We start from the raw sequence: 57,671 nt of genomic DNA on the forward strand, positions 1-57,671 counted from the left end.
ATTCCAGTCGAGGTGAGCCATTTGAAAAAGGCTTTGAATGAAACCTTGTGTTTGGCGTAAAGCCAGTTGGAACAGGTTTCGTATCGTCAGGGCAAATTGAATTGCTATATCAGTGTAGGTAGGTTGACGTCCTTTTTTTCCAGTAGGTGTTGCAGACCATTGCATTTGGGGATCAAACCAAATGGTGAAAGCACCCCGTTGACGTAAAGCCTGATTGTACTCAGACCAGTTCGTTGTTTTGTATCGGCTTTTTGATTCTGTATTCATCTAACATGTATGGGGATGAAATTTATTTATGCAACAAAGCCCAACTTATACGACAGCAAGCAATCCTAATGATAATACGACCAAATTTGGAACATCTAGTTCACAGATTTTATCGGGGTTATTGAATATTAGTGCACCATTATGTACATCTGGCTGTGGAAAAGATCCTTATAATGGATTTACATCAGATCCAAATAGCTCAAAAACGACGGGATTGATTATTCCTTCTCTCAGAGCTGATTATAATGTCCCGGCTTCGACAGTTTCTGGTAATCGTATGAAAAGTGTTGTAATACAGGGAGTAGAAACGACCAAGATTCAGGATATGAATTTGACTTATGATAGTGGATCATTGCATGTAAATTTAAATCAATGTGTGGAAGCCGCATTTATTTGTGCTGTGAAGGATACTACTTTTACTATGCAGGCTGTTATAACAGGAGTAAAAGCAAAAATTAACTTTGAAGAAAATATGGGTTATGTTCATAAACTTCCATTGAGTGGCGGTGGATTTTATCTAGGCTTACAAAATCAAGCAATTCATTGGCCTGGAGCGGCAAGTGATGATATTGCATTGCCTGGGTGGTGGATGTCATTTGCAAATCCTGTAGATCTAGGTGTGTTAAATACGCCAGAAGGATATACTGTAGATTTTAGTTCAGCTTATCCACAGATTGCGAATGCACTTAGTGTTGCACTTTCCCAAAATCCTACCAGTATTAGTGGTAACGAATCTTTGGAAGCCTTGTTTACAGGTGGTATTAAAAAGGATATGGGAACGATTAATTTGAGTGGTCAACCACCTGCTTTAATTAATTTAACAAGTGTGCCCTTATCTAATGCTGCACAAGGTGTTGTACCAAATTGTTATGGCGGTTTAAAATTTTGTTAAAATACCTTTAGTCGGATAGAGTCTTACATATACCTTAATTACTGTAATATGTACAAGAAGTAATCAGATCGGCATTTGTCTTAAGGAATAGGACAATGGAAAAAAATAAAATACTAGGATGTATAAGTCTTATTTGCTTTGCACCTTTGACTTTTGCAATGCAGCCACTAGACGACCAAAGTCTGTCAGCTACTACAGGGCAGGATGGTATTAATATTGGTGTAGGTATTAATAAAGTACAATTTAATCAAGTTTTTTTGATTGATACAAATGGTTATGGTGCACAGGCAACTTCATACGCAAACAGGGCAAGTTTAGTTGTGGCAAGTAGAAATGCAAGCCCAACAATGCTTACTTTTAATGGTGCAAATAATACTCCAAGTTTAAATATCGTCGCTGATACAGATGGTGGCATCAATAATAAAGCATTTGCAAATTTGGCGGTTTCATTTGCCAATCAAATCACTGGTCTTACTATTTCACCTTTTTCGATTTACTTGGCAGGAACTAATTCAACTTCTAACTCAACGGGTTCCAAATCCATATTCACAGGAACGAATTTAAATAGTGATGTCAAAGAACTCCTACGTGTTGGCAGTAATATCGATGTAAATTTTGTGTCTGGTAATGCACCAAAAATGAATATCCAACTTGGCAATGCTCCGCAGGGGCATATGATCCAGTTTGGAGGCGCGATTAGTTCGATTTGTAGTGCTGGGTGTCCAATTACATTAGTATCAAATTATACGGATACACAGACTCCTGAGAACTCTTATTCTACAGGGATTACGTTTAATTTAAGTCTAAAAGCGACAGATACGACCAATGGCTTTTCTCTAAATAACTTCTATTCTGGTGTGGAGACTGGCGGTTTTGTATTTGGAAATACCGGTGATTCAAGCAAATTGGATGCTGGTTTAAGTAATGTCACTCTAGGCACGACTGGGCAAAGTAATGCTACGGTTTTCAATGGGGTACAAAATGGCCCAATTGGTAATATAGGGGCAGTCGGTGCATCTGTTAAAGATCTAAAAGTAAAAATCAGTGGTATGTAATAAAAAAATAAATGGTGCGCTCGGCGGGATGCGAGTTAATAATTTAACTATTTGAATTATTTTATAAATATTTATATAGTAAACGTTTTTTTACCGTAAAAATAAAAGATTTGAATACCTATCAGCCATTGGTTGATGATGTAGCGGTTTTAGATAAGCTTAAGTCTGGTTTAGGATTGAAACACAGCATTTCATTTTAACAGAATTATCCAGATGTAGCGTGGAAGCTTATTAGATTGCATCCAATTGAGTGAGCAGCCAAAGTTCATGCGGTGGACTGTCATCACTCTTCTAGACAAATATTATCTATCTTTAGATTGCACCCAAAAGCCCAGCATGGGCAAAGATGGGAATTTGTAATCCGTGAATACCCAAACCTTTTGGTTGAGCGACTACACGATACACTTCTTGATCTGAATATATTTGCTTTGTCCAGAAAAATGCTTGATCTGTTTCAAGTAAATGCCGATTCATAGGACAACGTGCTAGATAGATTTCTGGGCTAACTTCACTGCCATCACCAAACCAGTCGCCTTCAAGCCATAACATTTGACCAATTGCACCTTCACCTTTAGGCGGAACAGTGTAAAGGATAAAATGGTCATAACCAAAAGTGTCGCAAAAGCACGAACATGCTGAAAAAGTTCATTCATGTCCGTACTATGCTGAATAGTAAGAACAACATCAGGGACTTGACTCAATACAGATTCTGACATCATTCATTTGCTACTTCTGCTAACAATGTTTCCGCCGCTAATTTGCCTAAAGCATTGGCAGCAAAAGGGCTGGCACCAGTAATTAATTTACGGTCCTTATAGGTCGATTGGTCTGGCTCGGTATTGGCAATCTTAACCCCAAGCGCTTTGAGCTTTTCACCAAAATACCAAGTCAGATGTCCGGGCATATAACCTAGCTCTGGAGTAATTCGATCAATCGCATCTGGGAATGCAGTAATGGTATATCCTGCAAAGGGAAAGTCATGACTTCCATCTTTAGGAGCACATGCCAGTAAGGCAGCAGGGCCATGACAGATTGAAATAATATGACGATCATGATCTAAAGCCCAGCGCAGTGTTTGGTTCACATCCTCACTAAATGGAATTCCCGCAAGAGGGGCATGTCCACCGGGAATAAAAACCGCAGCGTAATCATTTTCAGCACCCAATTTTTCTACAAGATCTGCAAGTTTTAATGGCTGTTGAAACTGCTCCAGATATTTTTTGTGTAAACCAGTAATGGCTTCATCTTCCTTTGGCATAGCCCAAAATTCAAATTTCACCGCATTACCTGAAAGGGTTGCGATGTCAAATTCGAAACCAGCTTGATGTAAATGATACATAGGTAACAATGTTTCAACAGGATGATTGCCTGTAGAGAAATAAGTACCATTCTCTAATTTTAAATAACGTTCATCACTACCAATCACGAGAATACGGCGTTTGCCTTGATAAGGTTGAGGATAATCAGCACCCTCTAAATTGCTTTTAGCACTCGTAAATTGTGACAGTGAATATTTCGATGGAAAAAAAGCATTGAATTCTGCTTCATCTACTTGTGGTTGTTTACTTAATTCTGTGGTCATTGAAATGACTCCTTCATTCTGATGAAAAAAGAATAGGCTGTTTTTAGAGCATAAAGAATGAGGGATTTCCCTCAATTTGAATGTAGTTTTTTTATTGACGATTGTTGCTAATGTAAGAGTAAGGACAGCACCTATAACTCAATTATTTACAATGAATCGTAGTCGGTAAAAATATGATTTTTATGGTATTCATGATTGTTACCTATTAATCAGGCTATCTTGTTTCAGTCCCTTATTGAGTTTGTGATAACAAACACTATCGTTAAATTGCTATTGAGTATTTTAACTTTATGAAATTAAGCATAGTGCACAGGGACATGACGTTTAAGGAAGTCAATCTGGTCTTTGACCACATGTTCAAAGGCGTCCCCAGTATAAATTTCAAAATGTCCGTATGAATAAGTTTTAATTTCTTTTTGTGGTGTCCGATTAGCATGACGGAGTGTGGTTTTTGCAGGTGCTACCGTATCATTTTCACAAATACAAAATAGAACAGGCGCTTTAATTTTGGAGGTCTTCCGTCCTGGATAATAGCGGATAATATCAAGTGCAAAACGCGCAGCAACATAGTTTTTATAGTCAGGGATATCTTGTGTCAAAGATAAAATACCGGCATAAGCATCAGGTGCTGTCATTAATGCTGTTTCATTGGGATGGCCTGCTAACTTCACCATCACTGTCTTTTGACCCAATGTTGCTCCAATTCGGTCACGTATCGCCAAAGCGGTCAGTTTGCTAGACGTGATAGGATTCACGGCCATGCTAGAGGCAAGACCATCAGTAAATGGGCATTGGGAAATGACTGCACAAATATTGGCATCTTGTGCTGCTGTAGCCAATACATGCCCGCCAGAAAATGAACTACCCCAGCGGACAATATGGCTGGCATCAATATTGGGTAGACTGCGTGCATAACGAATCGCGGCTTTCCAGTCTTCGAGTTGACATTGAATATCAAGTAACTGCCTTGGCTTTCCATCACTATCGCCAAAGTAACGATAGTCAAAAACCAGACAGGCGTAACCTTCTTTGACAAATCTTTCAGCAAAAGCAGTTAAACGCATTTTTCTTGTTCCACCCAATCCATGTGCCATGACAATAATCGGGCTGGCGGTAGACTGATCAGGACGGTATAAATAAGCGCGACATTTCAAATCGCCAGACTGGAACTCAATATCGGCAGGTTGTTGTGAGTCATTTAAATTTTTTTGCACCATCATCTCCATTGAAAATTGCTTTTATATCTGGAGTGGAATCATAAGCAATTCACTTGATCCAAACCGTGATCAATAACCCGATATTTGGGGTAATCTTCATCAATTTCTGAACTTAAATTTAGTCTAATCAGTTTAGAAAGTTGGGCAATCAATTTTAAAAAAATCAGATAAACAACAGGTCATATAGGTTCGTGAACATCTCATCTTTAGCTTCAAGACGTCTATAAAATACCAAACTGGGAATGACTCCATTGTGGTTGATAAATGATTTGTTTGATAATCTATCAGCCTTACTAAAAAAGTTACAAAAAAATAGAAATATTCTAGAAATTTTTATGCAGATAAAAATGGAAAATTTTGAGCTCTATTTATTAAATAGAATAATTCAAGAATATGTTTTTTAATAATATTTTTAAGTGAAAAACTTTCATGAACTTTTTGCGCAAGATATTTAGAACTATTAAATATAATTTTGGTTACAAATGATGTATTTTATTTTTATTCGGAATATCATATTTAATAATGATAAAAGCTAAATTTAGAAAATTAAGAACACTTGATTTATATATTTCTAATCTAAAACATAAAGTTTAGATTTTCATACAAGGAAAATCGATTAATCATCTAGGAGTAACCAAAATGATAAGAAAAGTTTTGCTTATGATGCTTGTGCTTAATTTAATTGCGTGTTCATCCTACCACAGTGTAAATATCCGCAAAGATCCAAATACGAACCAGATGCTGACTCGTTGGGAGACTACTCCACCCTTAAAAAAAGGTGATCATTTGCAATACACTTTAAAAAATGGTTCTAAAGGTAAAATAGATTTTAAAGAGATAAGTAACGGTAATCTGAATGGGTTGAATGGTAGTAGCTTACCACTTGATCAAATTGCGTCCCTAGAGCGTAAAGAGGTTTCTAAAGGAAAAACAGCAGCAGCCGTTGGTGCTGGGGTTGGTGTAACTGCTATCATCATTACTATAGTGATTGCCGTTGGAATTGGCTCATTATTAGTCGCTGCTGCTTAATTCAGATGATTAAGCTTTATACTCGCTTTATATTATTTAATATCATATATAGTTATTTGCAGAACAAAGATACATCTTGGAAGTGCTTTGTATAAATAAAAATGGAGCTTTTGGGTTCCATTTTTAATGCCATATGAGATATCAGGAATATTTGAGTTCAAACGTGAGAACCCTCATCGCCCTGCACAGATAACCATGGCTTACACTTGAGGCAACTCCAAGGTAAATCAACTGAATTTCCAGATCGATGCTGGTCCCTAATACCATGATAAATGTAACTTGCGTCCAAGATAATGCTGTGGCATAGATATGTGCAGAGTTAGAATAACGAACAGGCATTTAAGGTTAAAGAAAAAGGGACATTGAGTACCACAATCCGTCAAGGTTATGTCAGAAACATGAGCCACGAAGCTATCGCCAGCAACATTGATGGTAAAAATGTCATACTTGATGCCAATAATATTAACACCCGTGGTAGCAACATTGTCTCGGATGAGCTGACCCAGATTCAAGCCAAACAAAACGCCAGCATTACGGGTGCACAAAACCAAGACCTAAACTACTCGGAATCAATTGTTAAAAAATCAGGATTGATGTCGAGTGGAGGTATCGGCTTTAGCATTGGTAAAAAGAGTGAGTTGACGTAACAGCAAAATACACAAAAAACCGATACAGGTTCAATGGTTCGAAGTTTAAATAGCAATACCAACATTATTGCTGGAAAAAAACTGCAAACAAACTGGCAGTATGGTTTCTTCGCAAAAAGGCCATGTAAATATATTGGTACAGTAAGCCAATATAGAAGCACCCAAAGAACAAAGTACCAGTGATTATAAACACGAAATGCAACAAAAGGGCCTAACCCTTGCGGTGAATGTTCCTGTGGTGACAGTCGTACAGTCTGTTGTCGACTCAGCCAAGCAAGTAGGGCAAAGTAAAAATGATCGCGTAAATGCCATGACAGCGGCGAATGCAGGATTTATAGAGTCACCATCCTGACAATTATTGCAGGAACAGGAATAGCAACTGGTCTCAATACAGGAAATACAGCAATAGCCATTAATATGGATTCGAATAATTGAGCCATAATAATGGTCCAAATCGTTCAGAAGTTTTGCAAATTCATCAGGATTGGTGATTGCAGCCATGTGCTTGGTTTGAGGTACTTGTTAAACACCTTTTAAATCTTTTGCGTGTCATCACGCTTACATAGCCCTAGTGAAATAGCATAGCGGAAAATTTGACCACATTTAGTTTTTACTTTCTTTGCGGTTTCATATTTGCCTTCTTTTTCATAAACCCGACAAATTTTTAAAATATCGATTGGCTTTAGTTCATGGATAGGAATTTCACCAATATTCTTGAAGATCACTTCAAATAACCGTTGTTGCCCTTTAACTGTAGCTTCAGCAAAATTCTGTTTTGATGCCCATTCTTGAGCTACATTTGAGAAAGTATTTTTATTTGCATTTAAAATCTGATTCTAAACTCTTGGCTTTTCTACCTGAGGATCAATATTTTGGGCTAGTAGTGAGCAAGCTTCATTACGTCGTTGTCTCGCTTCTGCTAAATCGATAATAGGGTAGTTACCAAAGCTTATAGAGTTGCGTTTTTTTGTATAGGGACGAGCATAGCTAAAACGCCAGAATTTTTCTTTATTTTTGGCAATCATTAAAAATAAGCCTTTACCATCTGACAGTTTTTGTATTTTGTTAGGATCAGCTTTAGTCTTTTTAATTTTGGTGTCTGTAAGTGGTACAACAACTTTTTGGTATTTTTGCGGTATCAGTTTTTCGGTAAAATAAGTTCGCCGCATAAATTACCGTAAAGAAACGTATATTTGGCTAGATCAATAGAGACAACTAATTACTTTAAATTTAATTAAAATATTGATTTATAGTGTTTTATTGAATTTAAATATTCTTCTAAACACTAAATTATACAGTAAAATGGTGCGCTCGGCGGGACTCGAACCCACGTCGGTCACTTAGGAGGCAACTGCTCTATCCAGTTAAGCTACAAGCGCGCAATTTTATGATTATAAACAAAAAAGTTATTGTTGAGGCAATAACTTTTTATTTTTATAGGGTTTCTTATTTTGAAATAATTTTACACGGATAATATTCATCTTATGGGAATAATTTAAGATCAAGTATTATACATAATCAAATGATTCAATGACCTTCACAACGATAATAGTAGATGATGAGTTATATGGTGTTTGTTAAAATCAGTTCATATGATTTGAATGAAAAACACTCTACCATTGATCTTGAAATGCCGACTCAAATGGATTGAGGAGCTTGGGAATATCATTATCAACTCAGATGTCTGAAAAATTAAAAGCCAGTTAATTATTTAACTGGCTTTTATTGAAAATTTTCAGCAATTTAGGCTGTGCCGTGCCCACTTTACTTTTACATTTGGCAGAGCTGTAAAGGTTTGCTAATCGGCTTACCTTTAAATAATGCCTGACCAGACTGATACTGAATAGTTTGATTACAAATCCATTCTACCACTTGAGGATAAATCAGATGTTCAAGTTCATGTACACGTTTTGCTAAAGTGTTGGCATTATCATTTTGAGCTACTTTAACTACACCTTGTAATAAGGCAGGGCCGGCATCAAGTTCTGCTGTCACATAATGAACAGTACAGCCATGAAAAACGTCGCCAGTATTAAGCACTCGTTGATGGGTATGCATACCTTTATATAAAGGCAATAGGGAAGGGTGAATATTAATCATTTTCCCTTCCCATGCTTTTACAAATTTTTCACTGAGGATCCGCATAAAACCAGCAAGTATCACAAGGTCGACACCCCACTGTATAAGTTGTTGATGCATAGCATCATCAAACATTTCACGGTGAGGATAAGCTTTATGTTCAATGACTTGCGTTTCGATGTTGGCTTGTTTAGCCCGCTCTAGCGCATAGGCATCTGCTTTATTGGAAATGACACCGACAATTTCACCAGACCAATGTTGCGCGCATTGCGCATCAATCAGGGCTTGTAAGTTGCTGCCATTTCCTGAAACAAGTACCGCAATTTTCATCATGCAAAGATCACACGAATTTTTTCGTCAGCACCTTCTACAGATTCAGCATTATCCTGAATATGACCAATTTTCCATGCTTTTTCACCTTGTGAATTCAGCACTTCAATAGTTTTATCTGCATCAGCCGCATCTACTGCGATGACCATGCCCACGCCACAGTTAAAGGTACGATACATTTCAAACTGTTCTACACCACCTTCGCGTTGAAGTAGTTTGAACAATTCTGGCCATTCCCAAGATGCTTCATCAATTACTGCTTGAGCACCGTTTGGAAGTACGCGTGGTAAATTACCCGGTAAACCGCCACCAGTAATATGTGCCATTGCATGCACATCGACTTGTTTGCACAGTTCAAGCACTGGTTTTACATAAATCCGTGTAGGTTCCATTGCGACATCGGCCAATGAGCGACCGTCAATTTGTTGAGTCAAATCAACATTTTTTACATCAAGAATTTTACGAAGCAGTGAATAGCCGTTTGAATGTGCGCCGCTTGAAGCGATGCCAATCAAAACATCACCTGCTTTTACTTTTGAGCCATCAATAATTTTGCTTTGTTCAACCACACCGACTGCAAAACCAGCCAAGTCGTAATCTTCACCTTCATACATGCCTGGCATTTCAGCAGTTTCTCCGCCTACCAATGCGCAACCTGCAAGCTCACAGCCTTTCCCAATACCTGTCACGACATTAGCTGCAACGTCCACATTTAAATGTCCTGTTGCATAATAATCGAGGAAGAATAAAGGTTCTGCACCACAGACCAATAAATCATTGACACACATGGCAACCAGATCTTGCCCAATAGTGTCGTGACGATTGAGGTTGAGTGCTAAACGTAATTTTGTGCCTACACCATCTGTGCCAGAAACCAAAACAGGCTCTTCATAACCTTTTGGAATTTTACAGAGTGCGCCAAAGCCACCTAGACCGCCCATGACTTCAGGGCGAGTAGTACGTTTAGCTACCGACTTGATACGATCGACCAGTGCGTCGCCCGCTTCAATGTCGACGCCCGCATCTTTATAGCTTAAACCAGTATTTGGGGTAGAAGTTGAGTTGCTCATAGTGAAGTCTCCGCATTGGCGGCAGATTATAACCTGAATATACGAAACTCTTATGTTATTTATGCTGTTAAATGCTATCTTTAATTAAATATTTTTGCCTCTATAACGAATACATTAGAAAAAGGTCAGATTTTATGCAAGATCGTACCCTGCGTCGCATTTTTATTTTGACAGGTATAGCACTTTTAATTTGGGTTCTTTATTTACTTAAACCCGTTGTGATTCCATTTGTGGTCGCATTTTTGGTTGCCTATTTATTTAGTCCACTGGTTGAGAAACTCAGCAAAATCGGACTTCCGCGTTGGGTCTCTATTGGGATTGTATTTATTGGTATTGGCATCTTGTTGGTTTTGGCAATCTGGTATGTCGTTCCTTTAGTTTGGCAACAGTTGATCTATGCCAGAGATAGTATTCCTGCGGGCATTCATTGGATCAATGCGACTTTTCTGCCATGGGTATCACATACCTTTAATGTGGAACGCATGGAAATTGATACCGATCAGATTTCAACAGTGGTCATGGAATATATTCAGACCAATTATAGTGCCGACAGTATTCAAGCGATGGCTTTAAGACTGGCTCAGTCTGGTCTAAGTTTTATCCAAATTGGCGGAACTGTTGTTTTAATCCCTGTAATTGCGTTTTATTTCTTACTCGATTGGAACCGTATGTTGCAAAGCTTACGTCGTCTCATTCCACGTCCTTATGAAGAAAGTACTCTACGCATAGTAGGTGAATGTCATAGTGTGTTAGGTGCATTTGTAAAAGGTCAATTTTTGGTGATGTTGCTGCTAGGTATTGTATATGCTGTAGGACTTCAACTGATTGGTCTTGAAGTTGGACTCATTATCGGGATGGTAGCAGGGTTGGCCAGTATTATCCCGTATTTAGGTTTTGCTGTAGGGATTATTGCTGCGGTTATCGCGACACTGTTTCAGTTTGGTGTGGACTGGACACAGCTTATTTTAGTTGGTGTCGTATTTATGATCGGGCAAGCCGTTGAAGGTTATATCTTACAGCCCTTTCTATTGGGGGATAAAATTGGACTTTCACCTGTGGCGGTTGTGTTTGCTGTTCTGGCAGGCGCCCAACTTGCAGGCTTTTTGGGAATGTTGATCGCGTTGCCTGTAGCTGCTGTTATCGTGGTATTGTTGCGACATGTTCGTGAAGCCTATGAGCATAGTCAGCTATACGGGTCTGATGCCATTGTTGTACAACATGCTGGGGGTGAACATATTAGTGTCGAAACTGAAAGTGTTGATCTTGATATTGAAATCAAAAAGCCGCAAGATACTGATGTCCCAAACAATTCTACACCTAAATAGCCAAGAGGTTGCTCACGAGGTTTATGACATAGTATGCGTCAACTACAGTTGGATATTGAACCTCAACTTGATGCCCGAATCAGTGATTTTTCTGGGCCGGGTTGGGGACATGTTGTTGATGCCGTTCGTCAGTTACATGCAGGATTAGTCAATCGCTTTTATATTTATGGCGGGGCGGGGTCTGGGAAAAAGTCATTTACTTTCCGCAATATGTGATTCCTATCTGGAGATAGGTAAATCTGCAATCAAAGTTTCATTGCTTGAACTTTTAGATGCCCCGATTGAGGCGATTACTTCACTGGAGCGTTATGATCTGGTCGCGTTAGATGACATTGAAGCGATTAGTGGCGTTCCGCATTGGCAACGGGCTGTTTTTCATCTCATTAATTATAATAATGAAGTCGGTGGACAACTGGTATTTTCATCGCGCGTTGCTCCGATTGAACTCAAACTGGAACTTCCTGATTTACAGTCGCGTTTAACACAGGCTGTGAGTGTGAAAGTACCCAATGGCAGCCTGTATGCTGACCGAGAAGCTTTGGTGTTATCCACTGTAGCACGTCGCGGTTTGCATTTTGATCCGCAAATAATTGAATATCTGCTATTGCATGGTCCTCATCAAGCGTCTTTACTATTACAGACATTGGCACAGCTTGAAAAAATGCTCAAAGGTGAAAAAACCAAGCTTTCTAATGCGACTTTGAGGCAAATCTATGCCTTGATAGATGAGTATCGCTAGTCATGTGAAAAATCTTGAGTAATTACTCAAGCTATGCGAAAGTACGCAAATTGAACGAAAAGTTGCTAGGATGTGGCGACTTTACAAAAATAATGAAAATGGAAATGAAGGAGAAAGGTATGCTCAAGCGGGGTATAGGCGTTGGGCTGTTGTTTGTCGCTGGTCATGCATATAGTGCTGGTGAAATTATAGTCAACACAACAGCAGACGAAGTTAAGAACGACAATCTCTGTTCTTTGCGCGAAGCAATTGAGTATATCAATCAGGGAATGCCAGAAGCAGGCTATAATGGATGTGGGGGAAAAGACTCTACGGCTGTTGTATTGTTGGAAAAACAAAAAACCTATGAACTAAATAGCCAGATTAAAATTCAGAAAGCGTTACAGCTTAAAACAACGTATGACACCAGTGTCGGTGAAAACCAATATGGTTTAAATAATGCCACGATTAAAATGGTCGGCAATGACCGTATATTCTATATATATGATGACAATAGTGAAAATGCCCAATATAGCGTTTCATTGATTGAGGTCAATCTGGAAGGCAATCCAAATAGTCCTATTAATAATGGTGGATTAATTTTCAACCATGAGACTTTGGGTTTGCAATACGTCAAATTGATCAATGGACATACCACGGTCAATGGTGGCGCGATTTATAACGAAGGTGTCTCTACTGATAAAAGTGCAGGCTACGTTAGTGCCCAAAATGTTATTTTCCAGAATAATACAGCTTCGCAAGGCGCAGTCATTTATAGTGAATTACCAAGATTTCATCTTTATCAGACCGTTTTGCGTGACAACAAGGCGACAGGTTTAGATCAATCGACATTGTTATATTCTGCTATCGCATTTAATGATGACTCAACCAGTGGTAACGCCAGCTCTCGTTTATATGGTTTAAAGAACAGTACGATTTTTAATAACACAGGCTATATCACCAATGTACGTGATGGCATGATTATTAATAATATCACCATGATTCGAAATAACGCAGGTTTCTACCTTCAAGCACCAAAAGGTGATGCTTATGTGTCAAACAGCATCATTTCTGAAAATGGTTCGAAAAACTGTGTATTTGCAGATGGGGATAAAACCCAATTCATTAACAATCTGACTAAGACTTCTGATTGCGGTAGTGGCAATTCGACTGATCCAAATATCGAGATAGGAAGTAATACCTTATTGGCGGGGGAGTTAGAAGGCAAATGTAATGCTGCTCCAGCAGAAGGTTTACTTTGTCCATATTACTTGCCTGAAAAGCAGTTTTTGGGATTCTTCAAACCCCGTCTCTTGATGTCTTATCAAACTTTAAGTGATTCGCTGATTGTGAATCGAGGTCGTGTCCTCAGTGATGGGACTAATATTACCAGTCTTTCCAGTTGTGAATCGGTCGATCAGCGTGGCAAAACACGTAGCACGAAAGAGCTTTGCGACATTGGGGCGATTGAATTGGTCATTGATGCAGATTCTATTTCACCCGTAGGCCAAGATATTTTGTATGGTGAAACTGCGAAGTTTTCGATTGCGGATCAGTTAGCCGATGGGGAACTACTTCCTGCCAGTGAATGTGAAAGCTTATTGGGCAAACGAGAAGATGGTAAAGCATGGCAGGCAGGTTGTTTGCAAATCGTGCAAACCAACACGCCATCTAAAGGTACATTAACACTCGATCAGGAAGGTAATGTGACTTATGTGCCAAATGGAAATTGGCATGGTTCTGATGAGTTTAAACTTCGCGTTATGACCACGATTACTCGATTCAGTGATTCTATTGGAAATCGTTATATCGATATTCCTGGAAAAATTGTACAGGATCCACCGAATGATTTTGAAAGTAAAAAAGTAAAAACGGGTGGTGGTAGCTTTGGTTATGGAATGTTAATCGCCTTATTGGGACTTGTAGGTTTAAGACGATTTAAAAAGTAGGGATAGGGATATAAGGGATAAGTCATGAAAAATTATAAAAAAGGACTACTGACAGTAATGGTGTTATCTGCCATGTCACTCATGGCCGCAGAAGATAAAACCATTTATGTCAATACTTTTGATGATATTGATGATCAAGGTAGCAGTAAATGTTCACTTCGGATGGCGATGAAAGCGGCTGAACTGAATCGATCTTACGGTGGCTGTGGTGCTGGAAATACTGCAGCTTCTGCCATAGATTACATTCAGCTTGAAGAAGGAAGCTATAAGCTTAATTCGGAGCTGGTTCCAGGATCATCTATTTCATTGATGGGAAAAATTCCTCAAGACTATAGCAAGATCGATGTCATAACAAATGATTATCCTGCTAAAACGGTCTTGAAGTCGATTATCGATGGTCAGGGTAAGAGCCGACTCATTAATACCAGTGGTACAAAAGCTTCTATTACGGTGAGTAATGTCCAGTTGCAAAATGCTAAGAGTGACAGCCGTGGTGGTGCGCTCTATCTAGGTGCTGCGACAACTTTAACAGGTGTTTCGATTTTAAATTCAAGTGCAAATCAGGGCGCTGCGATTTATCTCGAAGGTAATAATTCATCGTTAACTTTAACCAGTGGAATTTATCAGGGTAATAAAACCGTTAAGAAAAACCAAAATGATGTCGACAATATTGGTGATGTACTCGCCATGAGTTGTCTGGATAATTTGTCATACAACAAACGCACGTTGGCGTTTACCAATAACAGTTTTATTCAAAATGGTTCTTCGGATAGTAAAAGTACACTTGAGTTTTGTGGTGAACCGACCACGACTTTAACTGCAAATACCATCGCACAGAATACGGTAAATGCTGATAATGGAAGCATTATCAAATTTACAGGAGATAGCCGCGTAAATACCGATGTAAACAAGTTAAGTACAGCAAGTACTTTGCAAATGGTGAGTAACACGATTATAGAAAATAATGCGTTCAGTACTTTTTTATATGACAAAATTGGTATCAAAGTGTTGTCATTTAATATACTTGCATTTAATAGTAATCGTTCATGTCGTTATTTACTTGGTGAAGCCAAAGACCAAAAAGATACTGGTGTAGGCTTAGTCTATAATGCAGTAAGTTTGGCCGCTGGAAGTCAAAGTCAGTGCGATGTTGCAAGTGAAGTCTTGCCAGAGAAACAGACCAATATCGACATGAGTAACAGCAGTATGTCGAGTGTGTTAAGTAGCTTGCAGATACCTTCTGAATATACCAGCTTCTTACCTCTTTACTTCCCTAAAGATAATTCATCCGATACAGATTTGGTCGATGTCAATACCGATGGATGTAGCACCCAAGATCAACGCGGTATTAATCGTATCACTGATGGAACTTTAATCTTAAATCCAGCAGGGCGAAATAGCTGTGATCTTGGTTCAACTGAAATCATGCGCTTAACCGCAGGCGATATTAATGGTATCGTCAATAGTTCGCTTGTTACCTTACTGGATGGCTATCAAACACAATTAGATTTCTTTAAGGCGCAAGTTGCAAACACCAGTACGAATCCTGATTTCTTGCCTTATTACAATAAACGTATTAAAGAGTATGAAGATCTCCTTAGCTATACCAAAGCCAATGAGAAGTATCGGGCTGTCTATGTAGATCCATTTGCATTTAGTCTGCCAGATGAAGTTGTGCTGCCAGATGGTGGTCGTCAAATTCAGCATTTGACGCCAGATACTTATGCGGTTTCTGTAAAAGCCTTGGGTGTTGGCATGATCACAGGAAGTGGTGATAGCACTAAACTTGATGCTCGACCAGATGAAAATTTAAAATGTGAATGGAATCCTGATCTTAAGCGGATCATGGTTTATCGTCTGGATGATGGGATTACTCAAGCAGGTGAATATAACTTCTGTCAGTATACATTAACCCTAAAAAATGCAGATGGTTCACTCAATACATCTAAACAATCATCAGGTTTGATGCAGGTGAACTTTGTCAATATTGCTCCAATTGCCAAAGCCTCTGAATATACGATTCAATACGGAACTGATCAGAAGATCAATGTCAATTTACTGAGCAATGCTTCTGATGATGGTGATGGGGCTGTTTCAGCTTTGGTCAATAAGCCAAACAAACCTGCTTTTTACCACGATGAAAATGGGGTTGAATTACCAATTCGTTTAACCACCGTTCCTTCAGGTATTACCGTTACTCCTGAGCATACTGGGCCATGTCCATATCCTGATCAAAAAGAAACCTGCTATGGCGGTAATCTTGCGATTCAGGTTAAAAATAATTTCAACGTATTTGACTATAAATTTAGTTATCTAATTTACGATGCTGATGGCACAAAGTCATCAGAGGCAACTGTGACCTTAAAAAATACAGCATCTACTACTAATAACCAGAGTAGTAGTGGTGGCGGTAGCCTAGGTATCTTTACAGTATTAGGACTTGTTGGACTGGTACTTTATCGCCGCCGATCATGATTTAGACTTAAAAATAAAAGAGAGGCTCAATTGAACCTCTCTTTTATTTTATTAAGTGCATTGAATTATCAAACTCGATGCACTTAATTTTTTATTTAAAGATCGACTTATTTTTTAGTGTCTAATTGTGGAACAGCTGAACCCTGACCAATTGATAATAAACCTGTATTGGTATAGATCCCAAGTTTTGCACGTGTATCGGTAATATCCAGATTACGCATGGTTAACTGACCAATACGATCCATTGGCGTAAACATGGAATCGCCTTTCTCCATGGTTAAACGCTCTGCTTCATAAGTCAGATTTGGAGATTCAGTATTCATAAGGGTGTAATCGTTACCACGACGAAGTTCAAGCGTCACAGTACCCGTAATCGCTTTTGCAACCCAACGCTGCGCAGTTTCACGTAGCATCAGCGCTTGTGAGTCAAACCAGCGACCTTGATAAAGCAAACGACCTAAACGCAAACCGTTAATGCGGTATTGTTCAATCGTATCTTCATTATGGATGCCAGTAACTAAACGCTCATAAGCGATATGAAGTAATGCCATACCAGGCGCTTCATAAATACCGCGAGATTTCGCTTCGATGATACGGTTTTCAATTTGATCAGACATGCCGAGACCATGACGACCACCGATACGGTTTGCTTCTAAAATAAACTCAACAGGATCTTCGATACGCTGTCCATTCAATGCAACAGGCATACCTTCTTCAAAAGTCACAGAAACCAGTTCAGGCTGAATCTCAACTTCATCTTTCCAGAATGCAACGCCCATGATTGGATCAACAATTTTGATGCCCGCATCCAGATATTCAAGATCTTTGGCTTCGTGCGTTGCACCGAGCATGTTTGAATCTGTTGAATAGGCTTTTTCTTTTGACATTTTATAGTCAAAGCCGTTATCAATCAGGAATTGTGACATTTCGGCACGGCCACCTAACTCATCGATAAACTGTTGGTCTAACCATGGTTTATAGATTTTTAAATTTGGATTGGTAAGAAAGCCATAACGGTAGAAGCGTTCAATATCATTCCCTTTATAAGTCGAGCCATCACCCCAGATATTGACATCATCTTCTTTCATGGCAGTCACCAGCATGGTTCCAGTAACCGCACGACCAAGTGGCGTCGTGTTGAAATAAGGAACACCACCCGTGCTGATATGAAATGCGCCGCATTGAATCGCCGCAATCCCTTCTAAAGCCAGTTGTAAACGGCAGTCTACAAGACGGGCTTTGACTGCGCCATACTGTTCTGCTTTTTTTGGAATGGCATCGTAGTCATCTTCATCGGGCTGACCGAGATTTGCAGTATATGCATAAGGTTCTGCGCCTTTTTGTTTCATCCACAATAAAGCTGCTGAAGTATCCAGACCACCAGAGAAGGCAATACCCACTTTTTTGCCTACTGGTACATGCTGCAAAATGGTTGCGTTATCAGTCATTGCTAATCCTAACTAACATTTGTAAAAAGACCTAAACCGATGGTCTTGAGAATTCAGAGTGGCAGATATTGTAGCACTTTTTTCATTTTATTTTTTCTGATCGTTCAATATCCACTCCGAAAAATACAAAATCCATATCGATATTTTTTGATATTCTTAATTTTAGTTTTTAAGCAACTTTAATCTGATTAAAACTCTGCGGATTTTGAAGTGAGTCATTTAATCCAATAAATTGTTTCTCAATCGGGGTGAAGACATGATCACTTCGGGTGATTAGATACAAGCCAATATCTCGATATTGTTCAGGTATTTCTCGATAATATTGAATCTTAAATTTTTCAATCAAGGATTTGGCTAGCATAGAGATACCCATTCCCAGTTGAGTGAAATGGATCAACGCCTCATGATCATAAATATGGGTAAATTCACCTTTGTTTAAACCATAATCTGCATAAATTTTATCGAGGGTTGTGGCATAACAACATTCTTCAGAAGCCAGCAAAATATTTTGATGATTTAAGCAGTCTTCCAGACGTTCATGATTAATAATATTTTTTCCAATAATGACCAGTTGATCTTCAGCTTTTTGAATATACTGAATATTTTTTTGTTTAGGGTGACCTAAAACATAAGCAATATCGAGGTTTCCCGCTAATATTTCATCTTCAATATAACCTGTTGAGCCTGTTTTCATGGTAATCGATAGGTCAGGATAAGCCTGATAAAGTTGGCTAAACGCTGGATAAAAACGCATTCCCCCTAAACTGGTATTGGTGCCAAAGCGTAGGTTATTATCTTGTTGATAGATTTTGTGTTCTGTTTCTTCCCATGTAAAAATCATTTTTTTGTATTGACTATAAAGATGTAATCCAGATTCAGTTAACTCAACGCCTTTGGGCTTGCGAATAAAAAGTTGACGTTTGTAATGGTTTTCAATTTTCTTGATTTTGGCGGTCATGTTGGATTGTAAATAATTAAGCTTATGCGCCGCTGCGGTAATGCTTTTTAATTCGGCAACCGTAACAAATGACCGGATATCGCTAATGTCAATATTCATAGAGATGCCTCAATCTGTGCAAAATAGCCAATTTAATCAGATCAATCAGACTCTTTTAAAAAGGCATTAAAAAAAATGATGTATCTATTAAAACATAGCATTATTCATGATGTCATTTGTTTTATACACTATCACCATATTATTTGATTTGTTGAGAGACGCTCGTGAATATTCGGGTCATCAGTGCGATCGCATTATTATGTCTGGTATGGGGATCTTTATGGGGACTGGTCAAACATAGCTTGCAGGTTTTTCCACCTTTTTTATTTACTTCGCTCCGTCTGATTTTGGCTGCTGTGACTTTAATGCTGCTTCAGTTGATTTTGAAGAAGTCGATTCTGCCTAAACGTGGCGAATGGAAATCCTTAATCATTTTAAGTGCGCTGGTGTGTCTGGGTTTCTATGCGACACAAATCTTTGCCATGCAATTTGTAGATTCTGGCTTGTCCGCCGTGTTGGTGTTTACCATGCCTATTTTTATTGGGATTTTGGCACACTATGTTTTACACGAACATTTAAACAGACAAAAGATCTTAGGATTAATTTTAGGAACATTAGGCCTGATTGCGATTCTTTGGCCACAACTGTTACATTTGAGCTGGAATTTGTCTTTAGCAGGTGAGTTACTGTTGATTGGATCGGGTTTTTTCTGGGCAATGGCAACGGTGTATATCAAAAAAAATTTTGCAACTTATGACAAAATTAAGCTAACAATCTGGCAAATGCTCATCGGTGGGATTGCGATTCTGATAGGTGCTTTAATATTTGAGCCTGTAGATATAACGGTATGGATGAATCCTTTAAACCAATCATTGCTTTTTTATATTGCTGTCATTGGAACTGGTTTTGCATTTGCCCTGTGGAACTGGATTGTGAGTCAGGTCGATACCTTTATCGCTTCGATTTCAATTATGTGTATACCTGTTTTAAGTTTATGTTTTGGTGCGTTAATCTGGCATGAACCTCTCACGATGAATATTCTGATGGGAGCTGCCTTGATTTGTTCAGGGATTGTGATGAGTTCGTTGAAATTAAAATCAAAAAATGCCCAATTTAATTATTGTTCTAAACAATCTCGATAAGAATGACCATTTCATATTGAAAGAAAGCGTTTTAACTTGGAAGCCATTTTTTTATGGCTTTTTTATTTTTTAGATTCTCAGATGAAGTACAGCAGAGATTCATTTAGGATAGGAATAAGATGGAATAACATTATTTAAGGATCGACCAAAGTCAAAGTTGTTCAATGAACTATAGTCATCATAACGGTATGGAGTTCATTAGAATTCCAGAATGAATAAACGCGTTGTTTCAGCAATTCATCTTTTGTAGAGAAAATAAGATATGCTTTAGTGATGATTGACAATTTCAACAGCTAAAAAAACATAACAAGCCATCCCAACCTATAAAAAAAGTATTAAAGTATTATGCAACAAGTTGCACCGCCAAATTCAACAAGGATTTCCTATGACTAGCTATGCACATATTTTAAAACCATTACATTTGGGTTTTACCACAATTAAAAATCGAGTTGTGATGGGATCGATGCATACGGGGCTAGAAGACCGTTTTTATAATTATCCCAAGTTAGCTGCTTATTTTGGCGAGCGGGCCAAAGGGGGGGTGGGCTTAATTATTACGGGAGGGATTTCACCGAATCGTCAAGGCTGGTTGTTACCTGCGGGTGGAACCATGAATTCATTGGCAGATATACCGCACCATCGACTGGTCACTCATGCGGTGCATTAACATGGCGGCAAGATTTTGATGCAAATTTTGCATGCGGGTCGTTATGGATATCAGCCTTTTGTGGTGTCAGCGAGTCCGATTAAATCCCCTATTTCTCCGTTTAAGCCTCGTCAAATGTCGGAAAAGAATATCCTTGAAACCATTGAGGATTATGCGCGTTGTGCCAGTCTTTCCAAAAAGGCAGGCTATGATGGTGTAGAAATTATGGGTTCTGAAGGTTATTTACTGAATCAATTTTTAAGTCGCCATGTCAATCAACGTACAGACCGTTGGGGTGGCTCAGTCGAAAATAGAATGCGTTTTGCAGCTGAAATCGTCAAAGCGATTCGTGAAAAAGTAGGCGAAAAATTTATCATTAGCTTTCGTTTATCCATGCTTGATTTGGTGCACGATGGCAATACCATGCAAGAAGTGATTACCATTGCTCAAGCATTGGAAAAAGTAGGCGTAACCATTTTAAATACAGGAATTGGTTGGCACGAAGCACGTGTTCCCACGATTGTAACTTCTGTGCCACGCGCTGCCTTCGTGGATTATACGGCGTATGTTAAACAGCATGTTTCAATTCCTGTGATCGCGTCAAATCGTATTAATATGCCTGATACTGCCGAAGAAATTTTGGCAGCAGGTAAAGCAGATATGGTGCAAATGGCGCGACCACTCTTAGCTGATGCATTTTGGGTGACGAAAGTCGCAACCAATCGTGTCGATGAAATTAACACCTGTATTGCGTGTAATCAGGCTTGTTTAGATCATACTTTTAAAAATAAACGAGCCACCTGTCTGGTTAATCCACGGGCAGCCTATGAAACAGAATTGGTTTATGTCAAAACAAAAAAACCGAAGAAAATTGCGGTTGTCGGTGGTGGTGTTGCAGGCATGTCTGCGGCAACAGTTGCGGCAAGTCGTGGTCATCAGGTGACGTTATTTGAAGCAAATTCTGAAATCGGCGGCCAATTTAATCTGGCGAAAGTGGTGCCAGGCAAAGAAGAATTTCATGAAACCATTCGTTATTTTAAAGTTCAAATTGAAAAAACGGGTGTGGATTTACGCTTAAACACACGAGTCAATCGTGAGCAATTAGAGCGTGAGGGTTTTGATGAGGTGATTGTTGCAACGGGTGTGATTCCTCGTCAGCTTAAAATTGAAGGGAGTCAATTACCACAAGTTTTATCTTATGCAGAAGTACTCAAAGGCGCTCCAGTCGGAAATAGTGTAGCGGTGATTGGTGCAGGTGGGATCGGTTTTGATGTATGTGAGTTTTTATTAAAACCAATACATCAACCTCAGCCGCAACCGTTAGTTGATTGGCAACGTGAATGGGGCATCGATCCTCAACCAGATTATATGACCGAAGGTGGTTTGCAAGCTCCGCAAATTGAAGCACCCATTCGTCAGGTTTATCTATTACAACGTAAAACGACGCCATTGGGTATCGGTTTAGGCAAAACATCTGGATGGGTACATCGTGCACAGTTGAAAAAACATGCAGTGCGTATGATGCGCGGTGTGCAATATAAAGCTGTGACTGATGAAGGACTGTGGGTTGAGCTTAATGGGTATGATCAGTTATTACGGGTAGATACTGTTGTCGTCTGCGCAGGGCAAGAATCGATTAAGGATTTGATGCCAAGTGAAAATGAAGCGACACTTGCGAATTATCATATTATTGGAGGTGCAAAATTGGCTGCTGAGTTAGATGCTAAACGCGCAATTCGCGAAGGTGCAGAATTGGCTGCCCAGCTTTAATTTTTGATGAAACAATATCCAATTGAATATCAGGCACTCAAATTTTTCTTGAATAAAATGAAGTGTCTTTGTATTCTTACGCACATGGAAGCGTGGCAGAGCGGTTTAATGCACCGGTCTTGAAAACCGACGAGGGTGTGAGTCCTCCGTGAGTTCGAATCTCACCGCTTCCGCCAAATATGTTAAACGGGATCAAATATATAGTTTGATCCCGTTTTTTATTCCAATTTTGTTATTCTCAATTTGAGTCATTATTTTCTCGTTCTTTCTTCTTTTATAATCCTATTAAATAAAATCTATAAACATCAACTTAGTATTGGTTTAATACTGAGATATATGCGATATTTTGATAAAACTTTGACCAGGAAAAGGTGAGATGTTTACAGCGTCTTGTTTATGCGGCGGCATTCAATTAAAAATATTGGCTCCTTTAAATTCTATCAATGTTTGTCACTGTAAACAGTGCCAAAAAGCCCAAGGCAGCGCATTTGCTGCAATTATACAGGTTGAAACCAAAGATCTGGAAATTGTGCAGGGTGAAGAACTTTTACAAGCTTATTTTGCAACACCAAATAAAAAGCGGGTATTTTGTAAACAATGTGGTTCACCAATTTATAGCGCACGTTTGGATAAACCTGAGGTCATTCGCTTACGTGCAGGATTGGTCAACGAACCAGTCAATGTCAACGTGATTTCACATGCCTATGTCAACTCGAAAGCGACATGGGACGTCATCGGTGATCAGGCTCCGCAATATCCAGAAGCTTTGCCTGCTACATTAGTTAAATAAAGGTGTTTCTGGGTCAACAGCCTGTTTGTGATCCAGATCTAAACTTTCCAGAAGTGATTCGAGCAAATGATTATCGCGGTCGCTACGCCATGCCATGGCGGTAGTAATAAATTCTAGATGTTCTGCCAAAGGTAAAATGACGACATTGGGATATGAAAAGCGTGTGATGGATTGAGGCACCAAAGCAATGCCTTGTCCACATCCCACAAACGCAATTTGTGAGGCAACCGAGCGTACTTCATGAATGACTTTTGGAAAAAAACCTTGTTTACGGCACATTCCTGTCAAAATATCATAAGATAAAGGGCTAATTTTGCGCGCAAACATAATAAATTGTTCTTGGCTCAACTGAGAAAGAGAGACTTCCTGATGTGCTGCCAAAGGATGTTTTTCGGGGAGCGCGACCGCAAGATGTTCGCGAATTAGGGGACGAGATGCAATATGATTCCCCAAATCACCTTCCAGACGGGCGAAAGCCAAATCAATATCGCCATTTTCCAGTGCGGGAATTGCTTCCACTGTGTCAATTTCTTTGACATGAATGGTCAAATTGGGAAAATGCAGTTTGGCATGTTCAATAAATTTAGGTAAAACCTCAATAATCGAAGCACTAATTGCCCCAACAGTAATGGTTCCAATCTGACCTTGCGCCGCTTCTCGAACTGCAATTTCCAAATTTTCCAGTTGATCCGCCAGTTTTTTTACCGCAGGAAGAATGGCACGTCCAGCGGGTGTCAGTTTGGTGCCCCGTCGTGAACGTTCAAATAACTGTAAGTTTAAAGAATGCTCCAGAACCTTAATTTGCTCAGTCAAAGGAGGCTGTGACATTCCAAGTTTTTTTGCGGCTCGACCGAAATGTTGTTCTTCTGCAACAGTTAAAAATAACCATAAATGACGAATCAAACGAAAGTTGATCATAAATAGTAAAATAGTATGACAGTGATCTTAAAATTATATTTTACCTATCAGAGAAAGAACAGTACATTTATTATCAGCTTTAGGATGCCATTGATACACAACTGATCAAAGTCGGTTTTTTAACCCATCTTTTGTCAGAGATAAGCCAAGATTGAAAAGGGACTCAATACCATGATTTTAAATGCTGAATATCACACTTCACCGAACCCCGTGACTGAGATACCTGTTGTCGTGTTACACGGTTTATTTGGTAGCTTGTCAAATTTGGGGATGATTGCAAGAAAGCTCAATCAGAATCATCATGTGATTCAAATGGATTTGCGTAATCATGGTGGGTCGCCACATTCATCAGATATGAGTTATGAGTTGATGGCGCAGGATGTGGTCGAAACACTCGATCATTTACAGGTCAATCTTTTCTCTCTGGTTGGGCATTCTATGGGTGGAAAAACCTCGATGAAAATCGTCGGTTTATTTCCTGAACGCGTTGAGCAATTGGTCATTCTCGATGTCGCACCTGTGCCTTATGCAGGTGAGCGCCATGAAGGCATGTTTGCTGCGATTGATGCTGTGATTGAACAACACAATCCAAATTTAAGCCGTACTCAGGCGGCAGAAATCATGAGAAAGTATCTACCGCATGAGATGATTGTGCAGTTTTTACTTAAATCCTTTGTAAAAGGTCAATGGCTATATAATGTAGACGCATTTAAAGCCAATTATGGAAATCTTGTGGGATGGAATCCAATCCAGCCTTGGAATAAACCTTGTTTGTTTATCCGTGGTGGAAATTCGGAGTACATTTTGCCTCAATATCAAGCCGAAATAGAACAGCAATTTCCGCAAGCGCACATTGAAACTGTTGAAGGAACAGGGCATTGGTTGCATGCAGAAAAACCAGATATCGTTTTAGGTTTTATTCAAAATTATTTGAATCATGAGGTTGAGGTAAATGTATAAGTTGCAACCGCGATTGTTAAGTTCAATTGCCGCAAAATCCTATGGATTAATACATGTTAGCACCCCGCTTGAAGGCTGTGTTCAAACTAGCTGATCAAGATAAACCTTCTTTTTTCTCAGTCCTCCTCATTGGAATCGCACAGATTATCATATGGGGAGGATCTTTCTTTTTATTGGCAGTCATGGCGCGTCCAATTATGTCCGAAATGGGCTGGGGGCGTGAGCTGGTCTACGGCGCTTTATCTTTAAGCATTTTGGTTTCCGCATTTGCACTGCCTTATATTGGTCGCTTAATTTCCCGTCATGGTGGCAAGGAAATTCTGGCCATGAGCGGGATCATCACGGCTTTAGGATTGTTCATTCTGGCCTTTAGTTATCATCTGGCTTTTTTCTTTTTGGCGTGGATTGTGATTGGGCTAGGGATGGCGATTGGTCTCTATGACACGTTATTTGCAGTCTTGGGCAATCTCTTTGGTTTAAATGCCAAAGTTGCGATAGTGAGCGTTACGCTCATTTCTGGCTTTTGTACAACCATTGTCTGGCCTGTTCAGGCTTATGCAGTCTCGTTATTTGGTTGGCGAGCGACTTGTGTGTTTGGTGCAGTCTTGATGATTATTGTGATCTGGCCGATTTATCACTATGCATTGCCTAAACCTAAAAAAATCGCTGAACCGTCTGCGCTACAGCAAAAAAATAAAACCAACTCGATGAGCTTGCCCAAATCAACCTATCACTTAATATCGATTATTTTTATGATTACTTCAATTATCATGACAGTGATGACAGTGCAATTGATTGATATTTTGCAAGAAAATGGTCTGGCTTTAGCCAGCGCCATTGCGATTAGTGCTTTGATTGGGCCAAGTCAGGTGGCATCACGGATGCTGGATTTGGTGATTAAGTTTGATCATCCGATTAAATCGCTTTTGGTATCGGTTGTTTTAGTGGTGGTCGGGATTATTTTGCTGTGCATCTCACCGAAATATGCTGCACTTGCAATGATTATCTATGGCGCAGGCAATGGCTTACGTTCTATCGTACGTGGCACTTTACCGCTGACCTTGGTCAAAAAAGAGGAATATGCCTATCTTATGGGAAAATTGGCTCGTCCATCACTCATTGCACAAGCCATGACGCCGTTGATTGCTGGGTATATGATTGATGCGTTTGGTGCAAATACGGTACTTTATAGCATCGCGTTACTGGCGCTTTTAAATGTTATTTTCTCGATGATATTAATGAAAGAAATTCGACAGGGAAAAGTGATGACTCAAAGTTAAGGTTTCAAAAGGAAATTAAAAATAGAAAAAAATCCAACCCGACCCAGGGTTGGATTATAAAACTGGTGTCGTTTAAACCAGAGCTTTATATTAACCTTAATTATCTTGGATTTAAATTATTATTTATTAAAAAATGATCATATTATTTTATTGTTCTTATAAAAATAAATAATCGGATATGTGTGGTATTCTTTGTTAAAATATACTTGTGATTATAGCTGAGTTTTCAAAAATGGATTTGGAACAATTATCGATACATGATCATTTTTCTGGGAAAGATGTTTTGCTTGCTGATGTTGTTCGGGCGCATGTCTATCAATTGCTCAAACATATGGAAATACAGGATACATCGACAGATAGTAAGCTATATCCCTATTTTTTAAAAGAAATGGAAAAAGGCGTATTCTCTGCTGTACTGATTAATACACGAGGTAATCAGGCACAGGCATGTCAGTTTTTGGGTATTAGCCGTTTGTGCTTATATAAAAAATTAAAGAAATATAAGCGTTTGAGCTAGATACTGTTAAACAAATAAAACGACTAAACATGATATTGGTGATGGATTATTTTTATATTTTATTTCTATAGTTGTTATTGTTTTAATTTTTTATTACTTTTATTAATTATATAATATGAATTATTTTCCAAGATTATTTTTTAAATAAAAACCGAATAATTAAATTATCCGGTTTTTGTTTTGAGGGTATACATAGTAATAATAAGTTACTTATAAGCCTAATGCCTGTTGCACTAACTCAGCTTGTTGTTTGGCATGTAAGTAAGGTGAACCGCATGCGGGTGCAGCAGCAGTTTCTCTGCCTGCGTACTGTACATCAACCGTTTTGCCTAGTTTTGCCATGAGCTTATAGAGGCGTAAAACCATAAATAACCATGCACCCTGATTTTCTGGTTCTTCTTGTGCCCAAATCAATTGTTGCAGATTTGAATATTGGCGCAAGATTTCAGTTAAACGTGCTTCTGGATACGGATAAAGTTGTTCAATCCGCACCAGAGCGACATGCTCAAGCTTCTACTCACGACGTTTTTCTAGTAAATCGTAATAGACTTTACCTGCGCAGAGCACGATACGTGTGATCTGCTCAGTCTTGATCTGATCAATTTCATCAATCACCGTCTGGAATGTCCCAGTCGCTAATTCATTCAATGTAGATGTAGCAAGTTTATGCCGTAATAATGATTTTGGTGACATCACGATCATCGGCTTACGGATATTACGTAGTGCTTGACGACGTAGTGCATGAAAAATCTGGGCAGGTGTCGTCGGCGTGATCACTTGAATATTATCTTCGCCACAAAGTTGTAAAAAGCGCTCTAGACGTGCCGAAGAGTGTTCAGGGCCTTGACCTTCAAATCCGTGTGGAAGTAATAGGGTCAGCCCACAGTTACGCTCCCATTTGGTTTCGCTCGATGCGATGAATTGATCGATCACTACCTGCGCACAGTTCGCAAAATCACCAAATTGCGCTTCCCAAACCACTAGACTTTTTGGTGTTGTGGTCGCATAACCAAATTCAAACGCCAAGACCGCTTCTTCGGTCAGTAATGAATCATACAGGGCAAAATTCGGTTGATTTTGTTTAATGTGACAATGTGGAATATAGGTCGTGCCATCGACCTGATGATGCAGTTTGGCATGACGATGTGAGAATGTACCACGGCCCACATCTTCGCCAGTAATACGGACTGGATAATCCTGATCAATGAGGGTTGCATAAGCCAGATTTTCAGCAGCGCCCCAGTTTAAGGCGAGTTCACCTGTCTGCATGGCCAAACGATCATCGACGGCTTTTTGAACTTGACGTTGCAACACAAAACCTTCAGGTACTGTATTTAAAATCACGCCCAATTGTTTGAGTCGATTGAGATCAAATGTGCTATCACACTCATCGCTATAACTTAGACCAATATACGGAGCCCAGTCGACATACATGCTTTGATCAGGGTCGAGCACCAGATTATCTGTGACATGTTGACCTGCATCCAAGCGATCTCGATATTCGCGTAGCATTTGATCCGCTTCAGCTTGAGTCAGGATTTTTTCATTGATCAATTGATTTAAGTAAAGGTTGCGCGTGGTCGGTAGTTGATTGACCACTTGATACATGAGCGGTTGAGTGCCTGATGGTTCATCAGCTTCATTATGACCACGACGACGGTAGCAATAGAGATCGACCACGATATCTTTACGAAATTCTTTACGGTAGTCATGTGCCAATTGAATTGCATAAATCGCAGCTTCTGGGTCATCCGCATTGACATGTAAAATGGGTGCCTGAACGGTTTTGGCCACGTCGGTACAGTATTCAGTTGAACGCGTATCTAAAATATTGGAGGTGGTAAATCCAACCTGATTATTGACAATCACATGCAATGTTCCACCGACATAGTAGGCACGGGTTTGTGACATTTGGAATGCTTCCATCACTACGCCTTGACCTGCAAAGGCAGCATCACCATGCACACTGACCGACAATACTTCATCGACATTTTGACGACGATCTTGACGGGCACGGGCAGACCCAACTGCAACAGGGGAAACGATTTCTAAGTGCGATGGATTGGGTTGAAGTGCCAAATGGACTTCACCGCCATCCGTCATGACATTAGATGAATAACCTTGATGGTATTTCACATCGCCTGAGCCTGAGTTGGTGAACAGCTTACCTTCAAATTCGGCAAACATTTCATTGGGATGCTTACCAAAGATATTGACCAGTTGATTCAGTCGACCGCGATGGCACATGCCAAGTGCAATTTCTTTAGTACCTGTTGCACCTGCACGTTGAATAATTTCGTGCATCAAAGGGACTAAAGTTTCTGCACCTTCTGCACCAAAGCGTTTTGCACCCACAAATTTGTTAGCCAGATATTTTTCCAGACCTTCTGCTTTATTGAGCAAATTAAAAATTTGTTTTTTCTTGTCTGCACTAAAATTAAAACGATTTTGAGTCTGCTCTAAGCGGCGTTGTAACCAGCGTTGTTCCTGAGTATTGATCAAATGAGTAAACTCGGTACCAATACTTTGGCAATAGGTATTTTCAAGGTGCTGAATGATCTCTTTTAAGCTTGCTTGTGGCTTGCCAATGGCCAGATCATCCGTAAAAAAAAAAGGTAGCTAAGTCTGCTTGGGTTAAACCATGCGTGGCCAATTCTAGCTCAGCAATATGTTCACGTTTGGCCAAACCTAATGGGTCAAGTTTGGCTTTTTGATGACCACGATGACGATAAGCTGCGATCAGTTTAATTACTGCAATTTGACGCAGTTGTTGTTCTGGGCTGACCTCAGTTTTTTCAATGTTTTGACCACGATGTGCAGTACGTGCCAGATCCAGAAATTGTTGTTTGATCGGGCCGTGGGGTTGATCGCCCTGAGGAAATTGCCCGAAATACCGTTGCCAATCTTCACTTAGCGTTTCAGGTGCAAGCAGATATTGTTCATACAGCTCTTCAATGTAGGTGGCACTGTCGGCAGAAAGCGTCAGATCTGTACTGATTTTGCCGATCACCTCTTGCATCTGTGCTTTCATATCCTTTTGTATATACATAATCTGATGTCCTGCGATCAATAAAGATTATTGCTATCCATAATCTTTGTTTTTTAATACGATGTTAAAAGGACATTGACCATCTAATCGCTGATCATGCAAACCTGTGAAGCTCAAACATGCCATGCTAAAGAATGGGGCGAAATCATGGCAGGATCAGTTGAGGCAACATAGACAGGATGGTGATCTAAATGATGATGTCCTTTCATCAATGATTGGAATAAACATCGCACTTTGCTGCGCTGTTGTTTCTATTTTGATCATAAGAACAAAATTCTGATTTTTAAAATACTAAGATTTAATAGCTGTGATACGAAAAGCATATAAGTGAAAAACGTGTATAAAAAAGGATTGCATTAAAATATACAATCCATTTTTTATGATTTTGAATAACTTAGATCACATGCTGTTGTTTAAGCAGATCAATCTCGTCTTGTGAATAATTGAGCTCAGTTAAAATATCTGCACTGTTTTCACCGAGATCTGGCACTGCTTTAATTATAAAATCCTGATCATCAGTTAAACCTACCGGTTTGAGTGTAGGTACTTTACCAATCGGTGTTTCGACTTCTGTCCAGCGATGACGCGCTTGAAGTTGAGGGTGATGCCAGACATCCTGCATTTCATTGACACTGGCATTGGCAATTTTGGCTTTTTCCAGACGTTCGATTACTTGATCACGAGTCAGTTGACCGAAACATTCAATAATAATCTGTTTGAGTACTTCACGGTTTTTGACACGCAAGGTATTGTTGATAAATTCAGGTTGATTTGCCGTTTCTGGCTGTTCAAGTACAATCTGGCAAAAAGCCTGCCATTCACGTTCATTTTGAATACCCAGCATGACTTGACCATCTTCAGCAGGAAAAGGCCCATAAGGATAAATCGTGGCATGCGCCGAACCTGTACGGGGCGGTGGTGTGTCGCCACGAAGCGTGTAATATAAAGGATAACCCATCCATTCGGTCATACTTTCGAGCATTGACACATCAATCCGTTTGCCTTTTCCTGTTTGGCTGCGTTCAAGCAAAGCAGCTAAAATGTTGCTATAGGCATACATACCCGCTGCAATATCGGCAATTGAACAGCCTGCTTTGACATAATCATCAGGTGTGCCTGTAATGGATAAAAAGCCAGATTCGCTTTGAATCAATAAATCATAGGCTTTTTTATTACGATAAGGGCCGGGATGCTCATGATCATCGCCATAGCCTGAGATATCACAGACGATGATTTTAGGATTAATCTGTGAAAGTTCTTCATAGGACAAGCCTAAACGCGCCGCAGCACCGGGTGCCAGATTTTGTACCAATACATCGGCTTGCATAATCAACTTATGCAAAATATCTTTGGCAGGATCAGCTTTGACATCCAGCGTCAAACTTTCTTTGGAACGATTGGTCCAGACAAAATGTGAAGACATTCCATCCACACGTTCATCGTATTTTCGGGCAAAATCACCAACATTGGGACGTTCAACCTTTATTACCCGAGCGCCTAAATCTGCCAACTGACGCGTACAAAACGGTGCAGCAATGGCATGTTCAAGGGTAATGACCGTAATTCCTTCTAATGGTCGCATGAGCTGACTCCCTTATTTAAAACTGACTTTTGCCTGCATGGCCGCTTGGCCATCGACATGTTCAATCCAGAGTTCACCGTCTTGCTCTTTAATGTCGCCACAGACATAAAACTCATTAAAATCAAAAACAGGTTTAACTGCACGGAATTCGAAACTCTTGACCTGTTTGTCTGGGTATTCCTGTGTCAGAAAATGTAACAGCAGAGTAGCGAGTAAAGGCCCATGTACCACTAGACCTGGATAACCTTCTATTTGGGTACAATAAGAACGATCGTAGTGAATCTTGTGACCATTAAATGTCAATGCTGAATAACGGAATAAAGTCGGGGTGGTCACGGGATAGCTTTTTTTATAGCTATAGTTTTTGGCAGGCAGCTCAGACTTTTCAGGCGCTTTTGGCTTTTCCGATGCTTGTGTAGAACTTTTGTTTTGCAGATTACTGGTTGCTTCACGGTAGACAATGTCATGTTCTTCAACAATCGCTAATACATCATCGGCAAAAATAGAATGCTGTACAGTCACAAAATATAAATCACCACTACGACCTTGTTTAAATTCAACGTTTAAAATTTCAGATTCGCGGCGCAGTTGTTGATTGACACGAATGGGTGAGTGAAATTTTAAGCGACCACCAGCCCACATCCGTTTTGGAAAAGGAATTGGCGGTAAAAAACTACCTTTGTGTGGATGTCCATCTTCAGCAAGTTCAGACTGGTTGACGACTGGCAAGAAATATAACCAATGAAATAAAAGCGGAAGTTCATCAATCGGTTGACCGTACTGATTGAGTAACGCTTGCATCATGCCAATCGGTTTATCATTACAAACGTCATGATAGACTTCTTTTTTACCAATCCATGCTTCAAAATTATTCATTTTATTGATCCTATAAAGTCCTTTACTCAACCGAAGCCTGTAACACCTGCTCGGCACGACGAATCACGGGCAAATCGATCATTTTGCCATCCAGACTAATGGCTTGACCTTGTGCTGCATTCACTGCATCAAGCACACGTTTGGCCCAGTCAACTTCGGCTGTACTTGGATGAAACACCTGATTCACCTGCTCAACTTGCAAGGGATGGATACAGAGTTTGCCTGCAAAACCTAAATTTTTGGCCTGCGTGGTTTCAAGTTTTAAGAGCTCATCATTTTTAATATCGACTGTGACACCGTCAATCGGTGCTTTGATATTGGCTAGTTTAGACGCCAGCACAATTTCATTACGGAAGTACACCAGTTCTGTATAGCCGCCGTTCATACCCATTTCGAGTTGGAAATCGATCGAGCCAAACATCAAGGCTTTGACATACGCCGTTTTAGCAATGTCACGAACTTGCGCCAAACCCAGCGGTGTTTCAATCAATGGATAAACATCGACTGTTTTGACCGCAGTCACTGCATCTACATCGGCACTGGATTCGGTTTTGGGTAAAACGATCGCAGAGACATTGGCATATTGGAGTAACGAAAGATCATCGTTAAACCATTGGGTTTGTCGAGAATTGACACGTAACATAACGACTTGATCAGGATGAGCTGCGAGCCAATCTGACAATAACTCACGTGCCTGAATTTTAAGCTCGACTGGAACTGCATCTTCCAGATCAATAATCACCGCATCACTGCCTGCATTCAGCGCTTTTTCAAAGCGCTCAACACGGTTAGCAGGAACAAACAGAAACGAACGAGGTGTAGTTTTCATCAATTGTTCCCCTTGATCTTAGAATGAACGAGGTAAACCTAATAAATGTTCAGACACATAACTTAAAATGAGGTTGGTCGAAATTGGCGCAACTTGATATAAACGGGTTTCACGGAACTTACGTTCAATATCATATTCGTTGGCAAAACCGAATCCACCATGCGTTTGTAAGCAGGCATTGGCTGCTTCCCAACTGGCTTTGGCTGCAAGATATTTCGCCATATTGGCTTCTGCACCACATTTTTGATGGGCATCGAACAGTTCACAAGCGCGAAAACGCATCAGGTTTGCTGCTTCAATTTCAACAAAAGATTCAGCCAGTGGAAATTGCACACCCTGATTTTGACCAATCGGACGACCAAATACCACGCGGTCATTGGCATATTTCACAGCACGATCCATAAACCAGTAACCATCGCCGATACATTCAGCAGCGATTAAAGTACGTTCTGCGTTCAAACCATCCAGAATGTATTTAAAGCCTTTGCCTTCTTCACCAATCAGGTTTTCTTCAGGAATTTCCAGATTTTCAAAGAACAATTCGTTGGTTTCATGGTTGACCATATTGGGAATTGGACGAACAGTCATACCGTGTTTGACCGCTTCTTTCACATCGACCATGAAAATAGACATCCCCTCAGATTTCTTCTGAACTTCGGCAAGCGGGGTGGTACGTGCCAATAAAATCATCCAGTCACTATGTTGGATACGTGAGATCCAGACTTTTTGACCATTGACGGCATATTTATCGCCTTTTTTCACCGCAGTCGTGCGAATCTTGGTGGTGTCTGTACCGGCTGTAGGTTCAGTCACACCCATGGATTGTAAACGCCATTCACCGCTGGCAATCTTAGGTAAATACAATTCTTTTTGCGCTTTTGAACCATGACGTAGCAAAGTTCCCATGTTATACATCTGACCATGACAGGCGCCCGCATTACCACCTGAACGGTTGATTTCTTCCATCACCACGGTTGCTTCGGCAAGACCTAAACCTGAACCGCCGTATTCTTCAGGAATCATGGCCGCTAACCAGCCTGCATGGGTAAGTGCATCCACAAATTCTTCTGGATAGCCTTTTTCTTCATCAATTTTACGATGATATTCGTCAGGGAATTGCGCACATAAGGCACGCACTGCTTCACGAATTTCAGAAAAATTATCAATAGTCGATTTCATGAGATGTCCTTATCAAACTTGGAAGGTTTTAATGATCATATATTGTTATTGTTAAATTATTAAAATAGAATAATTTGATGGGTGTAATCTCAAAAGAGCATTGATATGGATATTAAGCAGTTAAGGGCATTTCATTTCTGACCATTTCAGAGACACGCAACATCACCAAAGCAGCAGCAATGCTGAATATTGTACAACCTGCGGTTTCTCGTCAAATTCATTTACTTGAGGAAGAACTTGGGGTTGAACTGTTTGAGCGTGGACGACACGGTATGAGTTTGACGCAGGAAGGTAAAGTTCTAGAAGACTATGCTCGACGCGCCTTAAAAGAAATTGAAGCCGCAAAAATGGAACTGACCTCAAAAGATGGAGCGCTTAAAGGCACGGTACATATTGGGATTTTAGCCAGTTTAAGTGAATTACTCTCGGTGGCTTTAATGCGGGTCATGAAAAAGAAGTTTCCTGACGTGAACCTCAAAATATCGGTGGGTTACTCAGGACATTTGAAAGAATGGCTAGAGGCAGGAGAGATTGATTTAGCCTTACTTTATGATTCTGTACCATCAAAGTTTATTGATAGTCATCAGATTGTGGCAGAACAATTATGGTTAATCGGGCCTTATTCATCTGATTTACATCAGTCTAAAGCTGTTGAATTAGCTGAAATTTCAGAATTACCTTTAATTTTGCCTTATTCGCCACATCAACTGCGCTTTTTAATTGATCATGGTTTTCAAATTGAGAAATTAGATTTAAAAATAGCGGCTGAAATTAATGATCTCAATGTACAAAAACAATTGGTGAAAGAGGGACTTGGTTATACCATTTTACCTTTGGTCGCTGTAAAAAGTGATTTGCAGCAAAAGACCATTAAAGTTGCTCCTATCCAACATACAGAATTTTCACGTAATATCGCCATCGCTTTACCCAACACCCGACATATTTCCAAGCTCGTGCATGTAATTGCAGGAGAAACATTTAATTGCTGCAAAATCGCGATTGAAACCAAAGCATGGCTCGGTGGTTCATGGATTTCTGATCGTTAAAGAAAATACCAGTACGTTTAAATAACTTTAATTTAGATAAATTTAGATATGGTAGTTAAAACTCTCAGTTGGACTCTGGGAGTTTTTTATTGCTTATATTTTATTCTGATCAGTTCCATCAGTTTAAATGATCGAATAATGAATAAATTTAATAAAAATAAATCAATAAAAAACAATAAATTATTTAATTTTAAAAGGTCTTTATTTTTGAACTGACTTTTTTTCGCATTGTTTAATCAAACTGGCTTTGTTAACTATTACGCAAAATGATGGTTTAGGTAGAACTAGCTAGGGCTAACTGGTTCTAAACATGTAAATGGCTAAGGAAAAGCCAAATGAGTATCGATCAGGCGGTTGATAAAAAATTAAATGCGAATCTGGATCAGAAAACACGCATTAAATCTATTTTGGGCGGTTCAGCAGGTAATCTAGTCGAATGGTATGACTGGTTTGCCTACAGTATGTTCACTTTATATTTCGCAAAATCTTTCTTCCCAGCAGGTAACCAGACCGTTGAGTTGCTTCAAGCAGCAGCGGTTTTTGCGGTTGGTTTCTTGATGCGGCCCATTGGCGCATGGATGATGGGTATCTTTGCAGACCGTAAGGGACGTAAAGCAGGTTTAACACTCTCTGTTACCTTGATGTGTATCGGTTCAATCCTGATTGCGATTGCACCAACGTATCAACAGATTGGCGTGATGGCTCCTGTTATTTTGATTATTGCACGATTGATCCAAGGCTTGAGTGTCGGTGGAGAATATGGTGCAAGCGCGACCTATTTGAGTGAAATGGCAGGGAAAAACCGACGTGGTTTTTTCTCAAGTTTCCAGTATATGACCATTATGGCTGGTCAGCTTCTGGCACTTGCAACATTAATCACCTTGCAACAAGTGTTAACTGAAGCGCAATTGTACGAGTGGGGCTGGCGTATTCCATTCTTTGTCGGTTCAATTTTAGCATTGTCTGTCTTTATTATTCGTCGTGGTATGGTAGAGACTCAATCTTTCAAAAACGCGACACAAGAAGTCAAATCAAGTGCATTTGCATTGTTTAAACATCATCCCAAAGAAGCATTAGGTGTTTTATTCTTAACTGCGGGTGGTACGATTTCATTCTATGCTTATACCACTTATATGCAAAAATTCATGGTGAATACGACTGGCTTTTCTAAAGAAGTCGCGACGATGGTTTCTGCTGTCACCATCTTTATCTTCATGCTTGCACAACCCGTGATGGGTTCTATTTCTGATAAAGTTGGTCGTAGAGCCGTCATGATCTTCTTTGGTATCGGTGGCGTTTTATTCACTTATCCAATTTTTAGTACTATCGCAACCACATCAAGTCCTGTGATTGCAGGTTTATTGATTCTGTTTGGTATGATGTTCTTATCTGGCTATACCTCAACCAGTGCAGTCATTAAATCTGAAATGTTCCCCGCCCATATTCGTGCGCTTGGTGTGGCACTTCCTTATGCGATTGCCAATACGATTTTTGGTGGTACATCAGAACTTGTGGCGCTACAGTTTAAAAACATCGGCCACGAAAATTTCTACTTTATCTATGTAACGGTGATGTGTGCGATCTGTCTGGTGTATTTCTTCCGCATGAAAGATCAACAAAAACATAGCCGCATTCTGGAAGATTAAATCAACTGTATAAATGATTTAATTTGCAAGAGAGGGGAAAGTAATTTTCCCCTCTTTTTTTATTGAATAAAATCCAGAAATAAGTCACAAGAATACAAATCTTCAGCTTTAGCTATCCATTACAATTAAAGCAGTTCGGCATATAAGTATCACTATGCAAGTATTTGAATCAGCAAAAGGTTTATGGTCTGCAATCCTGCAACAATTTCGTTGGGAGAGTCATACACCCAAGCGTACACTGGATGAAATTGAAATTTTATGTTCAGTATTTCTTGCTATTTTATTTGCTCATTACTTTGGCGCAGAAAATATTGGATGGGCAGCCTTTAGTGGTTATATGGTATTGCGTTCACACATTGTCGATACCTGTATTCGTGGAATGCTGAGAATTTTGGGAACAGTAGTTGGCGCTTTATTGGCATGTTGGATTCAACTTTATATTTCTAAAAGCCTGTGGATGAACAGTCTGGTTTTGGCTTTTTTTGCTGCATTTTCGCTATATTTTGCCATGACTACACGGTATGGCTATGCATGGCTGTTTTTTGGTCTGACTTTTGCGATGGTGATTATTGATGGTTTAATGTATCCCTTTGTCGATATGAGCCAATTTGCCAAAACGCGAAGTATTGAAGTGATGGCGGGTACTGTAGCCTGTATGCTGGTTAGTCTCTTTTTTACCTACCTGATTCGTCCAAGATTTTCCTTAACGGCCAATAAAAGTGGCTTGGTCGAAATCGCAAAGTTTGAGGGTTACAGAAAACTGACGCTCATTCATACTGCACAAGCTGCCTTGGCAATTGCAGTCGTGCCTTTTTTAATCCAGTACTTTTCGGTAGATTTACTGACTCAAACCGCGATTACGATCTTAGCGGTTCTGATGATTCCATTACCAGGGTTAAATAATAAAAAGTTGATATAAATGAGAAATTTATATCGATTATTTGGTTGTTTATTGGGTGCTGGGTTGGCATTTATATTATTACCTTTGAGCGCGATAAATTATGATTTTGCAGCATTGGCAATTGCACTTGGAATTGTTATTGGGCGGCATATTGAAAATAGTGGACAGAGTTTTGCCTATATAGGAACCCAATTTTCTCTGGTGTATATCGTCGTGATGGTGCCTGATCAACTTAGTTTACTGAGCATGGATAATGGCTGGATTCGTTTGGCGGGCATTTTGTTAGGTATTATTCTCATTGAATTAACCCGACTGGTCTTTGTGCCGTTACAACATTGGTTGCTACAGGAACGATTGCATTCTGAGTAAATGGTTAACGTCAAACGTCTTGGTGAAAACAGATTTTAAAAACCAATATTTGAAATTATAGCGTTTGAAAAAAATCTCAACTTAAAAATGTTTAATTTTATAGAAATGGCTTTAATCCAATTTAGAATTTATAGAGGAATAGGCGAAAGCTAAAATAGCAGCTAAAAAAATAACCCTTTGTAGCAAACAAAGGGTTATTTCGATATTTGGCGGAAGCGGTGAGATTCGAACTCACGGAGGACTCACACCCTCGTCGGTTTTCAAGACCGGTGCATTAAACCGCTCTGCCACGCTTCCAATGGCGGCTATCATATAAATAAAAGCGTGTTTTGGCAAATTATTTCATCAAAAAAAAGAGTGAAAGCTCAAAATTAAAGCAATATCCTAGTGGCGAGGTTTTTTATTGTGATTTTATGGGGTTTGGTTTTTTAAACTTTCCAAACCAGATCCTTGCTTAGAGTGATAGAGCTCGGTCGATCCTTAACTGAGTAGTTATTTATTTTATATTCTTTAACCAGAAAACTAGAGCTTATTTCTACCTTTTCAATTGTATATTTGCGTAATTATCGATATATTTCTGAAAACATATTGAAAAAAGGCAATCATCATGTCGACTCATCACACAAAAAAAATAATAATTTCAATGCTGTTCTGTTGTAGCGTAGGCTTTGCTATCCAAGCTCATGCAGCCAATGATGTCACTGTATATGCCGCTGCAAGTTTAACCAATGCAATTACAGATTTAGAAAAAGCGTTTGAAAAGCAAACTAAAATTGAAGTTAAAACGTCTTATGCAGGTTCTTCAACTTTAGCCAAACAAATCGAAGCAGGTGCACCTGCTGATGTATTTATCTCGGCAGATGAACAATGGATGAATTATCTGCAAAATAAAAAACTGATTGTGTCTAATCAGCGTATTAATTTATTGGGCAATAAACTGGTTTTGATTGCACCTAAAAATTCGACAATCAACACTATTAAGATGGATAAAAATGTCGATCCAAGTACAGCTTTTCAAGGGAAATGGTGTACAGGAGATACCAAAAGCGTTCCAGTCGGCAAATATGGAAAACAGGCACTTACTTCACTCGGATGGTGGCAAAAACTTCAGCCCAAATTGGTTGAAACAGAGGATGTCAGAGCTGCTTTAAATTTTGTTGCGCGTGGTGAATGTCAATTAGGTATTGTCTATGCAACTGATGATGCCATTAGTAAAGATGTCAAAGTTGTGGGAGTATTTCCTGAAAATACCCACGCACCGATTATTTATCCTTTAGGCCTCATCAAAAATAACCCATCCGCAGTAAAATTTTATCAATTTTTGCAGACTAAACAGGCCAATACCGTTTTTAAACAATACGGTTTTACTGTGTTATTACCAGCTAAATAATGTTTTTTTCTCTTTCGGCAGAGGAGCTTGAGGTTCTCAAGTTATCTTGTCAGGTTGCTGCTTTTAGTTTATTGGTGAATTTAATCCCAGCTTTGTTTGTGGGCTGGTTATTAGCACGAAAAGAATTTTGGGGAAAATCTCTATTTGAGACTTTGGTTTTTTTGCCATTGGTTTTACCGCCTGTTGTTCCGGGATATTTGCTACTACAGGTTTTTGGTAACAATGGCATATTGGGGCAATATTTGAATGCTTGGGGTTTAAGTTTAGCTTTTAACTGGAAAGGCGCTGTTTTGGCCGCAGCGGTGATGGGTTTTCCCTTATTTGTACAGTCGATTCGGCTTGCGATTGAACTGGTTGATCAACGTCTGGAAATGGCGGCTAAAACATTAGGTGCATCGGGATTGGGCACATTTTTTAGCATCACTTTGCCATTAGCCAGTAGTGGAATTTTAGTGGGTGCAATTTTATGTTTTTGTCGTAGTTTGGGGGAGTTTGGTGCGACGATTACCTTTGTCGGCAATATTGCAGGTGAAACACGAACTTTGCCTTTGGCAATGTATAGTCTAATGCAACAACCTGATACTGAACATCAAGTTTGGCGTTTGATTATTCTTTCTTTGAGCGTTGCTTTTTTTACGTTGTGGTTTGCGCAATGGTTTCATCGTTATCAAAAAAACAAGCGAGGCTAGAGAGTCTATGTTGAATTGTCATATCCAGTTGCAACTTGGAAAGTTTAGCCTAGATCAGACTTTTCAGTCGGATCAGCGTGTGATTGGTTTATTTGGCGCATCGGGTTCAGGTAAAACCAGTATTTTACATGCGATTGCAGGACTGAATACACCTCAAGCAGGTTGGATTAGGGTGCAGGAGCATACATGGTTTGATGCTTCACAAAAGATTAATTTAAGCACTCAACAACGCCGCGTGGGATTGGTATTTCAGGATGCCCAGTTGTTTCCGCATATGAATGTCAAAAAGAATCTATGCTTTGGATTGAGGCGAATTGCACCTAAAAAAAGATATTTTAAAGAAGATTATATTGTTGACTTATTAAAGCTTGATCATCTGTTGAATCGTATGCCTGCTAAATTATCTGGTGGAGAAAAGCAGCGTGTCGCATTGGGGCGAGCTTTGCTGTATTCGCCGCAACTTTTATTATTAGATGAGCCTTTATCCGCTTTGGATGCAGCCCATAAAGCTGAAATTATTCCTTTTTTTCAAAAAATTAAGCAAGAAATTCATATTCCGATGCTGTATGTCAGTCATGATATTAATGAGATTCAGCAATTAACAGACAGTATTTGGTATGTGTAAATACTCGACTTCTTTCTTAAGTTACTTTTATTTCTTCGTATGGAAAAAAATAAACAGGGTTTAAACGATGATGAAAGAAGTCAATTGTTCTAAATGAACTTTTATCTTTTTTCCATAAAGAAAGGCAAAATGTTTATTTTTGCCTTTCTTGGAAGATTTAGAGAATTGATTAATCAACGATTTCAATCGCAATCGCAGTTGCTTCGCCTCCACCAATACACAGTGCTGCAATACCTTTGCGTTTGCCCAGTCGTTTTAGCGCATGAATCAAAGTTACGATAATGCGTGAACCTGATGAACCCAATGGATGACCCAATGCACAAGCACCGCCATTGATATTGACTTTTTCAGGATCGAGTTTAAATGCATCAATCGCCGCCATGGTTACCATAGCGAAAGCTTCATTGATTTCCCATAAATCGACTTCATCGGCAGACCAACCGACTTTCTTAAGTAATTTTTCAATCGCACCTACGGGAGCAATCGTAAATTTTTCAGGTAATTGAGAATTGGTCGTATAAGCTTTGATTTCAGCCAAAACCTTTAGACCACGCTGCTTGGCTTCTTGCTCAGATGTAATTAGCAGGGCCGATGCACCATCGCTAATGGAGCTTGAGTTTGCAGCAGTAATGGTGCCATCTTTGGCAAAAGCAGGGCGTAATGTTGGAATTTTATCGATTTTGGCATTGCCCGGATTTTCATCGGTACCCACCACAACGTCACCTTTGCGAGTGGTGACCGTAACAGGCACAATCTCAGCTTTAAAATAGCCTTCCTGTATTGCTTTTTGTGCGCGAGTCAAAGAGCGAATAGCAAATTCATCCATTTGTTCTCGTGTATAGTTTTTTTGATCTGCCATGTCCTGAGCAAACGAACCCATTGCACGTCCTGTATAAGCATCTTCCAAACCATCCATAAACATATGATCGATGACCTGACCATGCCCCATGCGATAACCTGTACGGGCTTTCGGCAACAAATAAGGTGCATTGCTCATAGATTCCATGCCACCCACCACAGCAATTTTAATACTGTCTGCTTTAATCGCATCGCTTGCCTGCATGGCAGCTTTCATACCAGAACCACAGACTTTGTTGATCGTGGTTGCACCGACATGATCAGGTAAGCCCGCTTTACGCATCGCTTGACGTGCAGGGCCTTGTTTAACGCCCGCAGGAAGTACGCAGCCCATAATGACTTCATCAATTTCATTGACGGAAATATTGGCTTGCTTCACTGCTGTTTGAATGGCAACGGCACCAAGATCTGGTGCAGTTAAACCAGAAAGACTTCCTTGAAAGCTGCCCATTGGTGTGCGAGTTGCAGCGACGATCACAATTTTTGTCATGAAATGATTCCTTGAAGTATCAGTTCAGCTTATAAGCGTGAACTTCATTATGATTGTTTAAAATACGGGTGGGGTATAAGTCAAAGTTTGTCCTAATATCCACAGTAAAAAAAGCACTAAAGGTAAATGTACAACCAATTGTGTCACGGTAAAACCAATCACATCCTTAGGCTTCAGTTTTAAAATACCGAGCATCGGTAACATAAAAAATGGATTGATTAAGTTGGGTAATGCTTCTGCTGCATTATAAATTTGTACCGACCAACCCAGATGATATTTCAAATCGTTGGCTGCTTGCATCACATAAGGTGCTTCGATAATCCATTTGCCACCGCCTGATGGTACAAAAAAGCCTAAAATGGCAGAATAAATTCCCATGACCACAGCAAAGGTATCATGCGAGGCAATTGAGACAAAAAAGTGTGCAATATAATGTGAAAGCGATAAATCTTGAGCATTGACCGCTTGAGTCATCATATAGGCAATACTGCCATACAGTGGAAACTGAATCAGCACTCCTGAAACAGCAGGAACCGCTTTACTGACGGCATTTAGAAAATTGCGTGGTGTGCCGTGTAAGGCCAGACCAAGCATCAGGAAAATAAAGTTATAAGTATTGAGACTAGAAATCGCAATAATTGGATTGTTTTTAGAAAATTCCAAAATCATCCAGATTAAGCCTAAAGCCACCACTAAAATGGTCAGGATCGGTGAATTTTCTAACCAATCTCCCGGACGTTTTGATTTCGTTTGCTCCAGTTCCTGTTTTTCTTCTTTGTCAAAGTTCAGATTAAAATCTTGCATGGTTTTGACATTCTGACCTTTGGGTGCAGACAGGTAGGCAATGACAATCGAAACAATGATCAATATGGCAGTCATCACAATCGATTGCCACAAAAATATGGTTTCCGTAAACGGAATGACACCGGTCAGATTATAAATAGACTCAGGCAAACTGGCTTTATTGGCCTGTAATTGAGCCGCAGAGGAACTAATCCCCAGAGCCCATGTTGCTCCCATACCAATAATGGCTGCGGCAGCAGCAGCCCGATAATCCATATTGAGTTCTTTACGTTTGGCGAGGGCAATCACCAAAAGTGCAGTTAAGATGGTACTAATGGCCCAATTGACCAAAGAAATGAGCAAACTAACGGTCGCGACCAAAACAATGGCGCTGCGTCCCGAATGTGGGATTCTGGCCATCTTCTGGATCAGTTTTTTCATGGGACGTGATACAGAGACCACATAGCCGACAATAATTAGCATGGTCATTTGTAAGGTAAACGGGATTAAACTCCAAAAGCCATTACCAAAAGAACTGGCGACTTCTTTGACTGGTGCGCCAATGAACAGTGCAGCAGTAGCCACAATAATCACGCCAAGTAATGCAAAAATATATGAGTCAGGAAACCATTTTTCTGACCAGTTACTGATACTAATCGCAAACCGTTCTAAAATTGCAGGTTGTTTATTCATGATCAAATTCCATCTGATATTAAAGGTGATCATTCATCCAAAAGTGATCACCGCTTTTTTCTAATTTACTTTCTATATGCCAGTATTTCGTTTAAAAGAATATTTAGCTTGCTAGGGCCGTAATGAGTTTGACGCCCGAGGCAGCCTGAATTTGCTCAACTGTTACACCATCTGCAAGTTCAATCAGTTGGATACCCTCAGCAGTAATATCCATCACGCCTAAGTCGGTAATGACACGATGTACTACAACTTGACCTGTCAGTGGCAAACTGCATTCAGATACAATTTTCGGCGTACCATCTTTGGCACAATGTTCCATGAGTACCACCACACGTTGTACACCCACGACCAAATCCATCGCGCCGCCCATGCCTTTGACCTTTTTACCCGGAATCATCCAGTTGGCAAGATCACCTTTTTCAGAGACTTCCATTGCGCCTAAAATCGCAATGTTGACATGTCCACCACGGATCATGGCAAAAGATTCACTACTGGAAAAAAATGCAGCGCCCGCACGTGCGGTGACCGTTTGTTTACCGGCATTGATTAAATCTGCATCCACCGTTTGTTCGGTTGGAAATTCTCCAATGCCCAATAAACCATTTTCGGACTGAAGCCAGACATCAACATTTTCTGGGATATAATTAGCGACCAGTGTCGGTAAGCCAATACCAAGATTGACATAAAAACCATCTTGTAATTCTTTGGCGGCACGTTGTGCCATTTGTTCACGTGTCCATGCCATGATTATGCTTCCTGTGCTTTTAGGGTTTTTTGCTCAATGCGTTTTTCTGGGTGCGCATTAAGTACAATACGTTGTACAAAAATACCTGCCAGATGGATTTCATCAGGATCTAGCTCACCAATTTCGACGACTTGCTCAACTTCCGCAACGGTAATTTTTCCTGCCATTGCACATTCGGGATTAAAGTTACGTGCCGTTTTATGGAAAATCAAATTACCAGCTTTGTCAGCTTTATATGCTTTTACCAATGCAATATCAGCGGTTAAAGAAGGCTCCAAAATATAAGGTTTACCATCAAAATCGCGCTGTTCTTTGCCTTCAGCGATGAGTGTTCCAACGCCAGTTTGAGTATAAAATGCTGGGATGCCTGCGCCGCCTGCGCGAAGTTTTTCTGCCAAAGTTCCTTGCGGTGTCAGTTCAACTTCAAGTTCACCATTAAGATATTGACGTTCAAATTCTTTATTTTCACCGACATAAGATGAAATCATTTTTTTGATTTGTTTGGTTTGAAGTAAAATTCCCAAACCAAAATCATCTACACCGGCATTATTGGAAATACAGGTTAAACCAGTAACTTGGGTTTCTTTTAGTGCATTGATCAGTACTTCTGGAATACCACATAAACCAAAACCACCCACAGCAAGAGTCTGATTATCCTTAACAATATCCTGTAGTGCGAGTTCCGCACTTGCATACACTTTATTCATTGTGTTTACTCAACGTCCCTATGTTTTCTTATTATTAACATCTGTAATTTATTTAAGGAAGTTGAAAATTTTAAAGGATTAATGAGAAAAATTAATAAATCTGTTTGATGTGCGAATATCGTTTTTTGATCATTGATTTTCTATGGATATTAAAATTGAAGGATTTTTTCGTAAGGATAACTTGAAAGTGTCTGAATGAATTCGCTGGAAATATTTGAAAGTTCAGTGTCTTTTTTATAAATAATACCGACCGCTTGGTGTACCTGACTATTTTCAATTTCCAGTAACACATTATGCTCTTTATCGATTGAATGTTGAAAATGGCGTGGAATTGCACTCACTCCAATGCCTAAAGCCACAAAACTTGAGAAAGTACTAATCTGGTGACACTCAACTTTTAAATCAAGCACCAGACCTAAACGCGAGGCGTTTTGTTCAAGGAGGTAACGCACAATTGAAGGGTGTTGTAAGGTAATAAATGGATTGGCATATAACTCCTGCCAAGTGATGCTTTTTTTACTGGCTAGCGGATGTGTTTTGGGAATGAGTGCTAAAAAATCTTCATCAAATAAAGCTTTAAATTCCAACTGCTCATTCAAAATTGGCTGAAAGCAAATTCCGAGTTCAAAAATTCCGTCCAATACATTTTCAATAATTTTTTCATTGGGAATATCATGAATTGAAAAACTTAAATTAGGGTGGGCATTGGAAAAAGTCTGAATCACTTCGGGTAAAATTGCATGGGTAACAAAGGGCATTGAAGCAATATTTAAAGTACCCCGATTAAGTTTAAAACGTTGTTTTACATCATTTTCCATGTCTTCCCAGTTTGCCAGTAACTTTCTAGCATAAGGGATCAAAGATTTTCCTTCCTGAGTGAGTTCGACACGGCGAGTATTACGCTTAAATAGCTTTCCACCCAATTCCTCTTCTAATGATTTGATACTCAAACTCAAGGCGGACTGACTTAAATGAAGCTCAGTCGATGCATTGGCATAATTCAGAGTGCGAGCCAGTACCAAAAAAGCTTTGAGTTGTTTGAGCGTCATTTATAGATTCCATCCTAATCAAAAGTTTTTGATTTTAAAGAAAAATTATATCTAACTCTACGACTGATGTACTTGTTTTTTTGTAAAATTAAATCAAGCTCAGTTTTATATTAAAAAACAGTTTTTTAAAATGTGGCTGAAATGATCCAAATCAAAATCTTAAAATCAGAACTTTTTATTAAATAGACTCCTTTCATAATTTTTAAACCCTCTTTATTTTTCTCCTATAGGGAGAAATAAAGAGATTTATGAAAGAAGACTAATAATTAATGAGTTTTATTAAATAATTCATTTGTTTTTTAAATAAATAAATAAGTCGTTTTACTTAAATAAAAATCTTATATTTCAATGCTTAATTTTTTATTTAACAAGCTTTTAAATAATATTCTTGTATTTCGTAAAAATATTGATATTTTAAAATAAATATAAAATCTTATTTGCTGGGTCTATTTAAGAGCTCATTTTGGACAAATTGTATTTATTTATTATTAGGCAAACTGTTATCAAATATTAGGCACAATATTTGAGTTAAACCTAATTTATATTCTTCATAATGGAGTAAGAAAGAATATGTGGGATTTATTTGTTATTCTGCTGTCTTTAGGCTTACTGATGTACACCGCTTATCGCGGGTTTTCAGTCATCTTGATGGCACCGTTATGTGCGTTATTGGCGGTTTTTTTAATCAATCCAAGTAATGTCTTGCCTTTTTACTCAGGCGTTTTCATGCCGAAAATGGTCAACTTTATCAAGGATTATTTTCTGGTATTTTTACTCGGTGCAATTTTTGGCAAAGTGGTTGAAATGTCAGGGATCGCTGAGTCGATTGCAAAAACTATTGTAAACCTCATCGGTGCAAAAAAAGCAATTTTGACCGTGGTGATATTAGGCGCAATTTTGACCTACAGCGGTGTCAGTTTATTCGTGGCAGTGTTTGCGATTTATCCATTTGCCAATCAATTATTTCAACAAGCCAATATTCCGAAGCGCTTAATTCCTGGCACGATCGCACTTGGTGCATTTACCTTTACCATGGACGCGCTACCGGGAACGCCACAAATTCAAAACGTGATACCAACAACATTCTTTGGAACCAATATTTATGCTGCTCCATTTTTAGGGATTATTGGTGCGATTTTTGTATTGAGTACAGGTTTGTTATACCTAGAATGGCGTCGACGTGTAGCTGCTCAAGCAGGGGAAGGCTATGCAGGTTTTGTTTCAGATAATTCTGCAAATAGTGTTGATTCTGATGTAAATCTTGTACAGGAAAATGCGCGTGATAATGGTTCGGTTATTCGTCAGATTCTAGCCTTCGTTCCTTTGGTGTTAGTTGCAGTGATGAATAAATATTTATCGACAGCAATTAAAACATGGTACCCAAACGGTTTTGATTTTAATGCAATTGGTCTTGCAAATTATACGGTTGATGTTGCAAAAACGGGTGCGATTTGGGCGGTCGGTTTGGCACTGATTGTTGGGATTATTGCGGCTATTTTATTTGATTATGGTCGTGTGGCGAGCCAATTTAAAGAAGGTGTAAATGCCAGTATTGGCGGTTCGCTTTTGGCTGTCATGAACACCGCGTCCGAATATGGTTTCGGTGCGATTATTGCGGCTTTACCCGGTTTTGCTTTAGTGAGTCATGCATTGGGAACGGCATTTACCAATCCTTTGGTGAATGGTGCGGTGACCACAACTGTATTGGCAGGGATTACAGGTTCAGCATCAGGCGGGATGAGTATCGCTTTGAGTGCCATGGCAGAGCAGTACAATGCTGCTATTTTGGCTGCGGGTATTCCGCCTGAAGTGATGCATCGTATTGTGGCGATGGCATCGGGTGGCATGGACACACTTCCACACAATGGCGCAGTCATTACCTTACTCGCTGTAACAGGTTTAACACATAAGCAATCTTATAAAGATATTTTTGCAGTTACGATCATTAAAACAGTTGCAGTATTTGTGGCGATAGCTGCATTTACATGGTTCGGAATTGTGTAATTGATTGATCAAAATAAGCTATGAACTTGTTTTGGTTTAAAAAATCAAGGCATTTTATAAATGAGGCAGGAGAAAGAACGTGACAAAACAACTCGATGGTAAGGTGGCTTTTATTACAGGTTCTGCGAGCGGTATTGGTCTGGAAATAGCGAAAAAATTTGCATTGGAAGGTGCAAAAGTGGTTATTTCAGATATGAATGCGCAAAAATGTGAAGAAGCTGCACAACAGCTCAAAAGCGAAGGTTTTACTGCTATCTCGGCGCCTTGTGATGTGAACAATGAACAAGCCTATCAAGCTGCAATTGAACTAACGCAAAAAACATTCGGAACACTGGATATTTTAATTAATAATGCAGGGTTTCAACATGTGGCAGCAATTGAGGAATTCCCAACCGAAGTGTATCAAAAACTGATTGCGGTGATGCTAACGGGTTCATTTATCGGCATTAAACATGCTTTCCCAATTATGAAAGCACAAAAATCAGGTCGTATTATCAATATGGCATCGATTAATGGCTTAATCGGTTTTGCAGGCAAGGCAGGCTATAACAGCGCTAAGCATGGTGTGATTGGTTTAACTAAAGTTGCTGCTCTGGAATGCGCACGTGATGGTGTTACAGTAAATGCTTTGTGTCCTGGCTATGTGGATACACCATTGGTTCGTGGGCAAATTGCCGATTTGGCTAAAACGCGAAATGTGAGTGAAACCAGTGCGTTGGAAGATGTGATTTTGGCGATGGTGCCGCAAAAACGCCTTCTCACTGTTGAGGAAATTGCCGATTATGCGATTTTCTTGTGCAGTGAAAAGGCAGGTGGAGTGACAGGACAAGCTGTAGTGATGGATGGCGGATATACTGCTCAGTAGTTTGTTCTGATAAAAAAGACCACGATGTGTGGTCTTTTTTATCACTCGTGTTTTGCATTTTAAATTTTCTCGGGTTCAGGTCGCCGCCAAACCCAGATAAAAACAAGCAGCATGAATAGAATACATACAAGGTTAAACCAGAAATGAGGTACATGAAGTATCAAGATGCTGCTAGCAAGTGTCATACTAACAGCCATCATATATTTTGATTTTCTGGAAACTTGACGCTGATCTTGCCAGTTACGAATCATGGGACCAAATAATTTATGCTGGTAAAACCATTGATGTAATCTGGAAGAGCCTTTTCCTGCAAAAAAAGCTGCGAGTAATACAAACTCAACTGTAGGTAAACCCGGAACAAACAAACCAATCACACCAATACTCAGGCCCAAGCAAGACAGACCTATAAATACAATTCTTAAAAAGCTGGATTTAGATAAGCTTTCATGATGTATATTTTTAGATGTAGTGAGCTCGATCTGATCATGATTTAGGTGATCAGAGGTTGAGGGCAACTTGGACGGATGGGTGGGTACTGACATTTTACTGATCTGTATTTACTGTGGTTAATAGCGATGCAAAGCGGGCAAAACCATTCATTGCACCTTGTACGACCTGATCCTGTTCAGTTTGACTTAAACCTGCATCATCGAGTGCCTGAACAAAGCGTTTCCAGACTTTTGCTCTGCCTTCAGGATAAGCAGCCAGATTTCGTGCACCAAATTCTTCGGAAAGTTCCAGCTTGGTTTTGGCTTCCTTAAATAAAAACGCAGCTCCGAGCGTTGAACCTTCAGAAACGTAAATCCAGCCTAGCGCTTCAAGTGCATTGGCATCCTGACTCGCGATATTAAGATCTGTGGGTGAAACTCCTAAATCTTGTAAATCTTTAAACGCTGCGTCTGAACGACCACGAACATCCAGATCAGGAATAAAATCAATGATTTCTGGATATTTAAATAAATACTCAACATCACGCTGAAAATAATATTGAGCCAGTGTAAATTTTGCATAATGCATTCGACTTGCAAAAACATCTGCCTGAGCCATTAAGTGATGCATATGTTCATGTTCTGCTGCTGTTTCAGTTTTTAAGCGAAGTGATAGTGCTGAACTTATATGATGTTGAATGTCTGTTTTGCCAACGGATTGGTTCATATCGTTACCTAAATAAAGATGTATATTTGCGGAGTAAATAAAGGTCTATATACGCTATGACGAAGGAGGATAGAAAAAGACGCAATAAGAAATGCCGCTTTTTTATAGAAAATATCGTTCAGAAATAGTTTACAATAATCACATTAATAAATGATAATAATTCTTGTTTATATTATTCATTCAATATTTTGCTATGGATCAATCTTTCTCTCCAACTGCACAGAAACAATTCATTCATGAAATGTATCTGGATCATCATGATTGGCTTCAACAGTGGCTTAGCTATCGCATTCGTTATCCTTTTAATGCAGCCGATCTGGTACAAGATACTTTTGTTAAGTTATTACAAACTCGGCAAAAACTACTCGGAATTCAGGAACCAAGAGCTTATTTAGTCAATGTTGCCAAAAATGTACTAATTGATAAGCATCGACGTTATGTATTAGAGCAAAGCTATCTGGAAACTCTAGCAGGAGAGTTACAACTTCAAGAGATTGAATTATCAAATAATCAACTTGAAGAAGTGGTACAAATTTTAGATTTTTTAACAATCGCTTTAAATGAAAGCCCAGTATTGGCAAGAAAAGCTTTTCTGATGTATTACTTTGAAGGTTACAATCAAAGTGAAATCGCTGAACGGATTGGTAAATCTTTAAGGACGACGCAAACTTATTTAGCAGATTGTCTAAATCTATGTCTTGAAGCACGAGAACAGTTGCTTGAGTCGGAACATGACTGACCCAAAAAAATTACAAAAAGAATTATCTTTATGGATTATTCGTTTAAACACAGATGATCCGATTGAACGTTCTCAAGCTCAAGTCGAATTTGAGCATTGGCAACGACAGCATCCCGAATATCATGATCAATTCGATAAAATTAGTCGCTTTTCTGACGAATTAAAACAACTTCAGGAAACACACCGTATTCATAGCCAGACCTTGCAAAAGTCGCTAAAACACACTCAACAAAGTCAACAACAGCTAAAAAAGGCTTTTGGTCGTGGGATATTGGGCATTGGTTTTATTGGGCTATTCAGTATTTTGACCTACCATTATTTTCCCTATGCTTATTACACCGCAGATTATAAAACTGCAACGGGAAGTATGCAGTCATTTGTACTTAAAGATGGTTCAAAAATTACGCTAGGGGCTAAATCTGCCATCAAATTGCATTTTAATTCACAGATACGTCAGGTTGAACTGGTTCAGGGTGAGATTTATGTGGATGTCGCAAAAGACAAACATCGGCCATTCATCGTGCAATCAAAGCAAGCCGATTACAAGGCATTAGGAACACGATTTATTGTGCATCAAAATCGTGAAAACAGCAGTATTAGCATGTTGCATTCAAGTGTTGAAGCAAGTGCGAAGCAGGTCAATCAACGTCAGCGTGTACATGCTGGTGAAAAGGTACAAGCTGACGCGCATGGCTTTGGACCGATTCAACCGATTGCAATTCAATCTACTGAATTTGCATGGCAACACAACCAGATTTTAGCCGATAATCTGGCTTTACCTGATTTACTAGAACGTCTAAATCGACAGCATAACGTTTATTTTATTTATCGCGCATCTGTACTTGAGTCATTCAAAGTCAACGGGGTGATTGATGCTCAGCAGGATGTTGAACAAACTTTAAACTTAATCAAAGCTCAATATCCACAATTAAATATTCAAAAAATAGGAAGTCATGTTTTTATTATTCAGCTTGAAAGTTAGAAAATAACGACAAATTGCGTGTTTTTGGATGGTGGTGCGTCATATAGGGAAGAACAGCAATTATTTGCTAATTGGCTTAGTTAATGATTATCATTTAAGTGGGGCTATCGTTTTAATGCACATTTTATCTTCCCAATATTCTCTACAAAAAATAGCGTTGGCCGTTTCTCTGGCAATTTCTGTCAGTTGCGTTTCAGCCCCTATATACGCTGCAAGTAGCAATTCTTTTGCTTTCTTTCAAGTGGAGCGTGGTTCTTTGACTCAGGCGCTCAATAGTGTGGCATTGCAAGCCAATGTTTCATTACTGATGGATGCAAAGAAGACCAATCGTTACCAAGTAAGTGCGATAAAAGGCAATTATACAGTTGAGCAAGCATTTGCCAGATTGATTGAAAATACGCCTTTTCAGATGATGAAATCATCGGCAGGTTACTTATTGGTGGATAAGAAACCAGAAAATGAACAGTCTGATGAAAAAAGTGTGGGGGCTTCAAGTGCCATAAAAAAAGGGCAACTGAATTCATCTTCAATTCTCTATCAGGATAATCATCAGTTATATCAAATGCCAACCCTTTCTACGCAGGCAGAAAATTCAGATACGGTTCAGTTTGGGCAAAGCGTTTTAAATCAGACCGCGATTGATCGTTATCAGGCCAATAATGTTGCACAACTATTAGACACCATGCCTGGGGTATCTTCGGCTGGCTCTCCTAGACCCGGCGGACAAACCATTAATATTCTGGGTATGGGAGGAGTTGAAGATGTTCCCATTACACTGGATGATTCGGTCAAATCTTTTGATAAATATCGACAAGGGTCAGTCTTTATTGAACCTGAAATTTTAAAACGGGTTACGGTCGATAAAGGTCCGCATAATGTTGAAGTTGGTAATGGCGGTTTTGGCGGAAAGGTGACACTGGAAACCAGAGATGCGCAAGATCTATTAAAACAAAATAAAAATGTCGGCGCATTTCTAAAGTATTCGCGATTTAGTAATAACCAACAAAATACTTATACGGGTGCAGTGTATGGAAAAACTGAAAATAATCTGTTGGATGGGCTGTTTTACTATACCAAACGCGATAGCGATAATGTAGAGCGTCCAGATGGAACCTCTTTTTTATATTCAGCTCAGGAACAGGACACATATTTAGCAAAACTGAATATTCGTCCAGATGAAAGCCAAAAGATTTCTTTCAATGCCATGCAAAGTAGCCATACAGGCTGGGAACCTTTTGCTGCAATGCGTGATCAGGATGCTGTTCCGAGTGCCGCAGATATTGCAAAGTATGGCTATGACGAAGCATGGAAACGCCGTTTAGTCTATCGTGACCAAAAAGATACAAGCTATTCCGCCGGTTATGAGTTCAATCCTGCTGCGAATCCTTATATTAATTTCAAAGCAAATTTTTCTTATTCAAAAACCAAACAACATGATAAACGTTTGGAAGGGGTTTCTTTTTCAGCGGCCAATCTTGGCGATGAAAGCTGGGTGAACTATACCAATACAGCACTAAAACTTTTAAATATCAGTGATATTGATACGGCGTATGGTACACATAAGCTAAAAATCGGGGCACAATATCAAAAGATGAAGCAAAACTCTTTGATGTTGGTTCGCTCTTATCTGAATAATCCTCAATATAATTATGGACTCTATCAACCAAATTATATGCCCGCAGGTGATCAGCAAATGTATAGCGCATTTGTTGAAGATCAATATCAGATTGGGGCAGTTACGATTACGCCGTCTTTACGTTATGACAATATTATCAATCAGGGTTATGGCAATCTGGCTCCACGTTATAGCACGGCTGAAGCAGGTCATGATTATTCAGAAAAAAGCTATACAGGCTGGTCACCCCGTTTAGCACTGGCATGGAAACAGGCAGATTACCTCACGTGGTTTGCTAATATCAGCAAAACATGGCGTGCGCCGCGCGTTGATGAGCAATATTATAATGATGGCCCAAGTTCTACGGTATCTGCGACCAGTCTGTATTTGCGTCCCGAAAAAATGTTGGCGATAAGACTTGGTAATGAAATGAATTTTGATCAGCTTTTGACAGATGATGATCATTTACAGATCCGTCTTAGCTATTATCATAACCGCGGTTCAGACGAAATTTTCCGTAATCGTTCGGTTTTCTGTCAGGCACAAGCCGAGATTATTGCACAGGGTGGAAGTGCGAATGCCAGTGTGTGTAATGGCCAATATGATCATGGTTTTTACAGAAATATTACTGATTACACCATTAAAGCTTATGAAGCAGAGCTATTTTATAATCAGCCCACCTATTTTGCAGGTTTAACCTATTCTTATGTGCGTGGTCAACGTGATAATTCTCCTGTTAATCCATGGTTTAATCAAAAAACATGGATTGAACAAATACCTCCACGCAAGGCGACAGCTACGCTAGGTGTCAATGTTCCTGAACATGATTTGACCATGGGCTGGCGTGGAATTTTTGTAGATGCGCAAACCAGAAGTATTTTAAATACGGATTATTCAATTGGGGCTTCTGGTTTTTCATTGCCTCATACTAAAGGCTATGCTTTGCACGGTATTTTTATCGATTGGCAGCCAGTCGGTGAAAATGGCCCTCAGTTGAATTTCTCTATTGATAACCTATTTAACCGTGACTACAAAATGTATCTGGGAGAATATATGACAGGTACTGGACGTGACTTTAAGTTGAGTATCTCTCAGCGTTTTTAAAATTAAGTAATGAATGGTTTGAGAAAGAAAGCAACGGGTTTTCTTTCTCTTTTGTGGGTTCAACTGAAACTTAAAGCACCATAAAATTAGCTGTACTTCGTGCCAGTATTTTATGGTTTTGCCATGCTTCACTTTCGATATTTAAAATAGATTTACCTTGCTTTACAAAGCGACATTTGGTCTGGACGACACCAACCTGACATGGGCGTAGAAAATCTAATGTCAGATTAATCGTGGTAGCAGGTTGTCGATCATTCGCCAGAAATGCAAATAAGCCCATCACATCATCCAACATTGCGCAAATCATACCACCTTCAACGGTACCTCTAGGGTTGGTAAAACTTTCTAATGCGACATAATCAATTTCAAGTTGCTGCGCTTGATCGTTCCATTGAATATGATGTCCGCCTAGCAAATAGTGAATAGGAGGAAGTTTGTTAGTCATATCCATTTTTTATTTTCCATAAATTGGAGTAGGCTCCCGATGATCTAGAGCCTATCAGTGTTATTTAAATTTCCACGTATAATCAATATTGATACGGGTTTCATTCACAGGTTTGATATTGGCGTTGGCCGACATGTTATTGTCGTAGATGGCATAACGTGCGCGAAGTCCCAGATTTTTGAGCCAACCGCTTTGAATGGTATAGCCCAGATCAAAATCAGTTTCGCGCTCTTTTAAATTGGTTCCACCCAGATTGGGCGCATAAATATTTCGTCCCATGGTATAGCGTGTCATAAAGCGTAAACCCGGAACATAATCCTTAAAATCATATTCATAGCGGAAACTATAAGCTTGTTCTTTGGGATTGAGAAACTCGCCTGGCCATGTATCAATCAGTAGTCCTGTTTCTCCACCACTTAAATAAGGAAACGCAGTTTCACCATGATGCTGAAATGTCCCAAAAATAAATTTATGATTTTGATGCTTCAGTTCAAAATGCGCATGATATAAGTCATTCTCGACTAAGCCTGCTTTTGCATTGCCTTCATCACGACTTCGATAATAATGTAAATAACTACTCAATCGTGTGGTTGGGTTGATCTCCCATTTGTGTAAAAAACCTGTTGTCCATTGATCATAAAGATTATTCACATCCAGATAGAATAAACCTAAACGTAAACTCGAATTGACATTGTAATATCCGCCTGCATAGTACAATCCATCAGTTTCAGCATTTTTAAAACGTCCATTTACTGCTGAAATTCTGATATTTTCAAAATTAGTCGAATCACGTTGATTCACTTTATCAATATAAGCAGCCTGTAATTCAAAATCTTTTACATCTTTAGATTCTAGTGAAATTCCACGATAAGTTTGTGGTAACAAACGGGCAGGAGAAGCGACTAAAACAGGATTCATCGGTCTAAGCGTTCCTATTTTAAGTTCAGTCTGACTAATTTTAGCTTTAGCCGTGACACCGATTTCACCGTAACTTGATGCGGGTTCATTGGTGGCAGTGTCTCGCGGTAGATTTCCAGTTCCTGCATATTTCGCACTGGCATCCAGCTTAAAACCAGCGGTGGCGAGAATATCCAGACCAAAGCCCACTGTTCCTTCGGTATAGCCTGAATTGGCCTTGAAAATAAAGCCTTGTGTCCAGTCCTTCGCTGCTGGATATTTGGAAAGCTCCTGATAATCGCGGTCAAAATAAAAGTTGCGTGTAGTCAATTCTACGCTACTGTTATCGATAAAATTCCCCGCAAATACAGAGCTAGAAAGCATAAGCGTGGAGTACATCCATAATTTAGACATGGCATTTCATCCTGAAATATCATTGTTGTTTTAAGCAAGACTTGTTTGTTCTTTCTGCCTTGCTTCGCTGTTAAAATTTGAATTATTTTCCCAAGAGTTCACGCGCCACGATTTCTTTCATAATCTCGTTGGTTCCGCCGTAAATTTTTTGCACGCGGGCATCGACAAAGAAACGTGAAATTGGATATTCCTGCATGTAGCCATAGCCACCAAACAGTTGTAGTAATTGGTCAATCACATCACATTGGGTATCGGTGATAAAACATTTCAGTGCGGCGACGTGGTTGACGCTGAGTTGCTGTTGGCTATACATCTCAGCACATTGATCGACAAAAGCTTGTGCGGCTTTGGCTTTAATTTGCGCATTGGCAAGTACAAATCGGGTATTTTGCATTTGGCTTAAGGGTTGACCAAAGGCTTTGCGTTGTAAGACATAGTCTTTAGTCAGTTCAATTGCACCCAAAATTGACCCAAGTGCCATCATGGAAATGCTCAGGCGTTCACGCGGTAATTCTTGCATTAAGTAAGCAAAGCCTTGTCCTTCATTGCCTAAACGTTGTGAAGTGGGAACTTTGACCTGATCAAAAAATAGTTCGGCGGTATCTTGTGCATGTAAACCAATTTTTTTCAGTGAGCGTCCTTTTTTTACGCCTTGTAAATGGGCATCAACTAAAAATAACGATATGCCTTTAGCGCCTGCCTGTGGAGTGGTTTTTGCCACCAATACAATTAAGTCTGCATGTAAGCCATTGGAAATAAATGTTTTGAACCATCAACGATATAGTCGTCGTCAGTTAATATGGCTTGTGTACGGATTGCCTGTAAATCAGAACCAGCATTGG

General features: G+C 39.5%; 44 protein-coding genes, 3 tRNA genes and 7 pseudogenes (1 of these 54 running past the window's edge). 27 read left to right on the top strand and 27 right to left on the bottom strand.

What is annotated here, in order from left to right:
• Nucleotides 1-267, bottom strand: a 267-nt coding sequence (locus tag J500_RS08490; protein ID WP_034699148.1) for an IS5/IS1182 family transposase, incomplete at its 3' end; no start/stop codon positions are given.
• A gap of 28 nt (nucleotides 268-295) precedes the next feature.
• Between J500_RS08490 and J500_RS08495 the strand changes: the two genes are divergently transcribed.
• Together J500_RS08495 and J500_RS08500 are read left to right on the top strand one after the other, a co-directional pair.
• Nucleotides 296-1,159, top strand: a complete 864-nt coding sequence (locus J500_RS08495) for a hypothetical protein (RefSeq protein WP_228130673.1) — start codon at nucleotides 296-298, stop codon at nucleotides 1,157-1,159.
• Nucleotides 1,160-1,254: 95 nt separating this feature from the next.
• Nucleotides 1,255-2,214 (top strand): DUF6160 family protein, encoded by a 960-nt coding sequence (locus J500_RS08500; RefSeq protein WP_004998971.1) that lies wholly within the window; start codon nucleotides 1,255-1,257, stop codon nucleotides 2,212-2,214.
• 312 nt (nucleotides 2,215-2,526) lie between these two features.
• Here the strand turns inward: J500_RS08500 and J500_RS08505 are convergent.
• From J500_RS08505 to J500_RS08515, 3 genes and pseudogenes are all read right to left on the bottom strand, one after another.
• Nucleotides 2,527-2,844, bottom strand: a pseudogene (locus J500_RS08505) (autoinducer binding domain-containing protein); the annotation flags it as partial.
• 85 nt (nucleotides 2,845-2,929) lie between these two features.
• Nucleotides 2,930-3,796, bottom strand: coding sequence for a glyoxalase III HchA (gene hchA / locus J500_RS08510; RefSeq protein WP_004998968.1), 867 nt, complete (start codon nucleotides 3,794-3,796; stop codon nucleotides 2,930-2,932).
• 296 nt (nucleotides 3,797-4,092) lie between these two features.
• A complete protein-coding gene (locus J500_RS08515; protein ID WP_004998962.1) occupies nucleotides 4,093-5,010 on the bottom strand; it encodes an alpha/beta hydrolase in 918 nt (305 codons plus the stop codon).
• Between the two features lie 642 nt (nucleotides 5,011-5,652).
• Between J500_RS08515 and J500_RS17605 the strand changes: the two genes are divergently transcribed.
• Together J500_RS17605 and J500_RS17100 are read left to right on the top strand one after the other, a co-directional pair.
• Entirely contained in the window at nucleotides 5,653-6,042 is a 390-nt protein-coding gene (locus tag J500_RS17605; RefSeq protein WP_004998953.1) for a hypothetical protein, read from the top strand.
• Nucleotides 6,043-6,392: 350 nt separating this feature from the next.
• Nucleotides 6,393-7,023: pseudogene (locus J500_RS17100) on the top strand (hypothetical protein); the annotation flags it as partial.
• Between the two features lie 92 nt (nucleotides 7,024-7,115).
• On the opposite strand, the pseudogene J500_RS08530 reads toward J500_RS17100, so the two are convergent.
• From J500_RS08530 to purM, 4 genes and pseudogenes are all read right to left on the bottom strand, one after another.
• Nucleotides 7,116-7,858, bottom strand: a pseudogene (locus J500_RS08530) (tyrosine-type recombinase/integrase); the annotation flags it as partial.
• Nucleotides 7,859-7,992: 134 nt separating this feature from the next.
• Nucleotides 7,993-8,068, bottom strand: a tRNA-Arg gene (locus J500_RS08535).
• 391 nt (nucleotides 8,069-8,459) lie between these two features.
• Entirely contained in the window at nucleotides 8,460-9,101 is a 642-nt protein-coding gene (purN, locus tag J500_RS08540) for a phosphoribosylglycinamide formyltransferase (RefSeq protein WP_004998949.1), read from the bottom strand.
• Nucleotides 9,098-10,168 carry a phosphoribosylformylglycinamidine cyclo-ligase gene (gene purM / locus J500_RS08545; RefSeq protein WP_004998948.1) on the bottom strand — a complete coding sequence of 357 codons (1,071 nt, stop codon included), beginning with the start codon at nucleotides 10,166-10,168 and terminating at the stop codon, nucleotides 9,098-9,100. Before purM ends, purN begins: the two co-directional genes overlap by 4 nt.
• Nucleotides 10,169-10,302: 134 nt before the next feature.
• On the opposite strand from purM, the gene cxpE reads away from it, so the two are divergent.
• The 4 genes and pseudogenes from cxpE to J500_RS08565 all read left to right on the top strand — a co-directional run bounded on the left by cxpE (nucleotide 10,303) and on the right by J500_RS08565 (nucleotide 16,635).
• Nucleotides 10,303-11,493 (top strand): chloramphenicol efflux transporter CxpE, encoded by a 1,191-nt coding sequence (gene cxpE, locus J500_RS08550; RefSeq protein ID WP_004998947.1) that lies wholly within the window; start codon nucleotides 10,303-10,305, stop codon nucleotides 11,491-11,493.
• 33 nt (nucleotides 11,494-11,526) lie between these two features.
• Nucleotides 11,527-12,232: pseudogene (hda, locus tag J500_RS08555) on the top strand (DnaA regulatory inactivator Hda).
• Between the two features lie 119 nt (nucleotides 12,233-12,351).
• Nucleotides 12,352-14,160, top strand: a complete 1,809-nt coding sequence (gene rbtA / locus J500_RS08560; RefSeq protein ID WP_004998946.1) for a rhombotarget A — start codon at nucleotides 12,352-12,354, stop codon at nucleotides 14,158-14,160.
• Between the two features lie 24 nt (nucleotides 14,161-14,184).
• A complete protein-coding gene (locus J500_RS08565) occupies nucleotides 14,185-16,635 on the top strand; it encodes a CSLREA domain-containing protein (protein ID WP_004998945.1) in 2,451 nt (816 codons plus the stop codon).
• Between the two features lie 107 nt (nucleotides 16,636-16,742).
• On the opposite strand, the gene argG is transcribed toward J500_RS08565, so the two are convergent.
• The gene (gene argG / locus J500_RS08570) at nucleotides 16,743-18,083 is read right to left on the bottom strand and encodes an argininosuccinate synthase (protein ID WP_034699154.1); all 1,341 of its coding nucleotides are present in this window, start codon (nucleotides 18,081-18,083) and stop codon (nucleotides 16,743-16,745) included.
• 169 nt (nucleotides 18,084-18,252) lie between these two features.
• On the bottom strand, nucleotides 18,253-19,140 hold the full coding sequence (locus tag J500_RS08575; protein WP_004998942.1) for a LysR family transcriptional regulator: 888 nt from the start codon (nucleotides 19,138-19,140) through the stop codon (nucleotides 18,253-18,255).
• A gap of 164 nt (nucleotides 19,141-19,304) precedes the next feature.
• Here J500_RS08575 and J500_RS08580 point away from each other — a divergent pair, with 164 nt between their 5' ends.
• The 4 genes and pseudogenes from J500_RS08580 to J500_RS08595 all read left to right on the top strand — a co-directional run bounded on the left by J500_RS08580 (nucleotide 19,305) and on the right by J500_RS08595 (nucleotide 23,428).
• Nucleotides 19,305-20,222, top strand: a complete 918-nt coding sequence (locus J500_RS08580; protein WP_004987261.1) for a DMT family transporter — start codon at nucleotides 19,305-19,307, stop codon at nucleotides 20,220-20,222.
• Between the two features lie 385 nt (nucleotides 20,223-20,607).
• Nucleotides 20,608-22,638 (top strand): annotated as a pseudogene (locus J500_RS08585) (FAD-dependent oxidoreductase).
• A gap of 86 nt (nucleotides 22,639-22,724) precedes the next feature.
• Nucleotides 22,725-22,814 (top strand) — tRNA-Ser (locus tag J500_RS08590).
• Between the two features lie 200 nt (nucleotides 22,815-23,014).
• Nucleotides 23,015-23,428 carry a GFA family protein gene (locus J500_RS08595; RefSeq protein WP_004998930.1) on the top strand — a complete coding sequence of 138 codons (414 nt, stop codon included), beginning with the start codon at nucleotides 23,015-23,017 and terminating at the stop codon, nucleotides 23,426-23,428.
• Here J500_RS08595 and J500_RS08600 read toward each other — a convergent pair.
• Entirely contained in the window at nucleotides 23,417-24,346 is a 930-nt protein-coding gene (locus J500_RS08600; protein WP_004998929.1) for a LysR family transcriptional regulator, read from the bottom strand. The two genes, J500_RS08595 and J500_RS08600, sit on opposite strands and share 12 nt — an antisense overlap.
• Nucleotides 24,347-24,517: 171 nt before the next feature.
• Here J500_RS08600 and J500_RS08605 point away from each other — a divergent pair, with 171 nt between their 5' ends.
• The 3 genes from J500_RS08605 to J500_RS08615 all read left to right on the top strand — a co-directional run bounded on the left by J500_RS08605 (nucleotide 24,518) and on the right by J500_RS08615 (nucleotide 27,103).
• Nucleotides 24,518-25,306 carry an alpha/beta fold hydrolase gene (locus J500_RS08605; RefSeq protein ID WP_004987246.1) on the top strand — a complete coding sequence of 263 codons (789 nt, stop codon included), beginning with the start codon at nucleotides 24,518-24,520 and terminating at the stop codon, nucleotides 25,304-25,306.
• Between the two features lie 53 nt (nucleotides 25,307-25,359).
• Nucleotides 25,360-26,586, top strand: a complete 1,227-nt coding sequence (locus J500_RS08610) for an MFS transporter (protein ID WP_004987242.1) — start codon at nucleotides 25,360-25,362, stop codon at nucleotides 26,584-26,586.
• Nucleotides 26,587-26,818: 232 nt separating this feature from the next.
• A complete protein-coding gene (locus J500_RS08615) occupies nucleotides 26,819-27,103 on the top strand; it encodes a helix-turn-helix domain-containing protein (RefSeq protein ID WP_004987239.1) in 285 nt (94 codons plus the stop codon).
• Between the two features lie 210 nt (nucleotides 27,104-27,313).
• Here J500_RS08615 and J500_RS08620 read toward each other — a convergent pair.
• The 5 genes and pseudogenes from J500_RS08620 to J500_RS08640 all read right to left on the bottom strand — a co-directional run bounded on the left by J500_RS08620 (nucleotide 27,314) and on the right by J500_RS08640 (nucleotide 34,618).
• A pseudogene (locus J500_RS08620) lies at nucleotides 27,314-30,122 on the bottom strand (2-oxoglutarate dehydrogenase E1 component).
• Between the two features lie 424 nt (nucleotides 30,123-30,546).
• On the bottom strand, nucleotides 30,547-31,734 hold the full coding sequence (locus J500_RS08625; RefSeq protein ID WP_004998916.1) for a CaiB/BaiF CoA transferase family protein: 1,188 nt from the start codon (nucleotides 31,732-31,734) through the stop codon (nucleotides 30,547-30,549).
• A gap of 12 nt (nucleotides 31,735-31,746) precedes the next feature.
• A complete protein-coding gene (locus J500_RS08630; protein WP_004998914.1) occupies nucleotides 31,747-32,610 on the bottom strand; it encodes an FAS1-like dehydratase domain-containing protein in 864 nt (287 codons plus the stop codon).
• A 22-nt stretch (nucleotides 32,611-32,632) separates the two neighbouring features.
• Nucleotides 32,633-33,439: an HpcH/HpaI aldolase/citrate lyase family protein gene (locus tag J500_RS08635; protein ID WP_004998913.1), complete on the bottom strand. Its 807-nt coding sequence runs from the start codon at nucleotides 33,437-33,439 to the stop codon at nucleotides 32,633-32,635.
• Nucleotides 33,440-33,457: 18 nt separating this feature from the next.
• Complete coding sequence (locus J500_RS08640) at nucleotides 33,458-34,618, bottom strand: acyl-CoA dehydrogenase family protein (RefSeq protein ID WP_004998911.1); 1,161 nt, start codon at nucleotides 34,616-34,618, stop codon at nucleotides 33,458-33,460.
• A 179-nt stretch (nucleotides 34,619-34,797) separates the two neighbouring features.
• Between J500_RS08640 and J500_RS08645 the strand changes: the two genes are divergently transcribed.
• The 4 genes from J500_RS08645 to J500_RS17695 all read left to right on the top strand — a co-directional run bounded on the left by J500_RS08645 (nucleotide 34,798) and on the right by J500_RS17695 (nucleotide 38,580).
• Nucleotides 34,798-35,664 (top strand): LysR substrate-binding domain-containing protein, encoded by an 867-nt coding sequence (locus J500_RS08645; protein WP_004998908.1) that lies wholly within the window; start codon nucleotides 34,798-34,800, stop codon nucleotides 35,662-35,664.
• A gap of 335 nt (nucleotides 35,665-35,999) precedes the next feature.
• Nucleotides 36,000-37,310 carry an MFS transporter gene (locus J500_RS08650; RefSeq protein WP_004998907.1) on the top strand — a complete coding sequence of 437 codons (1,311 nt, stop codon included), beginning with the start codon at nucleotides 36,000-36,002 and terminating at the stop codon, nucleotides 37,308-37,310.
• Between the two features lie 154 nt (nucleotides 37,311-37,464).
• Nucleotides 37,465-38,229, top strand: coding sequence for an FUSC family protein (locus J500_RS08655; protein ID WP_004998906.1), 765 nt, complete (start codon nucleotides 37,465-37,467; stop codon nucleotides 38,227-38,229).
• On the top strand, nucleotides 38,230-38,580 hold the full coding sequence (locus J500_RS17695) for a hypothetical protein (RefSeq protein ID WP_004998903.1): 351 nt from the start codon (nucleotides 38,230-38,232) through the stop codon (nucleotides 38,578-38,580).
• 207 nt (nucleotides 38,581-38,787) lie between these two features.
• Here the strand turns inward: J500_RS17695 and J500_RS08660 are convergent.
• Nucleotides 38,788-38,877, bottom strand: a tRNA-Ser gene (locus tag J500_RS08660).
• Nucleotides 38,878-39,223: 346 nt separating this feature from the next.
• On the opposite strand from J500_RS08660, the gene modA reads away from it, so the two are divergent.
• From modA to modC, 3 genes are read left to right on the top strand one after another with little or no spacing between them, the layout of a single operon-like run.
• Nucleotides 39,224-39,970, top strand: a complete 747-nt coding sequence (gene modA, locus J500_RS08665; RefSeq protein ID WP_227613815.1) for a molybdate ABC transporter substrate-binding protein — start codon at nucleotides 39,224-39,226, stop codon at nucleotides 39,968-39,970.
• Nucleotides 39,970-40,659, top strand: coding sequence for a molybdate ABC transporter permease subunit (gene modB / locus J500_RS08670; protein ID WP_004987223.1), 690 nt, complete (start codon nucleotides 39,970-39,972; stop codon nucleotides 40,657-40,659). Before modA ends, modB begins: the two co-directional genes overlap by 1 nt.
• 7 nt (nucleotides 40,660-40,666) lie before the next feature.
• Nucleotides 40,667-41,284, top strand: coding sequence for a molybdenum ABC transporter ATP-binding protein (modC, locus tag J500_RS08675; protein ID WP_004998898.1), 618 nt, complete (start codon nucleotides 40,667-40,669; stop codon nucleotides 41,282-41,284).
• A 169-nt stretch (nucleotides 41,285-41,453) separates the two neighbouring features.
• On the opposite strand, the gene J500_RS08680 is transcribed toward modC, so the two are convergent.
• From J500_RS08680 to J500_RS08700, 5 genes are all read right to left on the bottom strand, one after another.
• Nucleotides 41,454-42,632, bottom strand: coding sequence for a thiolase family protein (locus tag J500_RS08680; protein WP_034699160.1), 1,179 nt, complete (start codon nucleotides 42,630-42,632; stop codon nucleotides 41,454-41,456).
• A gap of 57 nt (nucleotides 42,633-42,689) precedes the next feature.
• Entirely contained in the window at nucleotides 42,690-44,108 is a 1,419-nt protein-coding gene (locus J500_RS08685) for a short-chain fatty acid transporter (RefSeq protein WP_004998893.1), read from the bottom strand.
• Between the two features lie 103 nt (nucleotides 44,109-44,211).
• Nucleotides 44,212-44,853, bottom strand: a complete 642-nt coding sequence (locus J500_RS08690; protein ID WP_004998890.1) for a 3-oxoacid CoA-transferase subunit B — start codon at nucleotides 44,851-44,853, stop codon at nucleotides 44,212-44,214.
• A gap of 2 nt (nucleotides 44,854-44,855) precedes the next feature.
• A complete protein-coding gene (locus J500_RS08695) occupies nucleotides 44,856-45,560 on the bottom strand; it encodes a CoA transferase subunit A (protein ID WP_004998886.1) in 705 nt (234 codons plus the stop codon).
• A 149-nt stretch (nucleotides 45,561-45,709) separates the two neighbouring features.
• Nucleotides 45,710-46,609, bottom strand: coding sequence for a LysR family transcriptional regulator (locus J500_RS08700; RefSeq protein ID WP_004998883.1), 900 nt, complete (start codon nucleotides 46,607-46,609; stop codon nucleotides 45,710-45,712).
• A gap of 570 nt (nucleotides 46,610-47,179) precedes the next feature.
• Between J500_RS08700 and J500_RS08705 the strand changes: the two genes are divergently transcribed.
• Complete coding sequence (locus J500_RS08705; protein WP_004998881.1) at nucleotides 47,180-48,613, top strand: GntP family permease; 1,434 nt, start codon at nucleotides 47,180-47,182, stop codon at nucleotides 48,611-48,613.
• A 79-nt stretch (nucleotides 48,614-48,692) separates the two neighbouring features.
• On the top strand, nucleotides 48,693-49,478 hold the full coding sequence (locus J500_RS08710) for a 3-hydroxybutyrate dehydrogenase (RefSeq protein WP_004998878.1): 786 nt from the start codon (nucleotides 48,693-48,695) through the stop codon (nucleotides 49,476-49,478).
• A gap of 59 nt (nucleotides 49,479-49,537) precedes the next feature.
• On the opposite strand, the gene J500_RS08715 is transcribed toward J500_RS08710, so the two are convergent.
• Nucleotides 49,538-50,020 (bottom strand): YbaN family protein, encoded by a 483-nt coding sequence (locus tag J500_RS08715; protein WP_004998876.1) that lies wholly within the window; start codon nucleotides 50,018-50,020, stop codon nucleotides 49,538-49,540.
• Between the two features lies 1 nt (nucleotide 50,021).
• The gene (locus tag J500_RS08720) at nucleotides 50,022-50,633 is read right to left on the bottom strand and encodes a biliverdin-producing heme oxygenase (RefSeq protein ID WP_004998874.1); all 612 of its coding nucleotides are present in this window, start codon (nucleotides 50,631-50,633) and stop codon (nucleotides 50,022-50,024) included.
• 193 nt (nucleotides 50,634-50,826) lie between these two features.
• Here J500_RS08720 and J500_RS08725 point away from each other — a divergent pair, with 193 nt between their 5' ends.
• From J500_RS08725 to J500_RS08735, 3 genes are read left to right on the top strand one after another with little or no spacing between them, the layout of a single operon-like run.
• Complete coding sequence (locus tag J500_RS08725) at nucleotides 50,827-51,372, top strand: sigma-70 family RNA polymerase sigma factor (protein ID WP_004998873.1); 546 nt, start codon at nucleotides 50,827-50,829, stop codon at nucleotides 51,370-51,372.
• Nucleotides 51,365-52,354: a FecR family protein gene (locus tag J500_RS08730; RefSeq protein ID WP_004998870.1), complete on the top strand. Its 990-nt coding sequence runs from the start codon at nucleotides 51,365-51,367 to the stop codon at nucleotides 52,352-52,354. Before J500_RS08725 ends, J500_RS08730 begins: the two co-directional genes overlap by 8 nt.
• Nucleotides 52,355-52,382: 28 nt before the next feature.
• Nucleotides 52,383-55,073: a TonB-dependent receptor gene (locus J500_RS08735; RefSeq protein ID WP_004998869.1), complete on the top strand. Its 2,691-nt coding sequence runs from the start codon at nucleotides 52,383-52,385 to the stop codon at nucleotides 55,071-55,073.
• Nucleotides 55,074-55,143: 70 nt separating this feature from the next.
• Here the strand turns inward: J500_RS08735 and J500_RS08740 are convergent, their stop codons facing one another.
• From J500_RS08740 to J500_RS08750, 3 genes and pseudogenes are all read right to left on the bottom strand, one after another.
• On the bottom strand, nucleotides 55,144-55,524 hold the full coding sequence (locus J500_RS08740; RefSeq protein WP_004998865.1) for a PaaI family thioesterase: 381 nt from the start codon (nucleotides 55,522-55,524) through the stop codon (nucleotides 55,144-55,146).
• Between the two features lie 54 nt (nucleotides 55,525-55,578).
• Nucleotides 55,579-56,829 (bottom strand): OprD family porin, encoded by a 1,251-nt coding sequence (locus J500_RS08745; protein ID WP_004998863.1) that lies wholly within the window; start codon nucleotides 56,827-56,829, stop codon nucleotides 55,579-55,581.
• A gap of 82 nt (nucleotides 56,830-56,911) precedes the next feature.
• Nucleotides 56,912-57,671: pseudogene (locus J500_RS08750) on the bottom strand (acyl-CoA dehydrogenase family protein) (it continues 379 nt past the right edge of the window).

It is taken from the genome of Acinetobacter sp. 479375, from assembly GCF_000581715.1.
Lineage (GTDB): Bacteria > Pseudomonadota > Gammaproteobacteria > Pseudomonadales > Moraxellaceae > Acinetobacter > Acinetobacter ursingii.

Excerpts from the sequence above, each read along its gene's own strand:
- J500_RS08495 (WP_228130673.1), top strand. The coding sequence starts at position 296 with ATGCAACAAAGCCCAACTTATACGACAGCAAGCAATCCTAATGATAAT.
- J500_RS08500 (WP_004998971.1), top strand. The coding sequence starts at position 1,255 with ATGGAAAAAAATAAAATACTAGGATGTATAAGTCTTATTTGCTTTGCA.
- hchA (WP_004998968.1), bottom strand. The coding sequence starts at position 3,796 with ATGACCACAGAATTAAGTAAACAACCACAAGTAGATGAAGCAGAATTC.
- J500_RS17605 (WP_004998953.1), top strand. The coding sequence starts at position 5,653 with ATGATAAGAAAAGTTTTGCTTATGATGCTTGTGCTTAATTTAATTGCG.
- purN (WP_004998949.1), bottom strand. The coding sequence starts at position 9,101 with ATGATGAAAATTGCGGTACTTGTTTCAGGAAATGGCAGCAACTTACAA.
- purM (WP_004998948.1), bottom strand. The coding sequence starts at position 10,168 with ATGAGCAACTCAACTTCTACCCCAAATACTGGTTTAAGCTATAAAGAT.
- cxpE (WP_004998947.1), top strand. The coding sequence starts at position 10,303 with ATGCAAGATCGTACCCTGCGTCGCATTTTTATTTTGACAGGTATAGCA.
- rbtA (WP_004998946.1), top strand. The coding sequence starts at position 12,352 with ATGCTCAAGCGGGGTATAGGCGTTGGGCTGTTGTTTGTCGCTGGTCAT.
- J500_RS08565 (WP_004998945.1), top strand. The coding sequence starts at position 14,185 with ATGAAAAATTATAAAAAAGGACTACTGACAGTAATGGTGTTATCTGCC.
- argG (WP_034699154.1), bottom strand. The coding sequence starts at position 18,083 with ATGACTGATAACGCAACCATTTTGCAGCATGTACCAGTAGGCAAAAAA.
- J500_RS08575 (WP_004998942.1), bottom strand. The coding sequence starts at position 19,140 with ATGAATATTGACATTAGCGATATCCGGTCATTTGTTACGGTTGCCGAA.
- J500_RS08595 (WP_004998930.1), top strand. The coding sequence starts at position 23,015 with ATGTTTACAGCGTCTTGTTTATGCGGCGGCATTCAATTAAAAATATTG.
- J500_RS08600 (WP_004998929.1), bottom strand. The coding sequence starts at position 24,346 with ATGATCAACTTTCGTTTGATTCGTCATTTATGGTTATTTTTAACTGTT.
- J500_RS08605 (WP_004987246.1), top strand. The coding sequence starts at position 24,518 with ATGATTTTAAATGCTGAATATCACACTTCACCGAACCCCGTGACTGAG.
- J500_RS08610 (WP_004987242.1), top strand. The coding sequence starts at position 25,360 with ATGTTAGCACCCCGCTTGAAGGCTGTGTTCAAACTAGCTGATCAAGAT.
- J500_RS08615 (WP_004987239.1), top strand. The coding sequence starts at position 26,819 with ATGGATTTGGAACAATTATCGATACATGATCATTTTTCTGGGAAAGAT.
- J500_RS08625 (WP_004998916.1), bottom strand. The coding sequence starts at position 31,734 with ATGCGACCATTAGAAGGAATTACGGTCATTACCCTTGAACATGCCATT.
- J500_RS08630 (WP_004998914.1), bottom strand. The coding sequence starts at position 32,610 with ATGAATAATTTTGAAGCATGGATTGGTAAAAAAGAAGTCTATCATGAC.
- J500_RS08635 (WP_004998913.1), bottom strand. The coding sequence starts at position 33,439 with ATGAAAACTACACCTCGTTCGTTTCTGTTTGTTCCTGCTAACCGTGTT.
- J500_RS08640 (WP_004998911.1), bottom strand. The coding sequence starts at position 34,618 with ATGAAATCGACTATTGATAATTTTTCTGAAATTCGTGAAGCAGTGCGT.
- J500_RS08645 (WP_004998908.1), top strand. The coding sequence starts at position 34,798 with ATGCTGAATATTGTACAACCTGCGGTTTCTCGTCAAATTCATTTACTT.
- J500_RS08650 (WP_004998907.1), top strand. The coding sequence starts at position 36,000 with ATGAGTATCGATCAGGCGGTTGATAAAAAATTAAATGCGAATCTGGAT.
- J500_RS08655 (WP_004998906.1), top strand. The coding sequence starts at position 37,465 with ATGCAAGTATTTGAATCAGCAAAAGGTTTATGGTCTGCAATCCTGCAA.
- J500_RS17695 (WP_004998903.1), top strand. The coding sequence starts at position 38,230 with ATGAGAAATTTATATCGATTATTTGGTTGTTTATTGGGTGCTGGGTTG.
- modA (WP_227613815.1), top strand. The coding sequence starts at position 39,224 with ATGCTGTTCTGTTGTAGCGTAGGCTTTGCTATCCAAGCTCATGCAGCC.
- modB (WP_004987223.1), top strand. The coding sequence starts at position 39,970 with ATGTTTTTTTCTCTTTCGGCAGAGGAGCTTGAGGTTCTCAAGTTATCT.
- modC (WP_004998898.1), top strand. The coding sequence starts at position 40,667 with ATGTTGAATTGTCATATCCAGTTGCAACTTGGAAAGTTTAGCCTAGAT.
- J500_RS08680 (WP_034699160.1), bottom strand. The coding sequence starts at position 42,632 with ATGACAAAAATTGTGATCGTCGCTGCAACTCGCACACCAATGGGCAGC.
- J500_RS08685 (WP_004998893.1), bottom strand. The coding sequence starts at position 44,108 with ATGAATAAACAACCTGCAATTTTAGAACGGTTTGCGATTAGTATCAGT.
- J500_RS08690 (WP_004998890.1), bottom strand. The coding sequence starts at position 44,853 with ATGGCATGGACACGTGAACAAATGGCACAACGTGCCGCCAAAGAATTA.
- J500_RS08695 (WP_004998886.1), bottom strand. The coding sequence starts at position 45,560 with ATGAATAAAGTGTATGCAAGTGCGGAACTCGCACTACAGGATATTGTT.
- J500_RS08700 (WP_004998883.1), bottom strand. The coding sequence starts at position 46,609 with ATGACGCTCAAACAACTCAAAGCTTTTTTGGTACTGGCTCGCACTCTG.
- J500_RS08705 (WP_004998881.1), top strand. The coding sequence starts at position 47,180 with ATGTGGGATTTATTTGTTATTCTGCTGTCTTTAGGCTTACTGATGTAC.
- J500_RS08715 (WP_004998876.1), bottom strand. The coding sequence starts at position 50,020 with ATGTCAGTACCCACCCATCCGTCCAAGTTGCCCTCAACCTCTGATCAC.
- J500_RS08720 (WP_004998874.1), bottom strand. The coding sequence starts at position 50,633 with ATGAACCAATCCGTTGGCAAAACAGACATTCAACATCATATAAGTTCA.
- J500_RS08725 (WP_004998873.1), top strand. The coding sequence starts at position 50,827 with ATGGATCAATCTTTCTCTCCAACTGCACAGAAACAATTCATTCATGAA.
- J500_RS08730 (WP_004998870.1), top strand. The coding sequence starts at position 51,365 with ATGACTGACCCAAAAAAATTACAAAAAGAATTATCTTTATGGATTATT.
- J500_RS08735 (WP_004998869.1), top strand. The coding sequence starts at position 52,383 with ATGGTGGTGCGTCATATAGGGAAGAACAGCAATTATTTGCTAATTGGC.
- J500_RS08740 (WP_004998865.1), bottom strand. The coding sequence starts at position 55,524 with ATGGATATGACTAACAAACTTCCTCCTATTCACTATTTGCTAGGCGGA.
- J500_RS08745 (WP_004998863.1), bottom strand. The coding sequence starts at position 56,829 with ATGTCTAAATTATGGATGTACTCCACGCTTATGCTTTCTAGCTCTGTA.